The following is a 56,358-nucleotide window of genomic DNA, read 5'->3' as shown; positions in this document are numbered from 1 at the left end:
AATCAGCGCCGGTGTCGGCAAGACCAACGGCCGTGCCAGTAGCGCCGTTAGCGCTGGAGGCAGCGTTCACTGCGACACCCTGCACCGTGATGCTCGAGCTGACCGTGACTCCAGATTCCAGACCGGTTGCGGTCAGGGTGTAGACGCCGGTCTCGCTGATGCTGATCGGGTAGGAGAAGGCCCCGGAGCTGTCTGCGTTGGTAGAGAAGGTCTGCGGGGCCAGCGGCAACGTGATCTTTCCGGAAACCGTCATACCGCGGCCGGCGACACTGGCGCCGGTCGATGCAGGCCTGCCGCCGGGCGTGACGGTGATGGTGAGGCCCTCGCCGGCCTTGAAGCCGTTGCCGCGGAAGACGAACTGCTCACCCGGTCCAACGGTGCCGTCAGAAACGGCGGAGTTAGCGGGCGGTGCCCGGTAGTCGTCCGCTGCGACTGCCGGAACTGTGCCGACGAGCGCGATGAAACCAGCGAGTGTGATCGCGGCAAGTGTTTTCTTCATGTGTCCCCCTGAGACCGTATATACGAGTGTCACGCGTTGTGGAGATTTCCGTGTCCCCCGAGTGACCGTAGGTTGAAATCTCATTTGATAAGCCCATGCAGAGACTAGCACTGATAGCGCGTGTGGCCAAAGTGAATCAAGTTGCTTTACATGCCGTTTACGTAGCGTTTACTTTCACTGCTCACATACTGCATTTTCGGTGGCCAGAACCACGTCTTTGACAGGCTGGACGGTGGGCGTGACAACTACGTTCGGTTCCGTGTGCTGAACTATTTTGCCGAAGGTCAGCTCAACCGTGCTGCTCTGGCCAGGTGGCAGGGTGACAGTGACCATTCCCAGGGGCCTATTGGCGTGGTGATGGGCAGCGAAGTCCGACTTTTCACCGTCTACCGTTGCTGTTTCCACGTTGGCCTGCACCGGGCCGTAAGCAATCACGTTGGTCTGCACGGTGCCTGCCGGGACACCAAAGGCACCATCGCCGGTGACGTACGGCGGCAGAGAAGTGGCTGCGTTTGCCGGTGCTGTGTTTGTGCTGGTAATGCGGACAGCAGTTTGTTCATACCCGTCCACTACGCATTTCTTGAGAAGCTGGACAGTTCGCTTGACGAGATAGTCCATTTTGGCGCCGGTGCCGTCATTGAAGTAGACCCCAAACTGCGCGGGGGCGACGCTTTGGCCGGCGATCGATCCGCTGAGCGGATACTTGGCAATAACCGACTGTTCCTGGTCTGCAGACGACCACACGAGAATTCTGCCCTCCGATGTACCCCGGGAAATACCTTCGATGAGGTCTCTGGCGTCACCTTTCCCGCTGGACAATGCGCTGAAAATTTCCTTGGCGACGCCGGCAAAGTAGACGTCCTGATAGGTAGGGGACGCGATTTTGGCATAGACGTCGGAAAGCAGCGTCCTAACTACATTTTTCCCTGTTAGCTCAGTCGGCAGACCGGTGTCAACGAGTTCAAGCAATTCGGGGCTTGTGATTTCCAAAGGTCCGGTTGCATCCAGAACATAGCCCAATGCAATGGGATCCATTGAGAGCACTCCATCCACTCGCTGGCCTGTCTTCCTCTCCCACATGGCCTGCGCCGTAGCCGCCGCGGTGGGGAAGTCTGGAGTTAGGTTGACGTCCTGCATGTATTTGCCGAGTCGTGTCGAGTAGATCTGTTCCTGTTCTCCGTCCACAGGTATCACGGGCGACATGATGCCAACTTCGCCGGCACTGCTTTGGGCGCCCAGAGTCAGTTTGCCGTTGTTCAGTGTTAGTACAGCCAAAGCTCCAGGAATGCCGCCTGACGCCCGGGCTTCGGCATTGTTCTGGATCACGAGCAAGTAGTTCCGCTCACCGTCGGCCCCCAACATGCCAGGGGTGATTTGAGCGGCATTGGCTGATGCGTCGAGGGTGCCCGTCACTGTACGCAGTTGCTCGCGGGCTCGCATCAGTGGGTCAGCAACTTGGGGCCAAAGGTTGCTCCCATCGATTCTTTCCAGCCGGTCGGCTGAGGCCCGTACAGCGTAGGCGGCGGCTGAGACGCTGGGGGCAGCCCGTTGGATGGGTTCTAAATTTGCCCCCTCGGGGCTGGGCAGCAGGCTGTTCCAGTCCAGGGAATCGAAAACTTTCACCAAGGGTGCTAAGCCCAGGCTAGCGACATCGTCAGCCGATCGAGCAACTTCTGCAACGGCAGCGAAATTCGCTCCGACCCAAGGGACGGATGCGGCTAGCGTCCAAATGGGATCTCCCGCGGCCGCGCGAGCCGCGGCCGTGTGGGAACGAAGTTGATTGGCCGTAGCACTGGCCTCTTGCGGCTTTTTGCCGGCAATATCGTCCTTGAGGACGGGGATAAGTTGCGCGGTGGCCTCAAGTTCTCCCTTGATGATGGTGGCTCGTGTGCCAAGCCATGTCGCTGTTGCCAATGCGAGTACCGCCGTGACGGCCAGCCACGCAGAAGCAATGACGTAACGCCGCTTGCGGCGCCCCCCGCGGCGTTTGGATGTCGACTTTGTACGTCCAAGCACATCAGCATGAATGTTGTCGGAACCGGAACCGGAAGCTCCGCGAGTGTCCCTCATCGGTTACGGACGCCCCAGACCACGGTAGTTCCATGCGACGCAGCCGATGACAGATATACCCATGTTTGTGCCTTCCCAAAAGAAGAATTGGCGGCCGGGGGCCGCAGGTGAAGCAGGGTCCGGATCATACCGCGCCGGTGCTAGCGAACACTGCTTTAAACGTCTTGAAGAGAATCAGAACGTCGCCCATAAGTGACCAATTCTCTACGTAATATAGATCCAGCCTGATGCTCTCTTCCCAACTGAGGTTGGATCGCCCGCTTACCTGCCAGAGGCCGCTCATGCCAGGGCTCACATAGAGACGTCGATGGGCCGCATCGTCATACAGAGCCACTTCGCCTTCGCGCTGAGGCCTCGGACCTACTAGGCTCATGCTTCCACCTATGACGTTAAGTAGCTGAGGCAGTTCGTCGAGCGAGTACTTGCGAAGGACACGCCCTACCGCTGTAACGCGTGGATCGTTATCGACCTTGAACAGGGGGGTGTCATCTGATCCTTGTGCCTTAAGCAATGCCTGGAGTTCCGCGTCGGCATCCACCTTCATGGATCGGAACTTGAGCATGTTGAAAGTCGTTCCCCTCAGCCCTATTCTTTCCTGTCGGTAGAACACAGGTCCCTTGTCGCTGAATCGGACCAAGAGGGCTAGGACTAAGAAGACAGGGGAGAGCACGGTCACTAGGAATCCGGCCACGGCTACATCGAAGGCTCGCTTTGCCACCTTCTTTCCGCCTGTGAGCTTGGGCGTAGAAACATGGATCAGTGGAAGTCCGGCCACTGGTTGAGTGTGGATTCGGGGACCTGCGATATCAGTGAGAGCTGGGGCCAGGATCATTCCAATGTCCCTCGCCGCCAGTTCCCATCCCAGTCTTCTCAGATCGTGTGGGTGAAGGTTCACGCCAGCAGATATCGCGACGGCATCCACTTGGGAATCCAAGATAATGGCTAGGATTGACTCGAAATCGGACTGAATGCCCGTCACAGGAATGGTCAAACCAGCCCCGTTGGCAGTGTCTCTGTTGGCTCCAGGGAGGTGCGCAGCCACGGGCAAATATCCCGCGGAGGGTACGGTTTTCAGCGAGCGTGCCAGGTGGGCGGCCGAATATGGACCGCCGATGATTAGGACGCGGGCGCTGCTATTACCATTTTTACGCTCGAGAGCCAGATGCTGGCGGACCAGCCACCTTGCAGCCAGCAGACCAAGCGCACCGGCGGGGAAGGCCAGCCCGACGAACCCTCGAGCCGTATCAATTCGAAGTGCATAGGAAACCACGGCCACGAAGCCAAAGAGCCAGGCCGAACTGGCGACAACTCGCTTGTACTCTTCAGATCCCGAGCCCAGGACACGGGCTTCCCTTGAGCCCCAAAATCCAAGCATTAGCCACCACGCAGTCACCAGCGCAGCTGACAACATCAGATAGTCAACGTCTCGAGCATTGTCGGAGCCGACATCGCTGAAACCAAATCGCACTCCATACGCGCCGACGACTGCCCAGATCACCACGCCAGCGTCGAGAAGTCTTAGACGCCGTGAATACTTGAAGCGCCAATTATCGCGCGGGGTCGTCCCAAGCACGGTTCCTTCTTTGATTGTCACTCTGTCATCCCCCGGGCAAAGCGTGTTTCACGCGCGGACGTGGTCGATGTTTGCGCGGTACCAGTCAACTGTGCTCTTTATTCCGTCGCTTAGACTGGTCCGGGCTCTCCAGCCAGCATCGGCAAGCTTGGAGACATCCAGCAGTTTCTGGGGCGTACCGTCGGGCTTGGACGTGTCCCAAGCAATCGTTCCTTCAAAACCCACAGCCTCCGCAACCATTGACGCCAGTTCCTTTATCGTCACGTCGGTCCCGGTCCCTACGTTTACTTGGTCCGCGCCATCGTAATTCTCCATGAGGTGGAGGCACGCTGCGGCCATGTCATCCACGTGCAGGAACTCGCGCCGAGGCGACCCTGAGCCCCAATTGGTGACGGTGGAGGCTCGGGAAATAACGGCTTCGTCGTAACGCCTGATGAGAGCGGGAAGAACATGGGATCCTTGCGGCGAAAAATTGTCCCCTGGTCCGTAGAGGTTCGTCGGCATAGCCGATATCCACGGAAGACCATATTGGCGCCGGATTGCCTGCACGTGGATAATTCCAGCAATCTTTGCTATTGCGTAGGCATCATTGGTTGGCTCTAGGTGACCCGTGAGCAGCGATTCCTCTCGGATGGGCTGCCCAGCCAATTTCGGGTAGATGCAGGAAGACCCAAGGAACAGGAGCCGTTCGACTCCCTGCTCGCGTGCCGCGTCAAGAACATTCACCTGTATGCGGAGGTTTTCGCTGAGAAAGTCCACAGGACGGGTGTTGTTGGCCAGAATTCCTCCGACCTTGGCTGCAGCCAGGACCACATATCGAGGTTTGGTCTCGGCAAAGAAGCGAAAGACGGCATCTCGGTCCTTCAAGTCGAGCTCCGTGGACGATCGTCCGACGAGGCTGCTAAAGCCCTCAGCTTCAAGCCTGCGCCAGATGGCCGACCCGACCAGTCCTCGGTGTCCCGCAACATAAAAAGTTGATGTCCGGTCAAGTTCGCCTGGAAGGAAGTTGAGGTCCTTGGTCATGACTTCTTCCAGCTGTCGAGATCCACGCTGTCGATCCAGTGATTTCCAGCGTGCTTCAACGCTTCGATATCGGCGTCGACCATGATGCGGGCCAACTCCGGGGTGTGAACCGAAGCCTTCCATCCGAGTTTCTCCTGGGCCTTTGAAGCATCTCCCACCAAGGCGTCGACTTCTGTTGGGCGAAGATAGCGCTCGTCGAAGCGTACATGGTTCTCCCAGTTCAGCCCGGCGTGATCAAATGAAATCTGGAGGAAATCACGGACGGTGTAGTTGCCTCCGGTTGCCAAGACGAAATCATCGGGTTCGTCGGCCTGCAGCATGCGCCACATGCCTTCAACGTACTCGGCGGCGTAGCCCCAGTCGCGAACTGCGTCAAGATTGCCCATATACAGGAGATCCTGCTTGCCGGCTTTGATGGCTGCCACCGCACGGGTGATCTTTCTCGTCACAAACGTCTCGCCACGCCGGGGAGATTCGTGGTTGAACAGGATTCCGTTTACTGCATACATTCCGTACGCTTCGCGGTAGTTCTTGGTGATCCAGTAGCTGTATACCTTTGCGGCGCCGTAGGGGGACCGGGGATAAAACGGCGTGTCTTCGTTCTGCGGTGGAGGCGTCGCGCCGAACATCTCGGAAGAAGACGCTTGATAGAATTTTGTCTCAATCCCAGACATGCGGACTGCCTCAAGGAGACGTATGGTGCCAACACCTGTGGTGTCCGCAGTGTGCTCCGGTTCGTCGAACGAGACGCGTACATGCGACTGGGCCGCCAGGTTGTAGACCTCGTCAGGCTTGATGTCGGCGAGTAGCGTAACTAGCCTAGCCCCATCGCTCAAGTCGCCGTAGTGCAGAAAAAGCTTGGCGGCAGGATCGTGGGGGTCGACATAAAGGTGATCAACTCGGGCCGTATTGAAGGTCGAAGCCCTACGAATGAGCCCGTGAACTTCGTAGCCCTTGCTCAGCAGGAGTTCCGCGAGATAGGAGCCGTCCTGGCCAGTGATTCCAGTGATAAGCGCGCGCTTATTCATATTGCCCCCCATGGTGCAAAAGAAGAGTCGCGTAGCCTAGCGGCTGCGCGACGATGCCAAACTCGTAATGACATCATCATAGTGCCGAATCGCAGAGGCCTCGGACAGTGTTTCGTGCCGGTAGCGGAGTCCGCGTTTCCCCAAGCCGGTCGACAAATCCGGATCTCGCCCCAGCAGCTCGGCAGCTTCCACAAGCGCAGAAGGGTCGGCTGAGTTAACCCGAACACCTCCGCATGACGATTCAACCTCGAAAGCAGTAACGCTGCCTTCATCGGTTGCCGCAATCACCGGCACACTCGCATTGAAATATGAAGTCAGCTTGCTCGGCACGGACATGTCTTTGACTCCGGGAAGCTCGTTGACTAGTAGTGCGTCAGCCGAGGTGAGAGCCATCTGGAAATCCGCGTCGGCTAGGGAGTCAATGAAAATTAGGTTCCGGGCACCCGAGGCAGACGCTTCTAGTGATTGTCGCTGATTTCCGTCTCCCATGAGAACAAACTTAACGCTGCTGCCCTTCTCTTCAGCATGACGTGCAGCGTTTATGACGTTCTCCAGGCCCTGTTTCTTGCCCATGTTGCCTGCATGCAAAACGATGAAGTCCTCAGGCAACCAGCCAAAACGCTCGCGAAAGGCAGCCTGTCCACTTGTGGGGGCATCCGGTAGATGCGTCCAGTTCCTGATTATGGAAATTGAGGACCCGTCAACGTTGAGGCTGTCGACCAAGTATTTCTTGAATCGCTCATGTATGACCACAACGCCATGGGCGGACCCCAAGATGAGGCCTTCGAGTGCTGCCGCGAGTCTCGCCGTAGCGTCGCCAGCACCGGATGTCTCTACGAGTCCGCGACTGTAGAGATCTTGAACCCAGATGGCGACTGCAGGCTTGCTGGGGCTGAGTCTGGCTCGAAGAACTGCGATTGCAGTCGACAGCAGGGCCGGACTCACCAATAGAACGACATCAGGCCGCCCCCAGCGAGCAAACAGTAGCTGGAATCCGAAAGTCATTTCCATGGTCAACCTGCGGAGCGCCGATGGTTTTCGCGGTACGTAGTGTCGCAACCTGGTAACTTTCACGCCGTTGAGGAGCTCTCGACGTCTCCATCCAGAGTAGCCATCGTATATTCTCCACTCAGGGTAATGTGGGAAACCGGTGAACACCTCGACGTCATGACCGGCTTTCGTCAGGCCTTCGGCCAAGCTTGAAGTGTACGGGGCGTTGCCGGACGGCTCCGGGCTATAGTGCAGGCCGAGAATACGGATGCGGAGTTTCGTTGCGTTCACGGCACAAACACTAGCTGAGAGCGGCCTATGCCCACGACGCCCAGTCGTCTTGGGCATGCTGAGCGCGGCGAGCTAACCCGTGGGATCTTTCCAGGATGTGAACTGAGCTGTGTTGGCTATTTTCCGTAGTGCGAGATTGGTCGCGGCGCTGTCGCGATGACGTCGCTCAGGATCTTGCCAGGGTTTGTGATTTTAAAGCGAAGTTAATGGGGTCTAATGCAGTCGGAAATCGAATACGTCGTGGGGATAGTTCACTATCGTGACCCTGGAAGTGTAATTGCACTCGTCAATGCAATCTCTCTTTGGACCAAAAGACCGTCGGAAATCCTTATAGCCGACAACTCGGGAGACATCGATCTTCGTGACTGGTCGCACCATCCGAGCTTTGTGAATGTGCGTGTTCTCCCAATGGGGGGGAACTTGGGATACGGTCCTGCAGCGAATCGCCTCCTACAGGAGTCGGCACGAGCTCAGATTCCTTATTTGTTGCTACTGACACAAGACTCTGTTCTGAGAAACGACACTGCAGAGCACCTTGTGGTCTACATGGCTCATGAGAGACTCTGTGCTGTTGCTGCGCCAATTCTTTTTCTGGCGTCGAAGCCGGAAACCCTGTTTTCATCAGGGGGCATCATCACCAAGTACGGTCGAACCCTTCACCCGAATCAAGGCCGAAACGTGGACTCGCACATGATCCAGGACGAGCCCTATTCAGTGGATTGGGTCGACGGAGCATGCACCCTACTTCGCGTCGATGATTGCCTGAAAATTGGGGGGTTTGATCCGGCGTATTTCTTGTACGTTGAGGAAGTCGACCTGCAGCTGAGACTGCGTAATGCTGGAATGAACGTTGTTGTTGTGCCGCGGGCTTTTGCGCAGCAAGAACCTGGTAACTACACACTGTATTTTAAGTACCGGAACCTGACATACTTCACTCGAAAGAACGCAGACACTCTTCGGGGATGGCCGTGGCTCTTTGCATTGCCCAAAGACTCACTACGCCGGCTCAGGGAGGGACGGCCCGACGAAGTTGCGTGGGCTCTACGCGGGCTTTTTGACAGTTGGTCCGGCCGAATGGGGCCCAGGCCAGCTTCGCTCACTGCCCTGAACCCTGAATTGCCGAGAGCATGAAGGTTTTTATGCTGACGGAGATGCCTCCGGAGTTAGCTCCTCCAGGTGTCAGGCGCCGATATGAGCACTTTTCTGACTGGCTTGCTGGTCACGGTATCGACTGGAGCCATGAAGCGATACTGACTCCCGACGAGGCATCGTCGAGCAAGATCACCCGTGTCAAAATAGTCCTGAAGAAGCTGCATCACCTTGACCGAACGCTTCCCCGCGAAGCAGTCGTCCTCGTGCTGGGACTCGGTGCAGTGCATATGCTTTTTCTTGCGGTCTACCTGCGTTTCGCATCGGGGTTGAGACGGCGAGTAGCTTATGACACTTGTGACAGTTGGCTACTTCAGGTTAAGGCTCGGCTCCGGACGGGAGGACTTCCACTGGCCCTCCCCGCTGTGGCGGGGCTGGTGCTTCAGACGCTATTGGGCCGGAGCCTCTTCGTAAGCTATATCTCCGTGAGGGATCAACAGGCCGATCGGTGGGTGAATTTCCACCGTTCCGCGTTCGTCGTCAGTCCCGTTGCTCCGCGAGAATTGCAGGACGCCGAGAGCCTTGGTGCCGTGATCGGTAGGATTAAAAGAGTTAGTGTTTCCGCCGACTACGAGGCATTTCATAATCACGAAGGCATGAAATTTCTTCGGGACGCATGGGAGTCGCCGAATCTTGAGAGGGGAGACCTGGAGCTTCATTTATACGGGAAAGGCGAACCTATTCGCATTGCGGATTCCATATTTGTGGGCTGGGCTGATGATATTAGCGAGATCTATCAAGGAAATACTGCTGTCTATATTCCCAACATGCACGGAAGCGGAGTGCCGAACAAGCTAATCGATGCAATTTCCGCACGCCGCCCGGTGATAGTTCACAGGTCCGTCAGTGGCGGCTTTGAGAATAATTCTCTCGTATTCGTTTTTGACAATGAGGCTCAACTCCTGGCTAATCTGCGTCGATTAGTAGATTTGGACTTTGTGGATGAAGGTACCGCCAGTTCTAAAGCTGTCTCAGAGATCCCTTTGTGGATGGCGAAGAATTAATTGGTCAAATGTCGAACGTTTGCCCGACAGTCGCGCACGCTTCTAGCCGCAATATTAATGTCAATCAAGGAGTGTTAATTCGTGGGCAGTTCGAGCCTTGTCGATGAGAAACTGATTAGATCACCCTTCCTTTGGTTAGCTGTAGGCGTCTTTGCGTTTCAAAGATTCGGCCTCCAGATCGGTGACGGCTCTCTACCTGTAATCACTCTTGCTCTATTGTGGACTGCGGCGGCGATGGTGACGTCGGGGCGGATGCTGATTCACCCCGGGAGACTCGCCATACTTCTCTGTGTCGTAGTCATCGGAGCGCTCGGGCTGTTGATGCACCCAGTTGGCACGTCCGTCGCGAGCCTTGCTCTGGTCTTCGTAACGTGGCTTCCCGCTGCGCTGATGACTACAGAGCGGGGCGGGGGGCTGGCTGTGCCTGAGGTCGACGGATCGGGACTACGAAGCACTGTTGCGACAGGCCGATCGGGAATGCCCTTTGACGCTAGAGCGTTTGTTGTGGGTTCTTTTTGGACGGTCGTTGTTGCGTCTTGTTTCGCTGTTTTCCAGTTCGTGGTCAGCTATGGTTTTTCTGTACTCATCGATCCGCTGGCCGCTATACCTCAATGGATAACGCTGCCGGGATTCAATTCCACCTACCCAGTGGAATTCGGTGGTTCTTGGTACCGAGCAAACGGTGGAATTTTTCTTGAAGCTTCCTTCTTGTCTTTGTTTGCTGTATTTGGCCTCGTATTGTGCTGGAGTTCGATCTTGGAGCTCCGCCCGCGGACGAGATTGGCCGTTTCGGCGATTCTGCTGGTGGCGCTAGTCGGCTCGGTTGCCACATCCGGGCTTGTCCTCATGCCGCTCCTGCTCCTGGCCATGCTGCGAACACCTCAGGGCCAGCGCGCTCTGCTAGTAATGGCGGGGATCCTCGTCTTGGGTGCAGCGAGTTCTCAGCCAATTCTCTCTTTTGTTGGCAAGGCCCTCCAGAATCCGTTTGACACCAGCGGGCAGGTCAGCGTGGCTTCTCGGGTTTACCGCCCTTACCTTGACCTATTGGACATAATCTCCTCATCGCCAATCGTCGGAACCGGTCCAGGGTCGTCTCGTTCCTATGTCGAAGGACTGGACGTCGGGGTCACGACCCCGACACTGATGAAAGTCGCAGTGGATTATGGCCTGCTGGGCTTATTCCTGTTCGTGCTTCTTTGGTGGAGCCTTTATCGCAAGTCGTCACTACCAGTCGTTGTGAAGCTTGCGCTGCTGGTTGCACTGATTGTGCCCACGGACGGATTGACGAGTTCAGTCCTCGTTCCGCTGTACACTTGGATGCTGCTCCTGACGATGGAGACTAGGCCAGCGGCGAGGGCCTTGTCTGCGGGAATGGTGATCCATGGAAAACGTTCTTCAACGACTACGCCAAGAAGGAGTCTTTCGCGTTGAACTCCCAAGAAGTTGTCCGTTTTTATCCGGAGGTCAGGTCCGTTCACCTGGAGCGGCTAAGCGAGATGACGCCCTCTCGTATCTACTTCCTGAGCAAGAGAAGCGATTTTGACGAATCACTTCTTAGTGCAGGTAGATACGCAGAGAGAACCACCCTATTTAGAATGGTGGTCAGCGTAGTCCGAAATCCGCCAAGAGTGCTCGAGGTTCCGGAGCCATTGTGGTTCAACTACACTCTCCACTCTTGGGTTCTCATTCGCGCGCTGCGCCTTCTTCGTCCGCGGGCGTCGAGGGCGACTCGCATCGTGGCATACGCCATCGAGAATGCTGAGTATTCTTGGATTCCTCCCAAGCTTTCATGGCTGCCCGGCCGGATTTGGCGAATTGCGGCGCGTAGCGCGGGAATGAGTGCGTGGGCGGGCATTGATCGCCTCGCTTTTGGTTCTCAGGGAGCCGCGGGTGCCTATGGCAACATGGCGCGAGACGCGGGGTGGAACGTCATGCCTGGTGAAACCGCGATTTTTCCTGCTTTGCCTTCGTACTGTTCTTGCGGTGAAACGGCACTCCGAGGAGCTGAATCGGCGCGTGATGGACTGGAATCGGTCGTGACTTTTATCGGCGCCTTGGAGGCGCGTAAAGGCCTAGACATCCTTTTGGATGCTTGGTCTATGGTTTCTGCGGCCATGCCGGGACTCTCCCTCAACATAGTTGGCACTGGCCCAATGGAACCACTTGCGTCAGAATCGGACGCTCGCGAAGCGAGCGTGAAATACCTTGGTGGCCTCGACCGAGAGGACATCCACAAGCTACTGACAAAATCCGACATAGTGGTCTTGCCCTCGCAGAGGCACGGGCGTTGGCGCGAGCAGGTTGGCCTGTCAATCGTAGAAGGATTGGCGCACGGCTGCACCGTTGTAGCCTCAAGTGAAACAGGACTTGCGGAGTGGCTGGAGTCCAACGGCCATTTGGTTGTTTCTGCCCCCACGGATTCTGGCGAATTGGCGGACGCAATCCTCCGAGCCGCCGCAAGGCATGATTCAAGACGAGGAAGCGTCCTGCCGGTCCGGGACGGACGAATCGAGGCCGACGGTTGGCTGAGCGAAAATTCAATCTTGGATGCGGCAAGCGCCCAGGTAGGGGGAGTAGATGGACGCTAGGACCTACAAAATACGGGTCACCAGACTGGTCCTGAATTGGTGGAGAGACGCCGTCCTCAATCCCGTGCTGTCAACGCCGTTGATGCCGAGTTTTCTAAGGTGGCGGCTACTCCGCCGGATGACTGCGGGCACCGTTGCGAAGTCAAGAATTGAGGCCGGCGGATGGTTTGGAGGGAAGAGGCTTGACCTCGGGGAGGGCGCCTTTATCGGTTATGAGTCGTTCATCGACTCATCTGAATGGGTTCGAATAGGACCAAATACCCGGATCGGGCCAAGAGTCACAATCTGTACGAGTTCCCACACCGTAGGCGGGCGCGAAATGCGCGGTGGGGCGGCAGCTGCGGCACCAATTGAGATCGGAGCAGGATCGTGGTTGGGCGCCAACGTAACGGTCCTGCCGGGCGTAACGATAGGATCGGGCGTCGTAGTTGCCGCGGGGTCCGTTGTCGCTCGCGATTGTGAGGCTAATGGCCTGTACGCGGGGGTTCCGGCGAGGCTAGTGAAGGTGCTGGGTGATTGATTCTCCCGACAAATCTGCGAACTCTTCCGCTTATGCCGTAGGGCTCGCAAGAAACGCGAGATGGAAAAGTGTAATTCGAAAATTTGGTCCCGCGCTATCCCTCACGCTCGTCTCGCAGGTTACTTCCGCCGCAGGACTTCTGGTCCTGCAGTTCATGGGTCCACGGTCAGCGGACTTATATTCTGTGGGTATCCAGATCGGCTATGTGGCTTTGACGAGCGGCGTTATCGGAGTCACATATAATGTCGCGCTGGGCAGGCCAGCTTTTACGTCGTGGATGAGTCATGGAGTCCTTTCGTGCATTCTGTCCATTGTTGTTGGAGCCGTAGCCACATTGAGCCTACTTCCGAGCCGAGACCCGCATGATCAGCTTTCGATGGTCGGGTTGATGACAACTTTTGCGCTCGGGGGATGTGCGCTGGCCGTCGCTGGGTCTTACGCCGTACGGCTTGCGTTGAGCGGCAGTGCAGCTTCGCTAGCTGGGATTGCGATTATCCCGAATATCGCGATCTTGCTGGGCCTTCTATCTAGTTTCATCATCGCGGATGACACTATAGCGTTTGTCTTCCCCGGAGCAGCCTGGTGTGTGAGTTGCTTCGGTTTGGCTTTCTGGTTGTCTAGGCATCGCAGGCCAGATGCGCTCCTGCTTGCCGGGCGCACAGCAGAGGCGGAAGGGCCATCGAGCGAGAAGAGCCACACGTTCTTCCTGGCGTTTGGCGTGTTGGCGAGCGCTCTCGTCCCAGCTCTCGCGATAGCGTCGATTACTCAATTGCCTGCCGGTTCTGCTGCGCTGATTTTCATTGTCAGCCGTATTGGGACCTCGATAGTCGGTCTAGGCGTGAATTCCGTTCTAATGGTTAAGTTTAATTGGAATACCAGCCGGAGTGTAAACGGGACTACATACTACGTTCTATTGGGGGCAGCGCTGGTGTTCATCAGCGCTGCATTCGCTACCAAGGTTTCGTTAGTAGACCCGGGGGTCTCCTATATCTTCGTGGGCCTATCGTGGGTATCTATGCTCGTCGCGGCTGCAATTATCGGTCGTGAGGTCAATGCGCGGCGCATGACAAAAACAGTCGCTACTAAAGTAGTTGTGGATGTAGCCTTGGCATTGTGTGCGGTTGGAATTCTTTGGTTCAACCCAAGCGTTTCTGGTTACTTCGGAGTCTTTGCCGTATCGCAAGCTGTCACGATCTTGATCTGTGCCATTGGGCTCAGGCAAAATCTAGTTTCGATACTTGCCGCAGCGTCAATTGCGACCGCCCTACTCTCAGTTGTTTTCGGTTGGTAGGTGGGGCCCCTCCATGGCCTGGAATGACATCTGCCGACCACTGCGCGCAGTCCACTGTCCTCTCGGGAGATCCGACAGCAATGCGCCTTGTATCCCTTTAGTGGCTGTTCAAAGGTTCGTGGGGAAATGGATTCCCGGATGAGTGTCATGCCGCCGTCCGGACGGCACTTCTCAAGAGAATAACTGATTTGTAGTTGGCGGTGTTTCGATAGCCGCGGGCGGTGCGTTTTATGTTTTTGATGGCGGTGATATTGGCCTCTACCTTGCCTGTGGTGGCGCCGGTGATGATGAGCACCTCGATCTCGTTCCACCACCGGCAGACGGTCCGGTAGAGCCTGTTGGTCTCCGGCCGTGCGCTGCCTTGACCAGTTCCTCGAGTTGAGGTGTGTCAAGGATGTGAGACAGCCGGTTGGTTTCTTTTTGGGTTAGGCGGCCGCGGGTAGCGGCTGGTTTTTGGTTGAATATTGGCTTCTATGGGCTCCACCTGTGGTGCGGGTGAGCGCCATCGTCCGGTAGCGCGATTGGTGTGGTTGAGCACCACTGTTGGTGTGGTTGAGCACCACCTGCAAAGCTCCTTCCACCATGTGACGGACACATGGTGGAAGGAGTACCGGTAATGGTACGGAAGATCAAGGCGAAGCTGGTGTTGCAGCTGCGTAATCAAAGTCTGTCGCGAAGAGCAATTGAGTCCGCTCATGGGATATCCCGGCACAGCATTCAGGCGGTCCTGGATGCGGCGGAGCTGGCAGGTCTTGGTTGGGATGAGGTCGCCGAGCTGTCGGAGGCCGAGGTGTATGCGGTGTTGTTTCCCGGCCGCGGGGTCCGTGAGAGTGTCTTTGCGCAGCCGGACTGGGCCCGGGTGCACACCGAGCTGGCCCGGGTGGGAGTGACGTTGAAGCTGCTGCACCACGAGTATCTCGACGCGTCTTCTCGCGCAGGGCAGGCGGTGATGAGTTATGACCGGTTCTGCCGGCTCTACGGCGAGCACGCCGCCGTGACCGGGGCGTCGTCCCGGGTCGGTCACAAGGCCGGCCGCAGCATCGAGGTCGACTGGTCCGGGCCCACGATGCAGCTGCTGGATCCGACCACGGGTGAGATCTCGAAGGTGTATTTGTTCGTCGCCTGCCTGCCTTTCAGCCGGTATGCGTTCGTGGAAGCGAGCCTGGATATGCGGCAGGAGTCGTGGCTGCGCGCCCATGCGGCGATGTTCGCCTTCTTCGGCGGCACCGTCCCGCGCCTGGTGCCCGATAACCTGAAGACCGGGGTGATCTCCCACCCCCGAGAGGGAGAGATCGTCCTCAACGACGCCTACCGCGAGATGGCGGCGTACTACTCGGCTGCCGTACTGCCGGGCAGAGTCCGGGCTCCGAAAGACAAGGCGAGCGTCGAGAACACGGTCTCCCACGTCGCGACCTGGGTCATCGCAGGGCTCAGGGACGAGCAGTTCACGTCCCTGGCGCAGTTGCGCACCCGGGTCTATGAGCAGATCGATGCCTATAACCGGCAACCGTTCCAGAAACGCCCCGGGTCCCGGCTGAGCGTCTTCACCACCGAGGAACTGCCGCTCATGCAACCGCTCCCGGCAGCCCCGTTCGAGATCAGCACGTGGTCCTACCGGCGCAAGGTGAACAAGAACGCCCACGTGGTCTGGGCGAAGAACTTCTACTCCGTCCCCTTCAGCCACATCGGCTCTCTCGTTGACCTCCGCGTCACGGACACCATGCTGGAGGTCTACCGGGCTGATGAGCGCCTGACCAGCCACCTGCTGCTGCCGGCAAGCACGGTGAATCAGTATCAGACGAACGACGCGGACCTGCCCGAGGGACGCAGTTGGCAGGCCTGGGACCGGGCCCGGATTGACGACTGGGCAGCCCGGATGGGCCCGGCCACGGTGACGGTGATCGGCAAAATCTTCGAAGCAGCCTCCATCGAGGAAGCCGGCCACGACCCGGCCCTGGCGGTCCTGCGCCTGTCTCGCAAGTTCTCACCAGCCCGGGTCGAAGCGGCCTGCCAACTCGCGCTGCGCGGGCCGATACGATCGCCCCGCTACGCCCACCTGAGACCGATCCTCGATACCGGGCAGGACAAGACCGGCCACGTCCCGGAGGAGCCTGAGGGCGATGACGGCGGATACGTCCGCGGCAGCGCCTACTACGCCAGAGGGACCCGTTGAGCCGCCTGGACGGGGAGACCAAACGCAAGCTCCGGGAGATGAACGCGAGCGAGCTGCTCGAGGCGATCGACACCCAGGACGAGACGCTGTCGATCAGTCTGTCGTTCGAAGAGCGGGTGAGGTTGGTCGTCGATGACGCCTACTCCACCTTCATGCACTCCAAGGTCGCCGGGCTGATCCGACGGGCGGGGCTGCGATATCCGAACGCTGATTTGCGCCGCATCGATCTGCTCGACGAGCGCGGACTGAACCGGCCGTTGCTGACTCAGCTCGGCACGTGCTCGTTCGTGGACCGGCAGCAGAACGTCGTCTTCCAGGGGTTCACCGGGTCAGGGAAGTCGTACCTGGGATGCGCGATCGCCAAACGCGCCTGCGAGCACCGCATCCGCGCCCACTACGTCCGCATGCCCGACCTCGAAGAAGCCTGGGTCGCCGCTCAAGACACCCCCGGCGGGGCCGGGAAGTTCCTCCGCAAATACGCCGCATTCACGTTGCTCGTCATTGACGAGTGGTTACTGGACCGGCCGACAGAGTCGATGCGCACCATGCTGCTGGAGCTGATGGAGCGCCGCTACGGCGAAACGTCCACGGTGTTCTGCACCCAGTACTCGCAGAAGGACTGGCACCAGCGCCTCGGCTCCGGTGTTCATGCGGACGCGATCATGGACCGGATCATCCACAACACGATCTGGGTTGAGACAGGCACCTACAACATGAGGGAGCACACCGCGCTGGCCAGCGCGTAATCGATGACGGAGAGCGTCAGTGGCTCCCAGCCACACCACCACTGGCGCTCTCCCGCACGAACGGTGGTGCTGAACCGCACGATTGGGCGGTGCTCAAAGCCTCAAATACTCATTGGTCTTGAAGTTGGCCATTGCTGTGGCCGGCGGCAGCCCATCATTGTTGGTGTGGGGGGCGCCAGCGGTTGTAGAAAACTTCGATGTAGCGCATGGTTGCTCGGCGGGCGTCCTGCCGGGTGGCGAAGTTGTGGTGGTGGTAGAACTCGTTCTTCAGGGATGAGAACGCCGACTCGGCGACGGCATTGTCCCAGCACACCCCGGTGGCCCCCATTGACTGGCGGACAGCGTTTCCGGTGCACCAGGCGCCCGTTTCCCGGGAGGTGTATTGGGTGCCGCGGTCGCTATGGAAAATCGCATCCGGGGCCAGGTGTCCTCGGTCCCTGGCCATCGCCAGCGCGCCCGTGACGAGGGAGGCGCGCATGTGGTCGGCCATCGCCCAGCCAACGATCATGCGGGTGCACAGGTCGATGACGGTGGCCAGATACAACCAGCCCTCGCCGGTGCGCAGGTAGGTAATATCCCCGACGAGCTTCGTTCCGGGGGTATCGGAGGTGAAGTCCCGGCCGATGAGATCGGCAAAAACCTTGTCCGGGTCCGAGGGGATGGTCGTGCGTTTGAAGGCGCGCATCCGCTTGGCCGCCCAGCCTTTCTCGGCCATGATGGCAGCGACCGTCCCCACGGAAACCTCCACACCCTTGGCGGCGAGTTTGGTGTGGACCATGCGATGGCCGAAGATCCCGTCGGAGGAATCGAACATCGCCTTGACCAGTCCGGTCAGCTCCCGGTGCCGGGCAGCGGTCGGTGGTTCTTCGTGGTCCAGCCAGCGGTAATACGAGGCTCGCGGAATGCCCAGCCGGGCGCACATCCAGGTGACAGGGAATTCGGCGTTCTTCTCCTGAACAAGCCGGTAGAGATCCTCTACCGTTGCTCTTTGGCGAAGAACGCCGAAACTTTTTTCAGGAAATCATTCTCCCTTTCCAGCTCCCGCAGCCGCGCCTCCAACGCCTTGTATTTCGCGGGATCCACCGGATCATCAGGCTTGCCGCCGGCCCCTGCCTCTCCCTCCCGATGCAGCTGGACCCACCGCTTCAGCGCGGTCACGGAGGTCCCCAACTCGGGGGCAACTGAGGCGGGTGAACGGCCGGAGGAAATGACGAGATTCACGGCATCGGCCTTGAACTCATCGGAATAACTGGGACGGGAAGACATGGGCACAATCCTTTCAAACTGTGTCTCACATCAGTAGTACACCTCAAGTTCGGTTTTCGCAGTTTCGGCGTCTTCCAGGGATCCGGTGCGCAGCAGGGCCCGAAGTTGTTCCTTGACCCTCCACACCGCTTGGAGCGTGCCCGTCGGATCGTCTGCGGCGAACACTTCTTCGAGCCGGAGGGCTGCCCTGCAACTGAGGGTGTCGCCGCCGCGCAGCAGGAGCATCCGGTGCGCCCATGCCTTGTCGACGGCCCGGCTGCGCCGGCCCTTGAACTGCTGGGACAGGTTCTGCCGGGTCTCGGTCATGGCCTGGTTGGCCAGTGAGATCAGATGGAAGTGATCTACCGCGACAGCTGTACGCGGCAGCCACATCCTCAACGCTTTCCGGAACGCAGCCGACGGGTCGATCGCGACGACCAGCACGCCCAGACGCCACTCAAGGGGGCGGGCGAACAGCCAGTCCCCGACGCCCTTGTGGTCCCGGCCGTCCACCACCCCAAGGACCTGGCCGGTGTCAAGGTCCACGATGGTTGTCATCCAAGGCTCGAACCTGGTCCACGCCCTCGTGGCCGAGTCCCGAAAGTACCGCACAGACCGGAAGCGGTGTTCGTCAATGCCCAGCATCCGCGGCCTGAGCGCATCAACGTCGGGCAGCTGGAGCAGGCACGCTTCATTCAGCGCCGCCCGCACCATCCACCAGGACACAGCGAAGCCGGCAGCCGTCTCCGACACTGCCCTGCCCGAGCGGATGACAGCATCCACGAGGTGGTCCCGGAGCCGGCCGGTGGAGCGGGCCCGGCGCGGGACCTGAGGGGTGGACTCAAAGAACGACAGCCGGTCACAGGCCGGTTCTTCGCAATACCAGCGGTACTTGGACCAGAGCACCTCCACCGGCCCGGCGACAGGAATATCCCTCAGCCGCTGGAGACGCCGTTCCTTACGCCGGGAGGAAATCACGCCGCAGCTCGGGCAACCCGGCGGCTGGCTGGTTTCGACGATGACCTGCCAGCGCCCGGCAGTATCGGTGATGGAGACAACGTAGTAGTCGGGCAGGTTTGAAAAGGATGGTGGCAGCGTCGGCTGCGACCCCGGTAGGCTCGTTCAAGGCTCGTGGTCCTGTTCCAGGTTGAATGCTTAGACACACTCATCCCAGCAGGGCCACGGGCCCTCTTGTCTTCAACGACCCGAACTCAATTCCCCACGAACCACGAAGAGCCCTTTTGGATATTGGTTGCTTGGTCGCTACCAATTCAAAGAGGCCCTGACCTCTTTCCCGCCGCACCACGCCGCACCGAAAACCCCCAGCCCGGCGGCGGTATCCTCAGACCGGCCTAACCACGCTCATCTGCGAAGGGCCCCTTAGGGGATACAAGCCAACAAACCAACCATGCCGAAATTGGAATGGCCGATTATCGGTGCCCGATATCCTCAGTGTTTCCGACTCGCTACGTTCAAAGTAGTTCCGTCCATTCCGTTCTAGCTAGCAGGTGTCGGCTGAGGGTGCCGCCAGAAGCGTGACCATTTAATGGAAGTGAGGGCCATAGCGGGTTTCTCAACCAGAAACCACGACGTCACAGCAAGAGGTATGACTGCAACTACGCTGAAAAGTATGTAAGGCAAGTGTCCGAAGCTATTCAGACCTAACAACACCAAGAGTTGCTGGACAGGAGCGCCGTAGAGATACACACCATAGCTGATGTCGTTTCGCGCGTTGATCTTGCGGAAGACCGGAGGCAGCGCGACGCCGATCCAGATGCAGATGTATGCGATAGGCAGCCCACCAAGCGCTCTACCGAAATCTGCCAAAGAAAGCGTAGTGAAGAGGACTAAGGCGGCCAAAGCCGGCGGCCAAGCCAGGGGGACTTTGTCCGCGTATGAGTAGAGCACGGCGCCAGCTAGAAATGCGGGAACAAGAAAGAGTAGATCTTCTGCAGTGTTCGGAATTTCCACGAAGTGAAAGCCCAAGCTGGCAACTGTGCTGATCAGGAAAGCAACAAGCAAGAAAGAACGATTGCGGCGAATAAATCCAGCCGTCAGTAAGAGTCCAACGGCAAAGTAGCAGAATACCTCATAACGGAGTGTCCAAAGCGATCCATTCCAGTAGTCCGACATCGGTACAGAAGACAGCGTGGTTCCAACGGAGTAGTAGTTCGAAGACATGTCGAAGTTGGACGCAACATACGTGACGGCTGAGGCCAGGTTCCAACCGCCCTGAATCAAACCGGCTATGCCCGCTGCGACGAAGGCGGTAAACAAAAGGCAAGCCCAGTACCCGGGGAATATCCTGGCGAGGCGTTTAACCGTGTACTTGCCGAGTGGTGTGTTCATTCGACTTCTCGTGATCAGGTATCCGCTTATGGCGAAAAACCCTGCAACGGCAATTGTTCCGAGCCCGAATGTGCCAATGCCAAAGTCTAATGAAAAACCGCCAATGGGCGTCGAGTGCGCAACTATTACCGATACAGCTAGGATGAGCCTAAGGAAATTCAGTGAATTACTGCGCGTGTCTAAACGTGACTGAATAGTCGGCATTGCCATAGTTTTCCCCCGAATGGTTAATGGATCAGTCCGGTCCTAGAACCGTCGTCTCGGCTCGAAATCCGATTGCCGACCCGACATCAGCATGAGACAGAGGACAGCGTCACGAGAGTCCCATCAGTGATAAACGCACTGCGTACTTCTGAGCTTCTTGAATGACGGAAAATCTATGGCCTGTCAGTCATGAGCGCTTAGCCTCTTGAAGGTCAACGCAGAAATAGTCTATCCCAGTTGGAAGATACCCCTATCGAAACCTGCATGCGAAAGTAATATCTCGTCCAGACCGGTGGAACAGGCCTTTGGCATCATCTGGACATCGATCTTCCGAAACGAAAGGGCTCCGGTGCCGCGCCTTTGGTGGCTGGTAATCGTACCCGCCTTGCCCGACAGGATGCGGTAGAGACTAGGAACGATCCGCTGCGGTCCCCGGAAAATGTCTGGCTGGTTGTGGGGCAGATGATGAGATTGCGTGACTAAATTCAGCGCCCTCGCTGCCGGCGAAATGATTGCTCTCGAGTTCAAAGGTACTTCTCTTGCTCCCCGCATTGGAGGAACTGTTCGTGGTGCCTTCGTCGTGGCTGTAATAGCTGTACGAGTAGGCATCAGGTCCCTTGACGGGAAGACGGTTAAGCACGATTCCGAGAATATTCGAGCCCACCATTTCAAGAGCGTCTATGGATTTTCTCAGATCCTGGTGTCGCAGTTTGTGCGATCCGACTACAACGACGACTCCTCCCACGTGCTGAGACAACACGGCTGCGTCCGTGACAGGCAGTAGCGGAGGGGCATCAATTACGACAATGTCAAATGCCCGCTCAAGGCGGAGGATTAGGTCCCGCATTTCAGCCGAGCCCAGGAGTTCGCTCGGATTTGGCGGTATTTGCCCCGACGTCAGCACATACAGGCTGTCATTGCCCCAGGGTTGCAGTAAATCGTTGACGTCGGCCCGCCCGACGAGCGCTGTCGTGAGTCCCGCGCTACCGTTCAAACCAAGATAGTCGTCTATCATTGGCCGTCGCAGGTCGGCATCAATTAGGCACACGGATTGACCGGCTTGGGCGAGGGCTATGGCCAGATTCGTTGCGGTAGTGCTCTTGCCCTCGCCGGGCAGCGACGAGGTCACCAAGACGGTTTTAGCCGTGCCCGAAATGTTTGCGAACTGCAAATTTGTTCGCAGTTGCCTAAACGATTCAGCCCTAGGACTCTGGGGGGCGGTCTGTGTCAGCAATGGCTTCTTCGTGGCGTCTTGGTCATAGGAGATACCTCCTAACAGGGGCGCATCAGTTACATCGCGGAGATCCGCTTCACCTCGAATTCGAGTGTCAAGTGTCGTTCGCAGTACCGAAGCTAGTATCCCTAGCGCGAGTCCGGCGACGAGACCCAGGATCAAATTCGCGCGTGTGTTCGGGGCCGACGGTGACGAGGGGGCTGTGGCTGGTTTGATGATTGAAAGGCTGACCGGCGATGAGTCGCCGACTCTTGGTTTTTCCAGTGTATCCACAGCCGTAATAAGGCTATTGGCGACAGCCTGGGCGATGGCTGCTGCCTGCACGGGGGATCCATCTGCAACCGAAATATTTATCAGAACTGTGTCCAGATCTGTACTCGCTTTAACTTGGCTGGACAGCTGCTCCGCAGTTAAACGGAGACCCAGGGTGTCTATCGCAGGTTGAAGCACCATGGGGGAGTTGACGGTTTTCACGTAGGACTGAACTCGTGCCTGGCCAAAAGTGTTGCCTTGTTGAAGTTCCTGAATCGAACCGGAGCCCTGAATAGCCACGAATAATTGCGTCTCGGCAGTGTAGGTCGGTTTTGTGAGGACGGAAGCTGCGCCTCCAATGAGAAGGCCCACCAGCGTAGCGGAGGCGATCAGTATCCAGTTGCGGCGTAGAATTCGCAGATAGTCGCGTAGGTGCAAACCGGGATCCCCCTGTGTCGATTGCTGGGGAGGCCAGGCGGCCCGTCCCCGAACCGCGATATTCGCGCGGTCTCGCCAATTATACCTGTGGAATTTTCTTGTTCGGTTATGCATTGGCGGAGAGAGCGGGCCAAGCATGCCCATCCCGGTGCTGAGGCCCCGGCCATACGGAGTATTAGTCGGTGGAGAAGTGAGGATTCCTATCGACCTGCTGCGAAATCAAGCGGCTGTGGAGGAACGTCGCGCGCCGGGTTCGGCGCCCAACGCGGCGTTGAGCGGCTGAGCGTCTCGTCTTTGTTGCACCTCCGGGCAGTGTTCAGGCGCATGGACCCCTAATCCATTTTCAAGGCGTGCGCCGTGGAGCGTCCGGGGCTGTTGCGGTCGGTAGGTACCGATATCCGGGCATAGCATCACCGAGTATCGACATCCTCAAACACCAAAAACGTCTGCGTGTCCAGCACGCCCGGCATGGACTGCAGCTGGTCGAAGATCACCCGGCGCAGGTCGATGTTGTCCACGGCGCGCACCAGCAGGATGACATCGAAGTCCCCACCCACCAGGGCGATGTGGTGTACCTCCGGAATCGCGCGCAGCAGTTCGCGGAGTTCCCGCCAGGAGTGCTGCCGGACCTTTAGGGTCACGTAGGCCGAGGACTTGAGGCCGGCCTTAATCGGATCCACCAGCGCCGTGAACTTGGTCAGCACACCCTCGCCGGTCAGCCGGGCGATCCGCGTGTACGCGTGGGCGCGAGAAATGTGGACGTTCTCCGCGACCTGGGTGACGGACATCCGGCCGTCCCGGGTCAGCTCCGCAATGATGTTCCGGTCCACATCATCCAGCGGCACCGCCGTCTGGTCCGCCTCATCCTCTGCCATTTGTCCACAACCCCCGCCGGTAATCCAGCTCACACTTACGATTTGTCTTCCAGACTAGGCCAATCTTCTGGACTTCTCCACGATTCCCGCTGGAGCTGGATACGAAACATCGCACCGCGCCATACTTGGAACGAATAGTGGCTACAGAAGGACGGACCAATGACGATCTCCGCAGACCACACTGCGCAGCACCCGGCGCCCGAGGGGCAGACCTCTGGCACTGCACCGGAAAACGCCGCCAGCGAGGCGGTGCGCAAGTTCGGCATCACGGTCGAGGACTACATGCTGCCCGCACGGCACCAAATCCAGATGGTGGGCCCGGACGGCACCCTGAACCCCCACACCGAGCAGGGCACGCAGCCGGGCCACGAATACACCCTCCCCGGCGACGAGGAACTGATGGCCGCCTACGAGCAGCTCGTCGTCGGACGCCGCGTCAACGACCAGAACTCCGCCCTGGTCCGGCAGGGCCGCATGGCCGTCTACCCGTCCAGCCACGGCCAGGAGGCCTGCCAGGTCGCCGCCGCCCTCTGCCTGTCCGACGGCGACTGGATGTTCCCCACCTACCGCGACTCCGTGGCCGTGATGGCCCGCGGCGTAGACCCCGTCCAGACCATGACGCTCTTCCGCGGCGACTGGCACGGCGGCTACGACCCGTCCAAGCACAAGGTCGGCATCCAGTGCACCCCGCTGACCACCCAGCTGCTGCACGGCGTAGGCGTGGCCCACGCCGCCAAGCTGCGCGGCGAGGACACCGTGGTCCTGGCCATGTGCGGCGACGGCGCCACCAGCGAGGGAGACTTCCACGAGGCGCTGAACTTCGCCGCGGTGTTCCACCTGCCGGTGGTGTTCTTCGTCCAGAACAACCAGTACGCGATCTCCGTGCCGCTCGCGCACCAGTCCGTCGCGCCGTCGCTCGCCCACAAGGCCGTGGGCTACGGCATGGCCGGCGAGCGCGTGGACGGCAACGACATCGTCGCCCTCCTCGCCGTCCTGGGCCGCGCCGTCCGGCTCGCCCGCGAAGGCTCCGGACCGCTGCTCGTGGAGGCCCATACCTACCGCATGCAGGCCCACACCAACGCTGACGACGCCACCCGGTACCGCCAGGACAGCGAAGTCGCCGAATGGGTGGCCAAGGACCCGCTGAGCCGGATGAAGACCTACCTGACGGACCGCGGACTCCTCGACGACGACCGCGCCGCAGGGATCGCCGAGAAGGCCGAAGCCGTGGCCACCCAGCTCCGCGACGGCCTGAGCGAAGAGGTCCCGGTGGAACCGCAGGACCTCTTCAAATACGTCTTCTCCACCCCCACACCCCAGCTGAAGGAACAGTCCGCCATGCTCGCCGACGAACTCGCCCGCGACGCCGCATCGAAAACGGAGGCCGCGAAATGAGCCCCACCATCGCCACGTCGACCGAGGCGAACGGCAATGTCAGCGCCGCCACCGCCCGAGCCGCCGCGACCGCTGCGGCTAAGGCCGAGCAAACCGGTCCGCAGAGCATCACCCTCGCCAAGGCCCTCAACGCCGCCATGGCCGACGCCATGCACGCGGACCCCTCGGTCCTGGTCTTCGGCGAGGACGTCGGCATGCTCGGCGGCGTTTTCCGGATCACCGACGGGCTCACCCAGGCCTTCGGGCAGAGCCGCTGCTTCGACACCCCGCTCGCGGAGTCCGGCATCGTCGGCATGGCCGTCGGCATGGCCATGAACGGCATGCGCCCGGTCATCGAGATGCAGTTCGATGCCTTCGCCTACCCGGCCTTCGAACAGATCGTCAGCCACGTCGCCAAAATGCACAACCGCACCAAGGGCACGGTCAAGCTGCCCATCGTCATCCGGGTCCCGTACGCCGGCGGGATCGGGGGAGTGGAGCACCACTGCGACTCCTCCGAGGCCTACTACGCGCACACCGCCGGCCTCAAGGTCTTCACCCCGGCCACCGTCGCCGACGGCTACCGGATGCTCCGCGAGGCCATCGACTCCGACGACCCCGTGATGTTCATGGAGCCCAAAAAGCTCTACTGGTCCAAGGACCAGGTGGACCTGGGCGCACTGCGCAGCGAACATGCCGAGAACACCGAACGCGGGACCTCCTCCGAGGGCCGTGCCGCCGTTGCCCGCCCCGGTACCGACGCGACCCTGATCGCATACGGCCCGTCCGTCCCGACCGCCTTGGCCGCCGCCGCGGCCGCGGCCGAGGAGGGGCGCTCGCTCGAAGTGATCGACGTCCGGTCGATCGTGCCGTTCGACGACGAGACGGTCTGTGCCTCGGTCCGCAAGACCGGCCGCGCCGTGGTCATTGCGGAGGCCCACGGCTTCGCTTCCGTGTCCTCCGAGATTGTCGCCCGGGTCCAGGAACGCTGTTTCCACTACCTGGCCGCGCCGATCCGCCGCGTCACGGGTTTTGATGTCCCGTACCCGGCGCCGAAGCTCGAGCACTACTATCTGCCCGGCGTGGACCGCATCCTCGACGCCGTTGACGACCTCCAGTGGGAAGACTGACCATGAGCGAACCGAAAGTATTCCTCCTCCCGGACCTCGGCGAGGGACTCACCGAAGCAGAACTCGTGAACTGGCTCGTGGCCGTGGGCGACGAAATCCGCGTCGACCAGCCGATCGCCGAGGTGGAGACCGCCAAGTCCATGGTGGAGGTGCCCTCCCCGTACGCCGGCACCGTCGCCGTACTGCACGGCCAACCCGGCCAGACCCTCGACGTCGGCAAGCCGCTGATTTCCGTGACCCCGGTAGGGGCCGCCGCGGCGCCCCCCGTTTCCCCGGCGGTTGAGCCCACCGAAGCCGAAGACGTCGCCGCGGAGGTCTACCGCGAGGAAGAAAAGGCCGGGTCAGGGAATGTCCTGATCGGGTACGGCACTCCCGGCGGGCATGGGGTTGCCCGCCGGACCCGGCCCCGGAAGTCTTCGGCGGGGACCGCGGTGGCTGAACCCGTGGCCCAGATGTCCGCGGCCGAGAAGGCTGCGGATGACCTGCTGCTGATGCGGACCCGGGTGCCCGGAAAGCTGGGGGCTGTGATTTCCCCGCTCGTCCGTAGGATGGCTCGCGACCATGGGGTTGATTTGGGGGAACTCCAGGGGTCCGGGGCCAGCGGGCTGATCATGCGGCGCGATGTCGAGGCGGTCATCAAGCCGGCCGTGGTTGAGCGTCCGGCGGCTGAATCGGTCGACACCGCGCCGGTCTCTCCGGTTTCGACCGCCGGTGACACCGACTCCCGCACCGGGCTCGGCATTACCGGGCGGACGGCCGTCCGCGGTGTCCGGAAGGCCGTTGCAGCGAACATGACCCGCAGCCGGTCCGAGATCCCGGAAGCCACCGTCTGGGTGGACGTCGACGCAACCGCCCTCGTAGAGATGCGTGCCGCGCTGAAGAAAGCGGACCCGCACCACACCCCGGGCCTGCTGGCTTTCATTGCACGCTTCGTCACCGCCGGGCTGAAGAAGTACCCCGAGCTGAACACCCGGATCGTCACCACCGAGGACACCACCGGCGGAGCATCCCAGGAAATTGTGGCCTTCGACGGCGTCAACCTCGGCTTCGCGGCCCAGACCGACCGCGGCCTGATGGTGCCGTCGGTGCGCAACGCCGACAAGCTGAGCGCCCGTGAACTGGATGCCGAAATCCGGCGGCTCACTGCTGTGGTCCGCGACGGCAAGGCGACCCCCGCGGAACTCGGCAGCGGCACCTTCACGCTGAACAACTACGGTGTCTTTGGGGTGGACGGTTCCGCCGCGATCATCAACCACCCGGAGGTGGGCATCCTCGGCGTTGGGCGGATCATCGACAAGCCCTGGGTGGTCAACGGCGAACTCGCCGTCCGCAAGGTGACCGAGCTGACGCTCACCTTCGACCACCGGGTCTGCGACGGCGGAGCCGCCGGAGGCTTTCTCCGCTACGTGGCCGACGCGATCGAGAACCCGGGATCGGTGCTGGCGGACTTGTGAATCAGCCGCGCACGCGCGGGAGGAAAGAGCTCCCGCGCGGGGCCAGCTTCCAGCTTCCGGCCAGCTCCGGTGGGTAGAATCGAGGGCAGAACATCGCACCAACAACACCGGAACAACACCGGAATACGGAGATATCTCATGTCACGATGGCTCGAGGTTGGCCCGGACAACTACGTCCTGACTACCCAAGGTTCCCTGCTCAACACCGGCCTGGTGGTCGGTTCCGAACGCGCCCTGGTGATCGACACCGGCAGCGGGCCCCGGCAGGGACGCGAGATCCTTGACGCCGTGCGGGAAAAGACCGAGCTGCCGCTCGTTGTCGTTAACACCCACGCCCACTACGACCACTTCTTCGGCAATGCGGTGTTCGCCGACGCCGGAGTGACCGAGTTCTGGGCGCACGAGAACTGCGCAGCAGAGATCGAGGAGAACGGCGACAGCCAGCGCCGCTCCGTGGCTACCGATGAGCCGGAGATGGCAGCTGGCGAGGGGTCCAACGTGGAACTGGTGGTTCCCAACGCCATCGTGAAGGACCAGCCGGTTCTGCTGGACCTGGGCGGCCAGACCGTCACGCTCTTCTACCTGGGCCACGGGCACACCGACGGCGACCTCCTGGTCGGCACGGCAACCACCCTCTTCGCCGGGGACCTGGTGGAGCAGGGCTCACATCCGTCCTTCGAGGATTCCTACCCCGAACAGTGGGCGGACGTCCTCCGGCATGTCTCGGCACTGCGCCACCGGTACGAATTCCTGATTCCAGGCCACGGGGAACCTTGCAGCGACCAGTTCGTCAAAACCATGGCCAACACCATGACCACGGCGGTGCGACAGGCCACCCAGGCGACACGGGAGACCCCGGACGACGCCACCAAGGCCATCCCGATCCTGCCCTACGGGCCGGAGCAGTCCCGCTGGTTCATCACGCGCCTGCAGGAGACGCGGGCCCACCACTGAGCCGCCCAGGTCTTGGGCGCGTCGCGTAGACAACGCTGGCAACTCGTGAGTAACCTCGTGGAGGACCCGCAAACCAGGGTCCAAACCCGCTAGCGCTCAGCTCGCCCGGAGGATGGGGATCCCAAGGCGCGTCAATGATGACGCTGTTCCCAGGAGGTCCCACCTGTGACACTGCCCGGCTATGTCCTCGCCCTGTGCATTCTGCTGGGAAGCCTTGTGCTTCTCAGCGCGGTTTTCTACGTGGTCCTTCGCCTGCACCGCGGACGGCAAGCCTCCGCCCTTGACCGAAAGGTGCCCTAGCTTTGCCGTACATCGACATCAACCCCCACCGCAGACGGCCCAAATGGTGGGCATACGCCGGCCTCTTGGTCCTCGCCGTGGCGACGGTCGTCGTCGTCGTTCTGGCCCTGACACCCCGATAGCAGGACGTTCGACCGATCCCCCCGGGTGATCCGGTGACTGAACTGGACCCGGGGCGGCACGCAGAAGCGCCGCCGAGTCCGGTACATCAACCGCGTAGACCGTTGTGCCCGCACGTGGCCCGGCTGAAAATCCCGAGTAGCGGGTACGCGTGTGCACTGCCTTGCCCCTTAATACCCTCAGGCTAAGTCCGGAACTGCCCGGGATTCTGCCGGGTTCGGGGCGTCTGCAACCGCATCTTGGAGCGTGGGCAGTCACCCTGAAGTCTTGAGCTCGGCTCACGGTCAGACCCCGGTTCGCGCTGGTCACTAAGCGGGCTGATGCTGATGGTTCCGAACGTGTACGGTCTCCCGAACAATCGCACGACGACACGCACCTCCAAATCGCTGATCTCCACGTGGCCATTGCTGATCGCGTGCATTCTGGCGGCTTCCGTTGCGCTTCAATCGCCCGCCGGCGTTGCTACAACAGCCGGCCCCAGCCTTTCCGCGCCGGAGACTTCGTCGCCGGCCGCGGACCCATCGCCGGAGCCCCCGGTCGTCCAGGCTGTAGCTTCTGAACCTCCACCGGCAGCTCCTCCGGAGGCGCCCGGTGCCGACGCAGATTCCAACCACTACCTCGTGGTTGCCGGAGACACCGTAGGCGCCATCGCATCACGCTTCGGCATCAACGTCTACGCCATGCTGGCAGCCAACGGGCTGGGCGCGTACACACTTATCTACCCAGGCCAAACACTCAAGCTGTCAGGTCCCTCCGTTCCCGTTCCCGCGCTGGCCCCCGCCCCTGCTCCTGCCCCTGCTGCCCCGGCGTTGACCGCGCCGGCCGCTCCCGCTGTTCGCACCATCAACGTGGCGGGCTCGGGCGGCCAGGCCATGGTGGACAGGTGCATCGGCCCCATCCACTTCACGCCCACGGATGCCTATTCGCTGTTCATCACCGAACACGACTTCTGCGGAGGGTGGGCGCGATTCTCGGGGATCGGCGTCGGCGAAACCGTGGTCATCGCCGGCTACGGCACGTACACCGCAGCCGGCCGCGGACAGGTTGCCCAGGGCGCCACAACCAATGCCGTCTCTGCCGTGTTCGGGGGCTTTCCCAGGGCCATCCTGCAGACCTGCATTCCCGGCACTAGCCAGATGCTGCTGATAGCACTGAACTGACCGGAACGATAGGTTCGGATGCTTGCTTGGCCGCCTGCCTCTTCGTCTGCGCCTAGACTTGCTGTTTGGACCTTTTCAATCGAGCGCCGCAGCGGTCCGCGCGGTGAGTCCTAGGGGGACACCTATGCCCGTACCGGTGGACAACACATCAGCCAACCCTGCCGTGGAGGCAGAGCAGCCCGAACTCCGTCGCCGGCGTGACCGCCGCCGCGGCGATGACTCCGACCCCCGGACAGGAACCATGCCCAGCATCACGCCCAACGACATCGACAGCCCACCGGCGCGCACAGTCCCCAGCGGCTCGTGGGCCGAGGCGGCCGCCGCGGCAGACGCACCTGCAGCGCCGTCGAAGGCCCCGGTTCACGGCGTCCCGGTCGACGCCAATCCGGCTCCGGAAAGCTTTGCCTCGGAAAAGACCGCCCCTCCGCGTGCGGCCGTGCCCTCCGCGCCCGACACCGCGCCCTCCGTGCCGCCAATGCCGGCCCGGTCCAGCCGCTCTGAAGGCCGTGCGGCCGCCCTGGCCGCTCCAGCCCCGGACTTCATCAGCTCACCCGGACTCTTTGTCCGCGAGCAGAAGCCCCGGCCCGTCGGCGGTTTCCGCGGCGCCCTCTATAGGATGACCGGCGGCGGGCTGAATCTCGGCCCGAGCGCCCGGCAGCGCGAGGAAGACGAACTCGCCCGGCGCATCTCCCGCCAGCTCCAAGGCAGCTACAACACAGCCGTGCTAAGCCTCAAGGGCGGCATCGGCAAGACCTCGACGACGGTCGGCGTCGGCCTGACCCTGGCGGAATACCGCGGCGACCCGCCATGCGCCATCGACGCCAACCCGGACTCTGGAGACCTAGTGGAGCGCGCTCTCGGCGAGGGCATCTACCAGCAACAGAGCCCGCGCACCATCACGGACCTGCTCAGGAACATCGAATCAATCGATTCCCTGACCGCACTGGCCCGGTACATGCACCACGCCGGCCGGCTGCACCTGATCGCCGGCGAGCAGGACCCCGAGGTCTCTGACTCGCTGACCGCCGAGGAGTACCTGCGGATCCGCAAGCTCATCGCCGGCTACTACTCGGTGGCCCTCACCGACTGCGGCACCGGCGTCACGCACAACGCCATGAGCGGCATCCTGCAGTCCGCGGACAACCTCATCATCGCGGCGGGTTATGCCGTCAGCGGCGCCAAGCGTGCCCGTAGCACCCTGCACTGGCTGGCCGGCCACGGCTACGAGGAACTGGCCCGCAACGCGATCGTGGTCATCACCGACAAGGACGAGGTCTCCTCGCGCGTGGACAAGGACGCGATTGAGGACCACCTGTCCGGCATCTGCCGACAGCTGATCGCCGTCCCGCACGACCGCGGTGTGGCCGACGGTGACCTGGTCACTCTGGATGTGCTGCGGCCGGAAACCCGGCGCGCCTACAAAGAAATCGCCGCGGCCATCGTCGACGGTTACGCCTAAAGGGACCGCTGACGGCGGCGTGAAGTCCTGATCTTTCGAGCTGCTGCTGGAAGGCCAGCCATGCCGCGGCGCCAGCGCGCAACGTGTGCCCTGAGTAGCCCGGCAACGGAGTCGTCCAGATGGAGGTCGCGCTCCCGCAGCGTGTTCCGTGAGGGGAAGATGGCGCGGACGAGCACTCGCGGTTTGGCTCGCCAAGGAGCTTCGATGAGCGCGACGAGATAGGCCGTCCCCGTGCCCTGTATCGACGTGCGGTTGCTCCACTCATCGCTCACGGGTCCCTGCCGGACCGGAAGATCCACTATCCCGAGGTCGTCCAGGAGCGGCTGCAGCGCCGAAGTCGCCTGCAGCTCTATGCTGAGCTCCACTATTTCCTTGTGCATGCTGGTGTCGACGCGCTGCAGCAGCCCTGAGTACTCGCGCTGATGGCGTGGCTCATCCATAGCCCGAAGGCTATGGAGCGCCTGAAAGATTACCGCTGCGGGGACGGATGGAACTGGCACGCTTCTGGTCGCCATGACGAGATATTGCCGACCCCGCCAGAGCGCGTCGAAGGCACTGCCAGCGTGGGCTTCCATCCCGGGAAATCTGTTGTGGACGTCGATGTCGCAGTTCCATTGCGGATGGTACAGCGTTTGGGAGTGCGAGTACCGGCGAACAACCGACACACCTGACGGCCTTTCGAGCCAGCCTCTTGCGCCCAGGCGCTCCACCAGTCGATCCAGATTCTCCGGGCGGACCAGGACATCCACGTCCGCCGAGACGTGGTTTTCGCGGAGGCCCATCATGGTGGCGGCGGGACCTTTGATGAACAGCACCTGGAGACCCGCTGATACCGCGACGTGGTCCACGAGGGCGGTGGCCAGGAGGACGGCTTCATCTTGGTGCAGGGTCTCAGTGTTGTCCATCAGCTGGCAGCCTTGTCACGAGGAGCCCGAGTGATCATTCCGCCGGTGCTCAGAGAGTCAATCAAGGCCATCACATCCCCCCGGATGGCGGAGGCATCAGTGCCATAGCCGCGGGCGAGATCCTCGATGAGTTCGGTCTCGGTCCGAGTCCCATCCAAGGCGTTCCAGATGGACGCGGCCGTCCCCGCCAGGATGACGGGCACGTCCTGCTCCAGGTGCAGGACGGCGACGCGGCCGCCGTCGGGGCTCTGGACACAAGCCACGTCGGCAGTGACCTGCCACACCCGTTCCGTCATCAGACCTCCACCGACTTTAGAGAGGCCTTACAGCATCACGCGGGGCCTTCGCAAGGCTTATGCTACCGCGCGCCCCGCAAGTTGTTTCGCGCCGGTCACCGACTTAGATTTAGGCATGACCAACAACGCCGGGGACGAAGCCGCCCTGCAACTGCAGGACCTCCTGATGGGAACCGAGAACGTCGAGGACTTCCTCGGGCAGCTCGCGGAATTCTCTGCGGCCACGCTCAGCCACGCCGCCGGCGCCGAGATCGAATGCGGCGTAACGCTGCAGCGCCGGAAGAAGACCATGACGGTGGCGGGGAGCAGCCCCCGGGCCGTCATCCTGGACCGCATCGAGCAAAGCCTCGGCGACGGCCCCTGCATCCAGGCGCTGCGGACGAAATCCGTGGTTTTGCTGGCCGACGTCGAGACCGATCCGCGCTGGCCGGACTACCAAGTGCAGCTCGCGGCGCAGGGCTGCCGCAGCACCCTGGGGGTCCCGCTGGAAATCGGCGAGGACGCCACCGCCGCCCTAAACTTCTTCGCCCCCGGTACCGGGATCTTCACCCAGGAGATCATTGCCGATGCCGCCGGCTTCGCCGACCTCGCCGGCCGCTCCCTCCGCCTTGCCGTCCGGATCGGCACCGCGCAGTCCCGGGCCGAGGACCTCAAGGCCGCCATGGAGCACCGCACCGCGATCGATCTGGCCTGCGGTGTGGTGATGGCGCAGAACCGCTGTTCGCAGGAAGAAGCCATGGGCATCCTCACCCGGGTCTCCAGCAACCGGAACCAGAAGCTCCGCGATGTCGCCGCCGAGGTCCTCAAGAATCTCACCGCAGGGGAAGTCCGCACGCACTTCGAGGCCTGAGCCGCCGGGCGCCTCCAGCTGTTTGGCTTCTTCATCGGCGCAGCCGTGATGCAGTTCGCCGGCAGCAGGTAGTCGGCGATGCGAAGACAAGTACTCACCACTCTATCCCCGCGTATTCCCAATCTTGCAGGCTGGGTCGCGTGGGTGAGATGCCTGCGCAGCCGGGGACGGCTGTGACGCTGACTGAGTCTGGGGAGAACAAATGAGCACTAGCAACGAAATGTACGCACGCGAGGACCTGCGTTCCTCGCGGCAACGTGCTTGGCGACGTGCGCAACTTTCCGGGCTGGCTGTCCTCGCTGCCGTAACGTTCACGGTTGTCTACCTCGCTCTAGCCCGTCAGTTCTAGGTCGGCAACCCGGGTCATCCAGCCCCAAGGAGCTGAATGACCCGGGTTTTTCGCTACCCATAGGTGCCCGCGGGCTGACGGGGGTGCCCGGCCTAGGATGAAGGGGATGACCACCACACGCGAAGCACCCTTCAGCCTCCGCAGCATCGCCGTCCCCGCGTTCGGGCCGGCGCTGCTGTTCAGCATCGGCGAGGGCGCCATCCTGCCCGTGGTGGCACTGACCGCCCGCGACCTCGGCGCCTCCGTGGCCGTCGCCGCCTTGGTGGTCACCCTGATCGGACTCGGCTCCTGGTTCTTCAACCTGCCCGCCTCGCTCATCACGCTGAAGTACGGTGAACGCTGGGCCATCGTCGGCGCTGCGGCGGCCAGCGCCGTCGCCCTCGCCGCCGCAGCACTGTCCCCGCTGCTGCCCGGCGGACTCTGGCTGCTCGCCGCGGCGATGCTCGTCGTCGGGATGGCCGCGAGTGTCTTCAGCCTGGCCCGGCAGAAGTACCTGACCGAGGCGGTCCCGGTGATCCTCCGGGCCCGGGCGCTGTCCACCCTCGGCGGCGTGAACCGGATCGGCATCTTCATCGGCCCCTTCATCGGCGCAGCCGCCATGCAGTACGCCGGCATCACCGGCGCCTACTGGGTGGGCGTCGTCGCGATGGCCGCGGCCGCCGTCGTCTCCCTTCGCATTCCGGACCTCGTGGCGAAGCCGGTTGCGGATGACGGCGACCCCGTCCAGCAGGCGACGCTGCGCAGCGTTGCCGTCTCCCACGCCGGGGTGTTCCTGTCCGTGGGCATGGGGGTGCTGCTGCTCAGTGCGCTGCGCGCGTCCCGGCAGGTTGTGATCCCGCTCTGGGCCGAGCACCTGGGGATGGACGCGACGCAGGCCTCGCTGATCTACGGGCTCTCCGGCGCCATCGACATGCTGGTGTTCTATCCGGCCGGGAAGCTGATGGACCGCAAGGGCCGGCAATGGGTGGCCATCCCGTCGACCCTCATCATGGGCACGGCCATGCTGCTGATCCCGCTCAGCACCGGCTTCGTGGGGCTGCTGCTCGCGGCGCTCCTGATCGGTTTCGGCAACGGCATCAGTTCGGGCCTGAACATGACGCTGGGGGCCGACTTCTCGCCCGACAACGGCCGCGGCCAGTTCCTGGGCATCTGGCGGTTCATGGCCGACGCCGGGGCCACCGGGGGACCCGTGCTGCTCTCAGGCGTGACCGCTGTGGCCTCGCTTGGCGCCGGGGTGGCCGCCACCGGCGTGCTCGGCTTCGCGGCCGCCACGGTCTTCGCCATTACGATCCCCAAGCTGAAGCACCGGCGCAACTACTGAGGGGTCCGGCACGCGCCGTTCTATGTTGTCTGACGACGTATTCCGCGTCCCGGTCCACGCCGCCGATCCGGTCGATGTCCGGGCGGTAGCCGGTGGCCCAGATGACGGTCCGCACGACGGCAGAGCTGCCGCCGTCGAACGTGCCGCCGAACCTGCGGCCGTCGAGCTGTGGCTGGCCGCCCACGGTGCCGGTCAGCCGCGGCACCCGGGCCACCCCGGCACGGGCCAGGTCCTTCGCGAAAATCCGGATCGGGGGCTCGCTGGTGGCCGCCCGCCGCGCGACCTTGCGACCGACCGGTGTGTACAGCGTCAGCACATTGTCGATGAACCGCCAGTAGGCCTCCCCGCGTGCCACTTGTCGTCCTGCCAGGACAGGAGGATGTTCGACGGGTTCCCCCGCCCGGCGACGGCGTAGACGTCAACTGTGCCCGCCGCGAGTGGCAGGGTGGCCATGACCTTGGGATAGTGCCCGTACTCCCATGAGTGGGCCGACTCCGGGTTGTGGCCGGGACTCGGCCGCATGCACCCGTAGGAGATCCCGTCAACGATGAACGCTGCCATGCCGCCATCGTAGCCGGACGCAAAAGAGGCCCCGGCCGCCGAAGTGGACGGGGCGTTCTCTGCAGGGGAAGTTAACCGGTCTTTCCTGTCCGAAGCGAGTGGTTAGGGCCACAAAACGCCGGTAGTAACTACTCGTGCGCCCTCGGCTCCTAGTTCTTAGTCTCGGACTATGGAACAAGGGACATACAACGACAAGAGGCGGCGCAAACGGCCCCAGCCTACGGAACGCGAGATCCAGGACCTCATCGCCCTGATTAGTGCAGATGAAAGGGTCACCAAAATATCCGTTGTTGAACCAGTATCCGTTCTGGCCATTATCCGAACGTCCCTAGGGAAGGTTATGAATCTGCCTGCTGCGATCCTCCGCAACAAGTCCATCACATAGCCTGCCGGGCCTGGCACTAGGCGATTCCCCTCACCCACCAGTGACGGACAACGGCGCTTTTTGCGTTGGGGAACTCAGCCGGTCTTACGGACCCCTAGACTCGGTGCTTATCCCGTCCCGGGATCCAGTCACGGCGAAGGTGAACTTCACCTCGGGCGCCAGCTACAGCGCGGCTAACTGGAACCTGATCGTCGGTGACGGTGATTCGACCACGCAGGCTGGCGTGGACAGCAACAATCACATCTTCGCGGACTCGTGGTACACGTACATGACCATCTTCTCGGACGGGCGCCTGCCATACGTCCCCAGCGCCGGACATGGCGGCTGGACCTCCGCGAACCTCCTCGCTGTACTGGACGCCCGTGTCAGCGCTGCGGCACTCCGCCGCCCGCGCGCTGGATCGCCGCGGCGAAGACCGGCAGGGCGCGCTGGAGCATGTCCTCGCTCGCGGTGAGCGAGATGCGGAAATAGCCCGGCGTCTCGAACAGCGTGCCCGGCAGCACAAACACGTCCTGGTCTGCGAGGGCGGCGGTGAACTGCTCGTCGTCGTCGGCGGGCGTGCGGACGAACAGGTAGAACGCACCCTCCGGCCGCGTGACCTGGTAGCCCAGGCCGGTCAGCGCCTCCACCAGCAGGTCGCGTTTGCGCTGCAGTTGCCCGACGTCGATCGAGAACTCCTCCAGCCGCGGCAGCGCATACTGCAGCAGGGCGTTGGGGTAGATCCAGCCCATCGCCATCTGCAGCGCGGTGAGCGCCTCCCGCAGCGGGCCGCGGTCCGGCATGGTGGGCGGCAGCGCCAGGTAGCCGATCCGCTGCCCGGGCGCCAGATGGGTTTTGCCGTACGAGTAGGCCAGGAGCGTGTACGGATAGTATTCGGCGGGGCTGTGGAACCGGGCCCCGTCGTAGACGATCCGGTTGTAGGGCTCGTCGGAGAGCAGGTAGACCCGCCGCCCGTTGCTGCGCGAGGCACCCTCCAGCATGTCCGCCAGGTCCTTCAGCAGCGCGGGCGGGTAGATCCGGCCGGTCGGATTGTTGGGCGTGTTGACGATCACCACCCGGGTCCGCGGCGTGATGGCCGCCCCCAAAGCCGCGAGGTCGACGTCGAACGTCCCGGCGTCGCAGCGGATCTTGACCGGCACCAGCCCGGCCTCGAGCACCAGCGGCTCATAGAAAAACCAGGGCGGCAGGGTGAAGATGACCTCGTCGCCGGGGTCGGCGACGGCCTTCAGCGCCAGCGGGATCGCGGTGAAGCCGCCCGTGGTGAGGTGGATGTCCGCGGGCTCGAACGGCATCCCGAGCAGCCGCTGCAGGGACGCCGCCGCCGCGGCTTGCGCCTCCGGCTCGTTGGTTTTGTACGCAAACCACCGCTCGTTCCGGGGTGTCAGCGCATCCGCCAGGGCCTCGACGTAGGCGGCCTGCGGCATCTGGTGCGGGTTGCCGAGTGCCAGGTCGCAGATCCCCGGCACGTGCTGGCGCCTTGCGTAGACGGAGTCGCGGAGGAAGGTATTGATCCGCTGCTGCGACGGGACGGACGCGAGGGTGGTGGCGCGCCGTGAAACCGGAGAATCAGTGCTCATGACAGTCCCTCGAGGCGTGGCGGCTTGACCATATGGAACGGACGGCCCCAGCGCTGTCCGGGGCCGGTGGCTGTGCGGGAATAATTGTGGCCCCCGGCGGGCCGGATGTAAACGTCAGCGTTCGACTTCGCTTGACTTCGGACGTTGTCGCGACGGGTCCACCGGGGATGGTGAACCCGTCACGCCTTTTTCTTTCACAGAGCGGCCAAACGCTGCCCGGGATGGAGCAGTTACGAAAGTGCCCGGCAGACATCCGTGACTTGGCCCGGACCATCGGGGTTGAACCCTCGACCTGGAACTTCAAAGCCGTCTGCGTCGAGGGCAAAATCGAAGTTGCCCACCACAAGGAAAATTCCAGGCGTCTCGGTTGTGCCGATCTGATTGATCAAGATGTTGCGTCCCTTCACTTCCACTTCGGTGATCTTTTCGCCACTAACCACCACGTCACGCTCGAAACGCGTGCCCGTAATGACGTAACTGACCGTTTTGCCGTTGGCGGACAGCGTGATGCGCTGGCCGGGAGAAGTGATAGTTCGTTGCCCATCGGGCTTTGTGATCAACTTCGTCTTGCCGGTCACGGTGTAGGCGACGACGTCGTCGAAATTACAGAAGTTTTCCAACGTACCGCCGCCGCCGGCATCGCTTGGTGGTGCTCCGTTGGCATTGCTTGGTGGTGCTGCGTTGGCAGCGGCTACGGGACCCGCAGCCGCAACAAGCCCGGCCACGAGTACTGCGGGAATCAGCCTGCGGTTCATTTTGAGCTCCTTGCAGTTTGGTACTTGCTTTACCAGAAGCCGCTTTGGAAAACCTTGCGGTGCGGCGGCACTCACAGTAACTTCCCCTACCCTGCAAAAACCTTGAGCCGCAGGTCACAGCCATGAGCATTGGGCATGTGACCGCCAGTGCACTTACTTGTGCAACAACAGCGGCTGGCCGGCACCGGTCAGCGGCGGGGAGTGCTCCGCCGTCGTGCGGCATGCCCGAACAGCCAGACACCGGTGACCGTGGCGAGGTAGCCGGCGATGACGATCAGCGCGGTCCCGGCCCAGAAATAGTAGGTGGTGCTGCCTTCCAGGCCCGTGCCCGCGGCGACGCCCAGCAGCGAAAAGGCGGCCACGGCCGCGGCGGCGAGCCCGGCCAGCAGCGGCAGCGCCAGCCACAGCCGCGCGGAGGCCCAGTGCTGGCCGTAGCCGTCCCAGACGTTCCAGCGCGGCCCCTTGCGGATGATCAGCCAGCCCGCCGGGAGCATAAACACGGCCACGACGAGGAAGGCCGCGACGACGTCGGCGGGCCGGTGCCACTGGTTGATCAGCGTGGACACCCCGGTGGCGACGGCGAAGCTGCCGCCCAGGAAACCGGCGAGCGGGCGCCAGCGCGGGGAGACCATCAGGAACACCGCCGCCGCGGCCGACGCCGCGAGGGTGGTGTGGCCGGAGGGCAGCGAGTTCAGCTCCAGGGTCTCGACGCCGCGGTAGGGCCGGTCGGGGACGATGACCTTCAGGAGCTGGGTGGCCATGTTGGCGCCGATGCAGGCCGCCACGGCGATCCCCGCGGCGGTCCAGCGCCGCTTCAGCACGGTGACGATGAGGACCACAACGGTGGAGATCAGCAGGGACAGGGCGGGCAGCGAGTCGAGGAGCTTGTTGGCGGCCTTGCCGGCGGTGCCGTGGATCTCGACCGCCTCCACGAGGGCCGATTCGTCGATGAACTGGCCCGTCGTGGTGCGGACGAAGAAGTAGTAGGTCCCGGCCAGCGCGGCCATGCTGACGAGGGTGGCCAGCAGGAACAGGAACCCGGTGCCCCGGCCCTGGCGGCCGGCGTCGCCTGCGGGCGTGCCCGGGGCGCGCCGGGACGGCGGCTGCGGGTACTCCGAAGCCGGCTGCATGCTGGTCTGTTCCTGCCGAAAATTCATCCGTCTCAGGTTCCCACACAACCCTGCGAAGTTTCTGAGGGCGCCCGCTGCCGGCGCGCGGGTAGTGTTTTGGCCATGGACACCGCCGCGCCGCATCCGGACCCCGCCTTCCCCCGCTTCCACCCGAGGCCTGCGCAGGGCTGGATCAACGATCCTAACGGCCTGAGCTACGCGGACGGCCGCTACCACGTGTTCTTCCAGCACAACCCGGACTCGGCGCGGCACCAGGGCATCTGCTGGGGGCACCTGAGCTCGGCCGACCTGGTCCACTGGGACGAGGAACCGGTGGCCCTCCGGCCCCAGCCCGGCGGGCCGGATTCGCTGGGCTGCTGGTCGGGTGTGGTGACCGACGACGGCGGCGTCCCCACCGCCGCGTATTCCGGCGTCGACACCGTGGGCGGCCACTCCCGCGTGGTCCTGGCCCGTGCCGACGCGGCCCTGCGCACCTGGACCCAGGACGGGCACGTCGCGGCCGAGGTCCCCCCGGACCCGCAGGTCACCGCCGTCCGCGACCCGTTCCTCTTCAGCTTCCAGGGCCGCCGTTTCGCCCTGCAGGGCGCCGGGCTCGCCTCCGGCCACGCCGCCGTGCTGCTGTACAGCGTCGAGGACCTCCGGCACTGGAAGTACGAGGGGATCTGGTTCAGCTCCGAGGACCCGCTCGCCGCCCGGCACCTGCCCGCGGAGATCTGGGAGTGCCCGCAGCTGGTCCGGGTGCCGGATTCCTCCGGCGCCGAGACCTGGGTGCTGATGGCGTCGCTGTGGCTCCCGGCCGACGAGCACGACCACCCCAACGGCGTCGGCTACCTCCTGGGCTCGCTGGCCGCGAACCCCGACGGGCTCCCGGTGTTCGTGCCGGCGTCGGGCGGGAAAGCGGACCTGGGGCGGGAGTTCTACGCCCCGCAGCTCCTCGCGCTGCCGGACCGGGCGCTGCTCTGGGGCTGGTCCGGTGAAATCGAGGATGCCGAGGGCCGTCCCGGACGCAGCCAGGCGGACACGGACGACGCCGGCTGGGCCGGGATCCTGACGTTCCCCCGCCAGCTGTCCGTGCACGGCGGGGTCCTCGCCGTCGAGCCCGCCCCCGAACTCCGCGCCTACCGCGGCGCCCGGCTGCACCGCGGCGCGGCGGGGACCGTGGCGCTGCCGGCGGAGGCGGAGGTTCGGGTGGCCGGGGGAGAGGGCACGCTGCGGCTGGTCCTCGCCTCGGCGGGGCAGCGGCGGACCGTGTTCGCCGACACCGTCGCCGGCGGCGACGAGCTGCGGATCTTCCTCGACGCGTCGATCGTGGAGGTCTACCGGCACGGCTCCGTGCCCACGACCTTGCGCGCCTACCCCGGCCCGGGCGAGGAGTGGCAGCTCGAGCTGCCGCACGGCGCCGCCGCCGACGTCTGGGAGCTCCGGCACCCGGAGCGGCCGGAATCCATCGTGTAGCACCGGACCGGACCGGGCCGGGCCCAGGACCTGGCTCGTGCTGTCCGGTCACGGGCCTATTTTGCGGCTTCGGTGAGTTTCTGGCGGAATTCCGCCTCGCTGTTGAGGACGAGCTTTTCGCCGTTGAGGAAGAACGTGGGTGTCCCGGTCACTCCCAGGGCTGTGCCGTCGGTGACGTCTTGGCGGATCCGGTCCCTGGTTGCCTCATCCGTCACGGCGGCGTCATAGGCAGCCAGGTCCAGCCCGAGATCCTGGGCGAAGGTCCTGAAGAGGACAGCTTGCGAGTCCTGCTTTTCGCCCCACTGGGGCTGGGTTTCGAATAACTTCGCGGCCATCTGTTCGTACTTGCCCTGCGCGGCTGCGGCTTCGACGGCGAGTGCCGCGGTTCCGGAGTTCCGGTGTCCGGGGAGCGGGAAGTAGCGGTGGACGAACGTGATCCTCTCGCCGTATTCCTGCTTCAGCTCCTGCACGAGCGGCTCGGCGGCGCGGCATGATTCGCACTCGAAGTCCAGGAACTCGACCAGCTGCGCCTTCTCCGTGGACGGAGATGTCACGCGGTGGCTGTCCTCCCGGACGAGCTGTGCGTCCGCGGCAGAAGGCGGCGGTGTCGGTGTGGGTTTGGTGGCGGTGAAGACGGCGTACCAGATGACGCCAGCGGCGATGATGACTCCGAGCAGGATCCAGATCACCAGGCGGGCCGTCTTGGCCGGGTCGTTGGGGGCGGGCGCTTTTGTCAGGGTCTGTGTCATCAGTTGCGGATGCATTTCTGGTCGCTGCGGGCGGGCGGGGTGTACGGACTTAGCCGTGTCGTGGTGGCACGGCAAGGGTAACAACTTTCGGTGCCGTGATTGGCGCGGTCGTGCCAGGTACGTCCCGTCCGGGGCCGCCGGGATCCTTGCGCGGCGCGATGGCATCGGCGAGGATGAACGCGATCACCCGTGCTGCGAAGAAGGAGTCGACGCGATGACCAAGTATCTGATCTCGTTTCCGAGTGCCGCCATGGTCTTCCCCGAGGAAGAGCTGCAGGCCGTGTCGGATGCGGCGCACGCGGTGGTTCAGGAGGCGAAGGACGCCGGCGTCTGGGTGTTCGGCGGCGGCATTGATGAGAGTGTCCCGCCGGTCATGGTTGAGGGCGATGGGACCGTGCGCGAGGGCACATATCCGCAGACGGCGCAGCTCGAAGGCGGCTACTCGGTGCTGGAGCTGCCCTCGTACGAGGCGGCCCTGGAGTGGGCCGCGAAGATCGCGGTTGCCTGCCGTTGCGCGCAGGAGGTGCGCGCCTTCCAATACGACCCCGCCAGCTAGGCCGCGGCTGGGTGATCGTCAGAACGCCGCCAGAGAGCGATCGAATCCACAGGTCATCGTCTAGATGTACGGATTGGAGGGGGCCACGCCGTCAATGCCGTCGTCGGCCGGACGGTCGCCCGCAGACAAACGTCGAAACCACTTGGCGCCGCGGCGGTCATATTTTCCGCATTTCGTGCAATGCCGGAGCAAGGCACCGTCCGGGTCCGCCTGGGCCAACCAGTGATGCCCCAGGTTCACCTTGCAGAGCAGCGTCGTGAGCATGATGCGTCCCGTCCTAGGGGCCAGGCTGTGGCGCTCAGACCCGCACCACAGCTGCTTGCATTCTACCGCCGGGCGCGTCCGTGAGCGGAGTATGGGCACGTCTTGCCGGGGCGCCGGTGCCGGTATGAAAGGATGATCCCGATGACTTCCCGCGACCCCGCCCCGCTCCGCCGCGCACTCGGCCTCCGGTTTAGTGGCCGCGTGTACGTGGGCCTAGCGGCGGCGGTTCTGCCGTTGCTGATCGCGATGGCGGCGTGCTCCGCCCCTGCACCGACGGTGTCGTCCAGCTCAGCCGGTTCGGTGAGCGCGGCGCCCTCACCTGCGGCGGCTGTCCCGTCCGAAGCCCCCTCTGCTGCTGCCCCGCCGTCGGCTGTGCCGTCCTCCGTTTCCGCTGCCGTGGAGGCGGCCCTGCAGACGCTGGTAGCTTCCTCGCCGCAGCCCAGCACGGCGCAAATCCGCGAGACCCTCTCCGCGGCTGGGTTCGCCCCGGCCGCCGTCGAGGTTTCCGCGTCCCGCACCCCCACCGGACTGGCCGCCGACGCCGTCGACGTCGGGGTGCTGGGCGAGGGCGAATGTGTTATGGCGCAGCTCCGGTCCGGAACTGTGGCGACGTCGGTCTTGCCGGTTCTTCCGAACGGGCGATGCTTTATTGGCAGCGTCCAGCGGTAATCAACAGGAGTGGCATGTCGAACGTACTGAACCGCCGCGCCGTCGTCGCGCAGGAAACCCGCCGCACCCGACGCGGGCGCTCGCTGATGGCCGTCCAGGTGGCCGGGGAGCTGCTGATCACGCTCGGCGTGATTGCCGGCCTCTTCGTGGCCTGGCAGCTGTGGTGGACCAACGTCGAAGCGGACGCGGCCCAGGGGGCTGCCGTGAAGCAATTCGTCCAGGAGCACCAGGCGCCCATTCCGGCTGACCCGTCCGCCGCAGCGCCCGCACCTGCCGCCCCTGCGGACCCCGCGGCCACGCCGGTCGGCACCGCGCCGGCCCACGGGGCGGCGATCGGCGTCATCTACATTCCCCGTTTCGGGGCCAACTACAGCCGGCCGATCATCGAGGGCACCAGCAGCGATGTCATCGATACCCTCGGCCTGGGCCGCTATGCCGGAACGGCGATGCCCGGGGCTGTGGGGAACTTCGTGATGGCGGGCCACCGGCAGACGCACGGCGCGGTCCTGGACAACATCCACACGCTGGTGCCGGGCGACAAAATCTACGTCCAGACGGCCGACGGCTTCTACACCTACGTTTTCCGGAACCAGGAGATAGTCCTGCCGGACCGGACGGACGTGATCCTGCCGGTGCCGACCCAGCCCGGCGCCGTGCCGGACCAGCGGCTGCTGACCATGACCAGCTGCAATCCGCGCTTCGGGTCCGAGGAGCGCATCATCGCCTACTCGGTGTTCGACTCCTGGCAGCCGCTCAGCGCCGGGCCCCCGGCGGCCATCGCACAGCAGCTCGCCGCGCTGCAGGGAAAGGCGTAGACCATGTACCTTTGGCTTTTCCGGCATCTTCCCGGGCCCCTCTGGCTGCGGATCCTGCTCTCGGCCGCCCTCCTTGCCGGGGCGCTGGTTCTGCTGGTCGACGTGGTCTTCCCCTGGCTGGCCGACATCACCAACCTGACCGACGCGACGGTGGGCTGACCGGTGCCCGCGAACCCGGCCCTGCCGCCGTCGTCGGCCTCCCTGCCCTCGTCCGGCCGCCCCGGCGCCGCCGCGCTGCCCTCGCTGGAGGAACTCCTCGCCGGCGCGCACGTGGTGAGCCTGCCGATGCGGGTGAAGTTCCGCGGCATCCTGCAGCGCGAGGCCCTGCTGCTGGACGGCCCGCTGGGCTGGGGCGAGTTCTGCCCCTTCCCGGAGTACGGCGACCCGGAGGCCTCCCGCTGGCTCGCCGCCGCCATCGAGGCCGGCTGGCAGGGCTTCCCCGAGCCGCTGCGCCCGCTGATTCCCGTCAACGCCACGGTCCCTGCCGTCGCCGCTGACCGGGTCCCGGAGATCCTGGCCCGCTTCGGCCGGGTGGACGCCGTCAAGATCAAGGTGGCCGAGCCCGGGCAGAGTCTCGACGACGACGCCGCCCGGGTCGCCGCGGTCCGTTCGGCGCTTCCGGACGCCGCGATCCGGGTGGACGCGAACGGCGGCTGGGACGTCCCGGCCGCCGTCGCGGCACTGACCCGGCTGGCCGCCGTCGGGCTCGAATACGCCGAACAGCCGGTGCCGGACATCGCCGGCCTCGCCGAGGTCCGCCGCCGGCTGCGCGCCGCCGGTGTCCCGGTGCTGATCGCTGCGGACGAAAGCGTGCGCAAGGAGGACGACCCGCTCAAGGTGGCCCGCGCCGGCGCCGCGGACCTGATCGTCGTGAAGGTGGCGCCGCTTGGGGGAGTGCGGCGCGCCCTGGACATCGTGGCGCAGGCCGGGCTCCCCGCCGTCGTCAGCTCCGCGCTGGACACCTCGGTGGGGATCCGCGCCGGTCTGGCGCTCGCCGCCGCGCTGCCGGAACTGCCGTTCGCCTGCGGGCTGGGGACCGTGTCGCTGCTCGCCGCCGATGTTACCCGGGACTCTTTGGTGCCCGACGACGGCGCCATCCGGGTCCGCGAGGTGGCCGCCGATCCGGGCTTGCTGGCGGAACACGCGGCCGCGCCGGAGCGCCGCGAGTGGTGGCTGGAGCGCCTGCGCCGGGTCCATGGGGTGCTCGCTGCCGAGCGGTGACGGACGCGGGGGCGGGTAAAGTGGTGCGGTGCGCGGCGACGTGGTCGCGAAAGCAAGCTTTGGATCGGAAAATTTGTAAATGTACATCCTGAAGCCCGGGCAAGTTGACGACACTGCTCTTGCACGGCCGGAGAAGGGCGCTGAAATGACTCACAAGGACGGGCTGCTCCGCATCGTGCAGGGCCTGCGACGGGTCGACACCGGGACCTACGCGCTCCGCATCCGGCTGGCCGAAAAGCTGGGAATCGGCACCATCGACATCAACGCGATGGCCTTTGTGGGCGAGGTGGACGGGCTCACCCCCAAGGACCTCGGCAAGGCCCTGAACATCACCACCGGATCAGTCACCGCCATGGTGGACCGGCTCGAAGCCAAGGGCTTTATGGTGCGCAAGCCCAACCCCACGGACCGGCGCAGCGTGCTGCTGCACCTGAGCCCGGAAGGGACCGACGCGATGCAGTGGGCCAACGACCACTTCGCTGCCGCGGCCGCCGCCCTGCTCCAGGCATCCTCCGAAGACAGCATCACCGACATCGCCGAATTCCTCGAGGGCATCGGCCAGCGGCTGATGGCCGCCGCCACGGATCCGGAAGCGGGCTAGGCCACTTCTTCTCCCGGACGATCCCTCACGTCCGGCGGGTTTCGGGTCGACGCTCCCTCAGGTCTGGCGGGTTTCGGGGCGACGCTCCCTCAGGTCTGGCGGGTTTCGGGCCGACGCTCCCGCAGGTTCGGCGGGTTCAGTGTGACGCTCCGAGTTCACCTGGACTTCATGTGAGAGTCGACTCCGCGTAGTCCGCGGCTGGAACGGTGGGGAGGCACCCCAATCCACCGTGGAAGGTCTCTCCATGTCTGTTTCCTCCGGACGCAAGTTCTCCCTGCTCCCCATGCTTGGCCACACCAAAGGCAAGCGCAGCGCCGTCACCTGCGCGCTGAAGTGCGACAACGCCTGCACCGGCGAGGTCTGCAACACCAGCTCGAACAGCTACTTCCGCGACATCGCCTCCGCGACCATGTCCCGCCGCGCCGCCCTGGGCTTCGGCGCCGCCGGTGCCCTCGCCGTCGCGTTCGGTTCTGCCCTGACCTCGCCCGAGTCCGCGGTGGCCGGCGGTCCCGGACTGTCCCCGGCAGCCAAGAACGGCTACGGCGCGTCCAAGCTCAAGTTCACCGCCATCGCCCCGGTGGATGCCGCCGTCGACGCCTTCACGGTTCCGGAGGGCTTCACCTGGCAGCCCGTGATCCGCTGGGGTGACCCGATCTTCAACGACGCCCCGGACTTCGACCTTGGCAACCAGACCGCGGCCGCGCAGGCACGGCAGTTCGGCTACAACAACGACTACACCGACATCCTCGAGATCCCCGGCAGCAAGGGCCGCCGCGCGGTGCTCTTCGCCAACCACGAATACACCAACGAGACCATCATGTTCCCGGCCTCGATGCCCACCGCCGACGTCCGGAAGGTCGGCGCCGCCGCGCACGGGCTCACCGTCGTCGAGCTGGAACGCAAGAACAAGAACACGCCGTGGAGCTACGTCAAGGGCGCCGGCCTGAACCGCCGCTACCTGAACAACACGGCGTATGAGCTCACCGGTCCCGTAGCCGGGTCCGCCCTGGTTAAGACCAAGGACGACCCGTCCGGGCGCCGCATCCTCGGCACGCTGGGCAACTGCGCCGGCGGCACCACACCCTGGGGCACCATCCTCTCGGGCGAGGAGAACTTCAACGGGTACTTCGTCGCGCCCGGCACGTCGGACGAGGACAAGCGCTACGGGCTGACCAACAAGCCCACGGCGCGGCAGTGGGAACTCGACGACCCGCGCTTCGACACCCGCACGCAGGGCTACGAAAACGAGGCCAACCGCTTCGGCTGGATCGTGGAAGTGGACCCCTTCGACCCGACGTCGACCCCGAAGAAGCACTCATCGCTGGGCCGCTTCAAGCACGAGGGCGCCAACGTGATCGTGGCCGAGTCCGGCAAAGTGGTGGCCTACTCCGGCGACGACGAGCGCTTCGACTACCTTTACAAGTTCGTCTCGAGGGACGAGTACATCGAGGGCGACCGCAAGCACAACATGACGCTGCTCTCCGCCGGAGACCTCTACGTGGCCCGCTTCACCGGCAGCTCCCCGGCCTTCGAGATCACCGGCACCGGGAAGGTCCCGGCCGACGGCGGCTTCGACGGCACCGGCGAATGGCTGCCGCTCGTCGTCGGCGGGGTGTCCCATGTGCCCGACATGTCGGTTGAGGAAGTGCTGGTGTACACCCGCGTCGCCGCCGACAAGGTGGGCCCGACCAAGATGGACCGCTGCGAGGACGTGGAGCCCAGCCTGCACACCGGCAAGGTCTACGTCGCCTGCACCAACAACTCGGACCGCGGCAAGATCGGCAAGGAAGGCGCCACCGAGGTCAACCCCCGCAACGCCAACCGCGACGGCCACATCGTGGAAATTACCGAGACCGGCGACCAGACCTCCACGGCGTTCACCTGGAACCTGCTGATGGTCTGCGGGGATCCCGCGTCCGGGGACGTGACCTACTTCTCCGGCTTCCCGGTGGACCAGGTCTCGCCCATCTCCTGCCCGGACAACCTCGCGTTCGACTCGGTCGGCAACCTCTGGATCTCCACCGACGGCGCCCCGTCCGGCATCGGCAAGGCCGACGGGCTGTTCAAGGTCACGCTCGACGGCGCCGAGCGCGGCCGCGTGGAGCAGTTCCTCGCCGTCCCGCGCGACGGCGAAACCTGCGGGCCGATCATCCGCGACGAGGAACGCACCGTGTTCGTCTCCGTTCAGCACCCGGGCGAGGACGGCACCTTCGACGCGCAGCTGTCCTTCTTCCCGGACTACGTTCCGGCAGGCACGACGCCGGCCCGGGGCCAGGCCCGCGCCCCCCGCCCCTCGGTGGTCCAGGTCTTCCGCACGGACGCCTGACCCCTTCCTTCCCGACGCTCCCTCACGTTTGGCAGGTTCCGGGCCGACGCTCCCTCACGTTTGGCAGGTTCCGGGCCGACGCTCCCTCACGTTCCGCAGCTCCACGGCGGGATGTGCGGGAGCGTCTGTCGTTTGACCGCCGGATGTGCGGGAGCGTCGGTCGTTTCACCGCCTGAGGTGCGGGAGCGTCTGCCGTTAGACGGTCAGACGTGCGGGAGCGCCGGGGTGCGGGGGAACTGATAATTTGAACAGTGTGAATAATCCCGCCGAAATGGTTGTCCCCAGAGTCCAGGCAGCAATTGCCAGCGCGTTCGGCGAAGAGTACCGCGGCACGGATCCCGTGGTCCGGCCCTCGCAGTTCGCGGACATCCAGATCAACGCCGCCATGGCACTGGCCAAGAAGGTCGGCATGCCGCCGCGGGACGCCGCCGCACGCATCGTCGAGGCCCTGGACCTGGACGGGATCTGCAGCGCCGTCGAGATCTCCGGACCCGGCTTCATCAACCTCACCTTCGACGGCACCTGGATCGAAGAGCTGCTCAATGCCGAGTCTCCCGGCACCCCGGCCCTGCCGGCGGCGGAAGCCCAGCGCGTCGTCGTCGACTATTCCTCCCCGAACGTCGCGAAGGAAATGCACGTCGGCCACCTGCGCACCACGGTGGTGGGCGACAGCCTCGTGAAGGTGTTCGAGGCGCTGGGCGACACCGTGATCCGGCAGAACCACATCGGCGACTGGGGCACCCCGTTCGGCATGCTGATCGAGCACTGGCTGGAGATCGGCGAGGACTCCCCGGAGGCGGCCCTGCTGGTCGATGACCCCAGCGCGTTCTACCAGGCCGCCCGCGCCAAGTTCGACGCTTCCGCCTCCGACGAGGACGGGTTCGCCACCCGCGCGCGGCTCCGGGTGGTGGCGCTGCAGGGCGGCGACGCGGAGACCTTCGCCGTCTGGCAGCGGCTCGTGGCCCAGTCCAAACGCTACTTCAACGCCATCTACTCGATGCTGGGCATCAGCCTCACCGATGACCACATCGCCGGCGAAAGCTCCTACGACGCCCATTTGGCACAGCTGTGCCACGAACTCGAGGAGCGCGGGATCGCCCGCATCAGCGACGGCGCCCTCTGCACATTCCCGGCCGGCTTCACGGGTCGCGACGGCGAACCCATGCCGCTGATCATCCGCAAGTCCGACGGCGGCTACGGCTACGGCACCACGGACCTCGCCACCATCCGGTACCGGGTCCGCGAGCTCGAGGCCAACCGCGTCCTGTACGTTGTGGGCGCGCCGCAGAACATGCACCTGCGCATGGTCATGGCCACGGCCCGCGACGCCGGCTGGCTGCCGGAGACGGTGGAGGCCGTGCACGTGCAGATCGGCAACGTGCTGGGGGAGGACGGGAAGATCCTGAAGTCCCGCTCCGGCGCCCCGGTCAAGCTGATGGCCCTGCTGGAGGAGGCCGTGGACCGCGCCCGCGCCGTCATCGACGCCAGCCGGCCCGAGCTCACCGAGTCCGAACGCGCCGTGACCGCCCGGCAGGTGGGCATCGGCGCGGTCAAGTACGCCGACCTCTCCGTGGGGCACGACACCGAGTACGTCTTCGACTTCGACCGGATGCTCGCCCTGAGCGGCAACACCGGGCCCTACGTGCAGTACGCCGCCGCCCGGATCCGCTCGATCCTGCGCAAGGCCGGGGTGCTGGAGCGGTACACCGCGCTGGGGGCTGCGGGGACGGGTGTCGCTTTCGGTGACGCCGGCGGGCCGGGGACAACCGGGGTGACGGGGATCGACGGCGGCACGCCGGCGGCAACAGGGGTGACCGAAGCTGCCGGGACCGACAGTGACGGCGGCACGCCGGCGACGCCGATCGCCGTCGTCGAACCCGCCGAACGCGCCCTGGCCCTGCACCTGCTCGAATACGGCGCCACGCTGCACAAGGTGCGCGAGGCGCTGGAGCCGCACCGGCTGTGCACGTACCTGTTCGAACTCGCGCAGCTCTTCACGTCCTTCTACGACCAGTGCCCGGTGCTGAAGTCCGAGGACTCGGTCCGGGAATCGCGGCTCGCCCTGTGCGCCCTGGTGCTGCGCCGGCTGTCCGAGGGCCTGGACCTGCTCGGCATCGAGACGCCGGAGAACATGTGAGCTCGGAGGAGCTGAGCGCGCTGGATGCCGCGCGGATCGCCGTCGCGGCCCTGCTGCTCGAGGGGGTCCGCTACGTGGTGGTGGCGCCGGGCTCGCGCTCCGCGCCGATGGCCTACGCCCTGGCCGAGGCCGACGCCGCCGGCCGGGTCGAGCTGCTGGTCCGGATCGACGAGCGCGACGCCGGCTTCACCGCCCTGGGCCTGGCCCTCGCCACGGGTGCGCCCGCGGCCGTGCTCACCACCTCCGGGACCGCCGTCGGCAATCTGCTGCCGGCCGTGATGGAGGCCAACCACGCCGCCGTCCCGCTCGTGGTGATCTCGGCCGACCGCCCGGAGGAACTCCGCGGGACCGGCGCCAACCAGACCACGGTGCAGCTGGACCTCTTCGGTGAGCATGTCCGTTTCGCCGCGGACGTTCCCGCCGGCAGCGACCCGCGGCGCGCCGTTGAGACCGCGCTCAGCGCCGCCACCGGCGCCTTCGAGGACACCCCGCCCGGGCCCGTGCAGCTCAACCTGGCCTTCCGCGACCCCCTCGTGCCCGCCCCCGGCGACCGGCTGCCGCCCGAGTCCGGCCGCCGCGTGTACCGCGCGCCCCGCGGCCCGCTGGCCCTCGATTTCCCGCCCGCCTCGACCGGGTTGCCGGAGCGGCGCACCGTGGTGCTGGCAGGGCACGACGCCGGCCCGGTCGCCGAGGCATTCGCCCGCGCGCACGGGCTGCCGCTCCTGGCCGAGCCGTCCTCCAACGCACGGTTCGGGCCCAACGCGGTGGGACCGTACCGGATTGTCCTGGACGCGTTCGGCCCGGAGTCCGCGCAACCGATCGAGCGCGTGGTGCTCTTCGGCCGGCCCACCCTGTCCCGGCCTGTGAGCGCCCTGCTGGCCCGCGCCGACGTCCCCTCGGCCCTGTACCAGCCGGTTCCCGTGGCCTGGTACGAGCCCGGCCGGCGCACTGAACTCCCGCTCGACAACCTGGGCGACCTCGCCGACTTCGCCGGCCGGGGCTCCGCGGCCTGGCTCGATGCCTGGCTCCTGGCCGGGGCCGCCGCGCAGCACGCCGTCGACGTGGTGCTTGCCGGGCCTGCCGCCACGGGGCCCGCCGCGACCGGACCTGCCGGGACGGAACCTGCTGGCGCGGGACCCGCGGCGACCGGACATGCCGCCACCGGCCCCGCAGCGACCGGACCTGCCGTCGGCGCCCTGGTCTGGGAACACACCCGCGGGCAGCTCGTGCTGGGCTCCTCCAACGGCATCCGCGACGTCGACCTCGCCGGCACGCCCGCCCCAGAGCCGGCCGCCGTCGTCTTCGCCAACCGGGGCCTCTCCGGCATCGACGGGACCCTCGCCACCGCCGCCGGCATTGCCATCGGCGGCCGGCAGGAAACCACGGTGCTGCTGGGCGACGTGACCTTCCTGCACGACGCCGGCGGGCTGCTGCTCGGCGCGGGGGAGGAGGAGCCCACTCTGCGGATCGTGGTCCTCAACGACGCCGGCGGCGCCATCTTCGGGCTGCTGGAGCACGGCACCGTCGAGGCCGCGGGCCGCTACGGAACCGCCGTCGAACGCCTCTTCGGCACCCCGCACAGTGTGGACCTTGGAGCACTCGCGGCGGCCTACGGCGTCGCGCACCGCTCGGTCAGCACGACGGCGGAGCTCGCGGCGGCGCTGGCGGAGCCGTGGGAGGGCCGAAGCATCATCGAGGTGCACACGGACCGGCACGGGCTGCGTGAACTGCACGAGCGCATCCGGGCCGCCGTGGGCGACGCCGTGGCCGGGGTCCTCGCCGCGCAGTAGCCCGGGAGTTAGCCTCCCGCGTTTCCGCTGCGGTTTCGGACGAGGGCGGCGCGGATCCGCGGCGCGTCTGTCCGAAAACGCCGCGGATGCGCTGCTTGCGTGGCGGTGATGGCACGCAGCGCCTCAGCGGTGGATGAGGTGGCCCCAGTCCAAGGCCTCGCCCAGAGACCGGTCGCTGAAGCCCGGGTGGGCCTGACGAAGGTGGCCCATGTCGGCCTCTGAGTTCCGGGGTCCGACCCCCATTCGGAGGCCCTCGTCGATCAGGGCGTCGGCCCGGGCGACCGCCCCGGCGATCTGCATGCGCGAGTACAGGTCCCCTAGGGCTTCGCCGAGATTGATCCGGCCGAGGCCAAGCTGGCTGACGTGCCCGGAGTAGCGGCGGTTGAAGTAGTGGATGGCGAACACCGCGTTGCTGAGGTCCAGCTCGCGGACCTCGGCGACCATCTTCTCCTCGCGGACCAGGACTCCAAGCTGGGCCTCATAGATCCGGTCAAGCGCTTCGTCGAGTTCAGCCTCGTAGCGCTCACGAGGGAAGCCCGGGACAGTGTCCTGTATCCGCTCAAGCGCATCCTCCAGGTAATCCCTGCCCTCCACGATCCAGCCTGCGTGATACATGGCGGCCGAGCGCAACCGCGACTCCCGCTCCTCCGGTGACTCCTCTGGGCGCTGATCCTTCGAGCTCACGCGTTCTCCGATCTGTGGGTTTGGTCTCTCTCCGGGCCATACCGTCCGGAAACGAGACCAGCATCTACCGAAAACTGCCCAAGCGGAAGCGGTGGCGGCGGGCCGGAAATTTCCGCTGCGGTTTCGGACCACGGCGGCGCGGATCCGCGGCGCGCCCGTCCGAAAACGCCGCGAAAACGCCGCGTGTGTTTTCCACATCCGGACGCCGGGCTGTTGTTCGGGCTCTGAGGCGCGGGCCAGTATCGGTGCATGGACCTGCCTGCCCTGATTCTTAGCAGCGACCTCGCGCGTCTCGGCCGCGACTCGCGTGCGCTTGCCCGGCAAGCCGAGGCCGGGGAGCTCAGGCGCATCCGCCAGGGTGTGTATGTCCGGACCGAGGCCTGGGATGCACTGCAGCACTGGGAACGGTACCCGCTGCTGATCCATGCCGCGGCATCCACACTGCGGAGCCGGACCGTTTTCTGCTGGCAGTCGGCCGCCGCCCTTTCAGCCATCCCAGTGCTCGGAACGAGGCACCCAGTTCACGCGTGCACGTCCGACGCCGGCGGGGGCCGCTCAAGGGCGGGGGTGCGGCGGCACTTCGCCGATCCGCAATCCCTCCAGGTCGAGGAACACCAGGGCCTGCTGGTCACGGCCCGGGCCCGGACTGTGCTGGACCTGGCCGCCTTCGGATCCTTCGAACAGGCTGTGACAGCCGTCGACCACGTACTGCGGCCCGCACGCAATGGCCCGCCCGTGCTGAACCTGGAGTTGCTCGAAGCCGGCATCAGCGGAATCTACACGGCTGCCGCAACCCGCAGGATCGTCACCGCGCTTGAGTTCGGCGACCCGGCGTCGGGTTCTCCGGGGGAATCAGTGAGCCGGGCGATGATGCATCGGCTGGGATTCAAGGCGCCAGTGCTCCAGTACGAGATTCGGGATGCCCGGGGCCGTGTCGGCATCACGGACTTCGAGTGGCCGGAGGAGGGCCTGTCCGGCGAATTCGATGGCCTGGTGAAATACCGGGACGAGGCCTATCTGAAGGGGCGGACGTCGTCGGATGTTGTGATCGAGGAAAAGGTTCGTGAGGATCGGATTCGGGCCACCGGGCGACGGGTCATCCGATGGACCTGGTCGGAGCTCGCGAGCTTGGAGAGGTTCGCGGCTTTCCTCGATGCGAAAGGCGTCCCACGAATTCGCTACGGAAACGGACAGCCGCCACGTGGATCCACGTAGCGGCTGTCTGAAATCGGCGCGGAAATCGCGCGCCGCGGCGCGGACCTACTCCGCGATGTCGATGTGCGTCGGGTCGAGGACGCGGCGGAGGAATTCCTTGGTGCGGGCGTGGGCGGGGGCGCTGATGACCTTCTCGGCCGCGCCTTCCTCCACGACGACGCCGCCGTCCATGAAGACCACGCGGTCGGCGACTTCGCGGGCGAAGCCCATCTCGTGGGTCACCACCAGCATGGTCATGCCTTCCCGGGCCAGGTTGCGCATGACCGACAGGACGTCGCCCACGGTCTCCGGGTCCAGGGCCGAGGTGGGCTCGTCGAAGAGCATCAGCTCAGGGTCCATGCTCAGCGCGCGCGCGATGGCAACCCGCTGCTGCTGGCCGCCGGAGAGCTGGTCCGGGAAGCGGTCGGCCAGGTGTTCCAGGCCTACGCGCTCGAGGTTCTTCATGGCTGCGGCCGAGGCATCGGCCTGGCTGCGCTTGAGCACCTTGGTCTGCGCGATGGTGCAGTTCTGCAGCGCGCTGAGGTGCGGGAAGAGGTTGAACTGCTGGAAGACCATGCCCACCTTGCGGCGCATCCTGTCGATGTCCACATCCGGGTCGGTGGATTCAAAACCGCCGACGTGGATGGTGCCCTGGTTCGGCTGCTCCAGCAGGTTCACGCAGCGCAGCAGGGTGGACTTGCCCGAGCCCGAGGGCCCGATCAGGCACACGACCTCGCCGGGGGCAACCTCAAGGTCGATGCCCTTGAGGACCTCGTTGGAGCCGTAGGACTTCCGCAGGTCCTTGATGGAGACTCCGGCGGCGTGGACGGTGCCGCTGGGGCCGGGGGCGTTCTGTACGACGTCGTTCATGACTGTCCTGCCTATCGCTTCGTCCGCGCGGAGCGGCTTTCGAACTTCCGTGCCAAGAGGCTCAGCGGGATGGTGATCACCAAGTAGAAGGCGCCGGCGACCAGGAGCGGGGTCAGGCCCGCGCCGAGGCTGGAGATGCCGTCGCGGCCGAACTTCGTGAGCTCGTACTGCGAGGCGGTGAGGCCCAGCACGTAGATCAGCGAGGAGTCCTTGGTCAGCAGGATGACCTCGTTGGTCAGCGGCGGCAGGACGATCCGGAAGGCCTGCGGGATGACGATGGAGATCATGGCCCGCCACTGCGGCATGCCGAGTGACCGGGCGGCCTCCATCTGTCCTTTCGGCACGGCCTGCAGTCCGGCGCGCAGGGTTTCGGCGATGTAGGCCGCGGCCACCATGCCGAGCGAGACCATGGCCACCACGGTCACGTTCCAGGAGACACCGAAGGCCAGCGGCACGCCGTAGCCGAACGCGATGAACACCAGCAGGGCCGGGATGCCGCGGAAGAACTCGATGTAGCCTGTGGCCAGCCAGCGGTACAGCGGGAACGAGGAGAGCTTCATGAGGGCCAGCAGCAGGCCGCCGGTCAGGCCCACGATGAAGCCGAGGGTGGTGTAGATCAGGGTGTTCTTGAGGCCCACCAGGATGATGTCCGGGAACATCGGGCCGATCTTGGCGAAGTTGAAGACGCTCTTGCTGATGGTCTCCCAGTCCGTGGCCACGATCAGGGCGATCATGGCCACCACAAAGATTCCGGCCTGGACGTACAGGCTGACTCTGGCTCGTTGACGTGCGGTCATTGCCATGGTGTTCTCACATTCGTTTTGCGCAGTTGAGGCCCCGTACGGACTGTCGTTTCAGTGGTACGGGGCCTCAACTGTGTCGGTCTCAGGCCGGGGTGCTACTTGGCGGCTTCGCCGAACCAGGTGGTCTCGAACTTGGTCAGGGTGCCGTCGTCGGTGAGGCGCTTGAGCGTGCCGTTGACCTGGGTGGCCATCGCGGTGTTGCCCTTCTTGATGGCGATGCCGAGCTGTTCACCGGTGGTGAAGTTCTCCACGCGCTTGAACTTGGGGTCGTCCTTCACGGCGTAGGCGAGGACGGACTGGTTGCCCAGGGCGGCGTCAATGGTGCCGGCCTGCAGGGCCTGGACCAGGAGGCCGGTGTCCTCGAACTGCTGCGCGTCGAGGCCCTTTTCCTGGGCGAACTTGGCGCCGGTGGTGGCCTGCTGGACGCCGACCTTCTTGCCCTTGGCGCTGTCGAGGTTCGTGATCCCGGAATCCTCGCTGGCCACCAAGGTCAGGTCGTCGTCCATGTACGGGCTGGAGAAGTCCATGACCGACTTGCGGGTGTCCGTGATGGAGACGGAGGAGATGGAGATGTCGCACTGGGTCAGCGCGGTGCCGGTCTC

The 56,358-nt window shown here is 64.1% G+C and carries 51 protein-coding genes and 1 pseudogene (2 of these 52 only partly in view); 26 read left to right on the top strand and 26 right to left on the bottom strand.

The genetic code is table 11. From position 1 onward, the window contains the following. From ABIC21_RS01905 to ABIC21_RS01880, 6 genes are all read right to left on the bottom strand, one after another. Positions 1-499 carry the 5' portion of an LPXTG cell wall anchor domain-containing protein gene (locus ABIC21_RS01905; protein ID WP_354348725.1) on the bottom strand. It extends 104 nt beyond the left edge of the window, so 499 of the gene's 603 nt are visible here — the first part of the coding sequence; it begins with the start codon at positions 497-499; its stop codon lies off the left edge, out of view. A 174-nt stretch (positions 500-673) separates the two neighbouring features. Continuing rightward, positions 674-2,413, bottom strand: a complete 1,740-nt coding sequence (locus ABIC21_RS01900; protein ID WP_354348724.1) for a DUF4012 domain-containing protein — start codon at positions 2,411-2,413, stop codon at positions 674-676. A gap of 280 nt (positions 2,414-2,693) precedes the next feature. After that, positions 2,694-4,163, bottom strand: a complete 1,470-nt coding sequence (locus ABIC21_RS01895) for a sugar transferase (protein ID WP_502935941.1) — start codon at positions 4,161-4,163, stop codon at positions 2,694-2,696. Between the two features lie 27 nt (positions 4,164-4,190). Next, positions 4,191-5,165 carry a GDP-L-fucose synthase family protein gene (locus tag ABIC21_RS01890; protein WP_354348723.1) on the bottom strand — a complete coding sequence of 325 codons (975 nt, stop codon included), beginning with the start codon at positions 5,163-5,165 and terminating at the stop codon, positions 4,191-4,193. Continuing rightward, positions 5,162-6,193: a GDP-mannose 4,6-dehydratase gene (gene gmd / locus ABIC21_RS01885; protein ID WP_354348722.1), complete on the bottom strand. Its 1,032-nt coding sequence runs from the start codon at positions 6,191-6,193 to the stop codon at positions 5,162-5,164. The genes ABIC21_RS01890 and gmd overlap by 4 nt, the downstream gene beginning before the upstream one ends. A 36-nt stretch (positions 6,194-6,229) precedes the next feature. After that, the gene (locus tag ABIC21_RS01880) at positions 6,230-7,474 is read right to left on the bottom strand and encodes a glycosyltransferase (protein WP_354348721.1); all 1,245 of its coding nucleotides are present in this window, start codon (positions 7,472-7,474) and stop codon (positions 6,230-6,232) included. A gap of 1,127 nt (positions 7,475-8,601) precedes the next feature. On the opposite strand from ABIC21_RS01880, the gene ABIC21_RS01875 reads away from it, so the two are divergent. The 5 genes from ABIC21_RS01875 (at position 8,602) to ABIC21_RS01855 (ending at position 14,026) form a co-directional block, all read left to right on the top strand. Continuing rightward, a complete protein-coding gene (locus ABIC21_RS01875) occupies positions 8,602-9,627 on the top strand; it encodes a glycosyltransferase family 4 protein (RefSeq protein ID WP_354348720.1) in 1,026 nt (341 codons plus the stop codon). Between the two features lie 81 nt (positions 9,628-9,708). Beyond that, positions 9,709-11,058, top strand: coding sequence for a hypothetical protein (locus tag ABIC21_RS01870; protein WP_354348719.1), 1,350 nt, complete (start codon positions 9,709-9,711; stop codon positions 11,056-11,058). Then, on the top strand, positions 11,055-12,215 hold the full coding sequence (locus ABIC21_RS01865) for a glycosyltransferase family 4 protein (RefSeq protein WP_354348718.1): 1,161 nt from the start codon (positions 11,055-11,057) through the stop codon (positions 12,213-12,215). The genes ABIC21_RS01870 and ABIC21_RS01865 overlap by 4 nt, the downstream gene beginning before the upstream one ends. Beyond that, positions 12,205-12,735, top strand: coding sequence for an acyltransferase (locus ABIC21_RS01860; RefSeq protein WP_354348717.1), 531 nt, complete (start codon positions 12,205-12,207; stop codon positions 12,733-12,735). Before ABIC21_RS01865 ends, ABIC21_RS01860 begins: the two co-directional genes overlap by 11 nt. A gap of 388 nt (positions 12,736-13,123) precedes the next feature. After that, a complete protein-coding gene (locus ABIC21_RS01855) occupies positions 13,124-14,026 on the top strand; it encodes a hypothetical protein (protein WP_354348716.1) in 903 nt (300 codons plus the stop codon). 145 nt (positions 14,027-14,171) lie between these two features. On the opposite strand, the pseudogene ABIC21_RS01850 reads toward ABIC21_RS01855, so the two are convergent. Next, a pseudogene (locus ABIC21_RS01850) lies at positions 14,172-14,384 on the bottom strand (transposase); the annotation flags it as partial. A 258-nt stretch (positions 14,385-14,642) separates the two neighbouring features. Between ABIC21_RS01850 and istA the strand changes: the two are divergent. Both istA and ABIC21_RS01840 read left to right on the top strand, forming a co-directional pair. Continuing rightward, complete coding sequence (istA, locus tag ABIC21_RS01845; protein ID WP_354348715.1) at positions 14,643-16,199, top strand: IS21 family transposase; 1,557 nt, start codon at positions 14,643-14,645, stop codon at positions 16,197-16,199. Further along, positions 16,196-16,945 (top strand): ATP-binding protein, encoded by a 750-nt coding sequence (locus ABIC21_RS01840; RefSeq protein WP_354348714.1) that lies wholly within the window; start codon positions 16,196-16,198, stop codon positions 16,943-16,945. The genes istA and ABIC21_RS01840 overlap by 4 nt, the downstream gene beginning before the upstream one ends. Positions 16,946-17,099: 154 nt before the next feature. Here ABIC21_RS01840 and ABIC21_RS01835 read toward each other — a convergent pair whose 3' ends face one another. From ABIC21_RS01835 to ABIC21_RS01810, 6 genes are all read right to left on the bottom strand, one after another. Next, positions 17,100-17,867: an IS3 family transposase gene (locus ABIC21_RS01835; RefSeq protein ID WP_354348713.1), complete on the bottom strand. Its 768-nt coding sequence runs from the start codon at positions 17,865-17,867 to the stop codon at positions 17,100-17,102. A 53-nt stretch (positions 17,868-17,920) separates the two neighbouring features. Further along, positions 17,921-18,211, bottom strand: coding sequence for a transposase (locus ABIC21_RS01830; RefSeq protein WP_354348712.1), 291 nt, complete (start codon positions 18,209-18,211; stop codon positions 17,921-17,923). A 30-nt stretch (positions 18,212-18,241) separates the two neighbouring features. After that, the gene (locus ABIC21_RS01825; protein ID WP_354348711.1) at positions 18,242-19,168 is read right to left on the bottom strand and encodes a transposase; all 927 of its coding nucleotides are present in this window, start codon (positions 19,166-19,168) and stop codon (positions 18,242-18,244) included. A gap of 519 nt (positions 19,169-19,687) precedes the next feature. Continuing rightward, complete coding sequence (locus ABIC21_RS01820) at positions 19,688-20,743, bottom strand: acyltransferase family protein (RefSeq protein WP_354348710.1); 1,056 nt, start codon at positions 20,741-20,743, stop codon at positions 19,688-19,690. 409 nt (positions 20,744-21,152) lie between these two features. Then, positions 21,153-22,667, bottom strand: coding sequence for a tyrosine-protein kinase domain-containing protein (locus tag ABIC21_RS01815; protein ID WP_354348709.1), 1,515 nt, complete (start codon positions 22,665-22,667; stop codon positions 21,153-21,155). Positions 22,668-23,077: 410 nt separating this feature from the next. Then, complete coding sequence (locus ABIC21_RS01810) at positions 23,078-23,542, bottom strand: Lrp/AsnC family transcriptional regulator (protein ID WP_024367841.1); 465 nt, start codon at positions 23,540-23,542, stop codon at positions 23,078-23,080. 159 nt (positions 23,543-23,701) lie between these two features. Between ABIC21_RS01810 and pdhA the strand changes: the two genes are divergently transcribed. The 6 genes from pdhA to ABIC21_RS01780 all read left to right on the top strand — a co-directional run bounded on the left by pdhA (position 23,702) and on the right by ABIC21_RS01780 (position 31,493). After that, positions 23,702-24,937, top strand: coding sequence for a pyruvate dehydrogenase (acetyl-transferring) E1 component subunit alpha (gene pdhA, locus ABIC21_RS01805; protein WP_354348708.1), 1,236 nt, complete (start codon positions 23,702-23,704; stop codon positions 24,935-24,937). Further along, the gene (locus ABIC21_RS01800) at positions 24,934-26,046 is read left to right on the top strand and encodes an alpha-ketoacid dehydrogenase subunit beta (protein WP_354348707.1); all 1,113 of its coding nucleotides are present in this window, start codon (positions 24,934-24,936) and stop codon (positions 26,044-26,046) included. The genes pdhA and ABIC21_RS01800 overlap by 4 nt, the downstream gene beginning before the upstream one ends. Before the next feature lie 2 nt (positions 26,047-26,048). Then, on the top strand, positions 26,049-27,500 hold the full coding sequence (locus ABIC21_RS01795; protein WP_354348706.1) for a dihydrolipoamide acetyltransferase family protein: 1,452 nt from the start codon (positions 26,049-26,051) through the stop codon (positions 27,498-27,500). 138 nt (positions 27,501-27,638) lie between these two features. Then, entirely contained in the window at positions 27,639-28,454 is an 816-nt protein-coding gene (locus ABIC21_RS01790) for an MBL fold metallo-hydrolase (protein ID WP_354348705.1), read from the top strand. A 1,040-nt stretch (positions 28,455-29,494) separates the two neighbouring features. Further along, positions 29,495-30,034: a LysM peptidoglycan-binding domain-containing protein gene (locus ABIC21_RS01785; RefSeq protein ID WP_502935940.1), complete on the top strand. Its 540-nt coding sequence runs from the start codon at positions 29,495-29,497 to the stop codon at positions 30,032-30,034. A 124-nt stretch (positions 30,035-30,158) separates the two neighbouring features. Next, positions 30,159-31,493, top strand: coding sequence for a MinD/ParA family ATP-binding protein (locus tag ABIC21_RS01780; RefSeq protein ID WP_354348704.1), 1,335 nt, complete (start codon positions 30,159-30,161; stop codon positions 31,491-31,493). Here ABIC21_RS01780 and ABIC21_RS01775 read toward each other — a convergent pair. Both ABIC21_RS01775 and ABIC21_RS01770 read right to left on the bottom strand, forming a co-directional pair. Continuing rightward, entirely contained in the window at positions 31,490-32,398 is a 909-nt protein-coding gene (locus tag ABIC21_RS01775) for a nucleotidyltransferase family protein (RefSeq protein WP_354348703.1), read from the bottom strand. The two genes, ABIC21_RS01780 and ABIC21_RS01775, sit on opposite strands and share 4 nt — an antisense overlap. Continuing rightward, positions 32,398-32,694: a PqqD family protein gene (locus ABIC21_RS01770; protein WP_354348702.1), complete on the bottom strand. Its 297-nt coding sequence runs from the start codon at positions 32,692-32,694 to the stop codon at positions 32,398-32,400. The genes ABIC21_RS01775 and ABIC21_RS01770 overlap by 1 nt, the downstream gene beginning before the upstream one ends. A 115-nt stretch (positions 32,695-32,809) precedes the next feature. Between ABIC21_RS01770 and ABIC21_RS01765 the strand changes: the two genes are divergently transcribed. Together ABIC21_RS01765 and ABIC21_RS01760 are read left to right on the top strand one after the other, a co-directional pair. Then, positions 32,810-33,544, top strand: coding sequence for a GAF and ANTAR domain-containing protein (locus ABIC21_RS01765; protein ID WP_354348701.1), 735 nt, complete (start codon positions 32,810-32,812; stop codon positions 33,542-33,544). A 455-nt stretch (positions 33,545-33,999) separates the two neighbouring features. Continuing rightward, the gene (locus ABIC21_RS01760) at positions 34,000-35,214 is read left to right on the top strand and encodes an MFS transporter (protein WP_354348700.1); all 1,215 of its coding nucleotides are present in this window, start codon (positions 34,000-34,002) and stop codon (positions 35,212-35,214) included. Here the strand turns inward: ABIC21_RS01760 and ABIC21_RS01755 are convergent. From ABIC21_RS01755 to ABIC21_RS01735, 5 genes are all read right to left on the bottom strand, one after another. After that, positions 35,177-35,569 (bottom strand): hypothetical protein, encoded by a 393-nt coding sequence (locus tag ABIC21_RS01755; RefSeq protein WP_354348699.1) that lies wholly within the window; start codon positions 35,567-35,569, stop codon positions 35,177-35,179. The genes ABIC21_RS01760 and ABIC21_RS01755 overlap by 38 nt on opposite strands. After that, positions 35,524-35,775, bottom strand: coding sequence for a hypothetical protein (locus ABIC21_RS01750; RefSeq protein WP_354348698.1), 252 nt, complete (start codon positions 35,773-35,775; stop codon positions 35,524-35,526). The genes ABIC21_RS01755 and ABIC21_RS01750 overlap by 46 nt, the downstream gene beginning before the upstream one ends. Positions 35,776-36,525: 750 nt before the next feature. After that, on the bottom strand, positions 36,526-37,737 hold the full coding sequence (locus ABIC21_RS01745) for an aminotransferase class I/II-fold pyridoxal phosphate-dependent enzyme (RefSeq protein ID WP_354348697.1): 1,212 nt from the start codon (positions 37,735-37,737) through the stop codon (positions 36,526-36,528). A gap of 230 nt (positions 37,738-37,967) precedes the next feature. Continuing rightward, entirely contained in the window at positions 37,968-38,492 is a 525-nt protein-coding gene (locus tag ABIC21_RS01740) for a hypothetical protein (protein ID WP_354348696.1), read from the bottom strand. A 188-nt stretch (positions 38,493-38,680) separates the two neighbouring features. Beyond that, complete coding sequence (locus ABIC21_RS01735) at positions 38,681-39,622, bottom strand: phosphatase PAP2 family protein (RefSeq protein ID WP_354348695.1); 942 nt, start codon at positions 39,620-39,622, stop codon at positions 38,681-38,683. Between the two features lie 102 nt (positions 39,623-39,724). Between ABIC21_RS01735 and ABIC21_RS01730 the strand changes: the two genes are divergently transcribed. Further along, entirely contained in the window at positions 39,725-41,077 is a 1,353-nt protein-coding gene (locus ABIC21_RS01730; RefSeq protein WP_354348694.1) for a glycoside hydrolase family 32 protein, read from the top strand. Between the two features lie 56 nt (positions 41,078-41,133). On the opposite strand, the gene ABIC21_RS01725 is transcribed toward ABIC21_RS01730, so the two are convergent. Further along, on the bottom strand, positions 41,134-41,826 hold the full coding sequence (locus ABIC21_RS01725) for a DsbA family protein (RefSeq protein WP_354348693.1): 693 nt from the start codon (positions 41,824-41,826) through the stop codon (positions 41,134-41,136). Between the two features lie 214 nt (positions 41,827-42,040). On the opposite strand from ABIC21_RS01725, the gene ABIC21_RS01720 reads away from it, so the two are divergent. Then, positions 42,041-42,382 (top strand): YciI family protein, encoded by a 342-nt coding sequence (locus ABIC21_RS01720; protein WP_354348692.1) that lies wholly within the window; start codon positions 42,041-42,043, stop codon positions 42,380-42,382. Positions 42,383-42,442: 60 nt separating this feature from the next. Here the strand turns inward: ABIC21_RS01720 and ABIC21_RS01715 are convergent, their stop codons facing one another. Next, positions 42,443-42,646: a hypothetical protein gene (locus tag ABIC21_RS01715; RefSeq protein WP_354348691.1), complete on the bottom strand. Its 204-nt coding sequence runs from the start codon at positions 42,644-42,646 to the stop codon at positions 42,443-42,445. A 141-nt stretch (positions 42,647-42,787) separates the two neighbouring features. Between ABIC21_RS01715 and ABIC21_RS01710 the strand changes: the two genes are divergently transcribed. The 8 genes from ABIC21_RS01710 (at position 42,788) to menD (ending at position 52,205) form a co-directional block, all read left to right on the top strand. Beyond that, on the top strand, positions 42,788-43,315 hold the full coding sequence (locus ABIC21_RS01710) for a DUF6993 domain-containing protein (RefSeq protein ID WP_354348690.1): 528 nt from the start codon (positions 42,788-42,790) through the stop codon (positions 43,313-43,315). Between the two features lie 14 nt (positions 43,316-43,329). Then, a complete protein-coding gene (locus ABIC21_RS01705) occupies positions 43,330-44,130 on the top strand; it encodes a class E sortase (protein ID WP_502935939.1) in 801 nt (266 codons plus the stop codon). A 3-nt stretch (positions 44,131-44,133) separates the two neighbouring features. Further along, entirely contained in the window at positions 44,134-44,289 is a 156-nt protein-coding gene (locus ABIC21_RS01700) for a hypothetical protein (protein ID WP_354348689.1), read from the top strand. A gap of 126 nt (positions 44,290-44,415) precedes the next feature. Next, positions 44,416-45,351: an o-succinylbenzoate synthase gene (locus tag ABIC21_RS01695; RefSeq protein ID WP_502935944.1), complete on the top strand. Its 936-nt coding sequence runs from the start codon at positions 44,416-44,418 to the stop codon at positions 45,349-45,351. Between the two features lie 145 nt (positions 45,352-45,496). Next, complete coding sequence (locus ABIC21_RS01690) at positions 45,497-45,952, top strand: MarR family winged helix-turn-helix transcriptional regulator (RefSeq protein WP_354348688.1); 456 nt, start codon at positions 45,497-45,499, stop codon at positions 45,950-45,952. A 244-nt stretch (positions 45,953-46,196) separates the two neighbouring features. Next, a complete protein-coding gene (locus ABIC21_RS01685; protein ID WP_354348687.1) occupies positions 46,197-48,278 on the top strand; it encodes a PhoX family protein in 2,082 nt (693 codons plus the stop codon). Positions 48,279-48,549: 271 nt separating this feature from the next. Beyond that, the gene (gene argS / locus ABIC21_RS01680) at positions 48,550-50,415 is read left to right on the top strand and encodes an arginine--tRNA ligase (protein WP_354348686.1); all 1,866 of its coding nucleotides are present in this window, start codon (positions 48,550-48,552) and stop codon (positions 50,413-50,415) included. Beyond that, positions 50,412-52,205, top strand: coding sequence for a 2-succinyl-5-enolpyruvyl-6-hydroxy-3-cyclohexene-1-carboxylic-acid synthase (menD, locus tag ABIC21_RS01675; protein WP_354348685.1), 1,794 nt, complete (start codon positions 50,412-50,414; stop codon positions 52,203-52,205). Before argS ends, menD begins: the two co-directional genes overlap by 4 nt. A 123-nt stretch (positions 52,206-52,328) precedes the next feature. Here menD and ABIC21_RS01670 read toward each other — a convergent pair whose 3' ends face one another. Beyond that, a complete protein-coding gene (locus tag ABIC21_RS01670; protein ID WP_354348684.1) occupies positions 52,329-52,889 on the bottom strand; it encodes a hypothetical protein in 561 nt (186 codons plus the stop codon). A gap of 249 nt (positions 52,890-53,138) precedes the next feature. Here ABIC21_RS01670 and ABIC21_RS01665 point away from each other — a divergent pair, with 249 nt between their 5' ends. Continuing rightward, on the top strand, positions 53,139-54,104 hold the full coding sequence (locus ABIC21_RS01665; RefSeq protein ID WP_354348683.1) for a type IV toxin-antitoxin system AbiEi family antitoxin domain-containing protein: 966 nt from the start codon (positions 53,139-53,141) through the stop codon (positions 54,102-54,104). A 45-nt stretch (positions 54,105-54,149) separates the two neighbouring features. Here the strand turns inward: ABIC21_RS01665 and ABIC21_RS01660 are convergent, their stop codons facing one another. The 3 genes from ABIC21_RS01660 to ABIC21_RS01650 form a co-directional block, all read right to left on the bottom strand. Then, the gene (locus ABIC21_RS01660) at positions 54,150-54,953 is read right to left on the bottom strand and encodes an amino acid ABC transporter ATP-binding protein (RefSeq protein WP_354348682.1); all 804 of its coding nucleotides are present in this window, start codon (positions 54,951-54,953) and stop codon (positions 54,150-54,152) included. An 11-nt stretch (positions 54,954-54,964) separates the two neighbouring features. Further along, positions 54,965-55,756 (bottom strand): amino acid ABC transporter permease, encoded by a 792-nt coding sequence (locus tag ABIC21_RS01655; protein ID WP_354348681.1) that lies wholly within the window; start codon positions 55,754-55,756, stop codon positions 54,965-54,967. Positions 55,757-55,851: 95 nt separating this feature from the next. Beyond that, a protein-coding gene (locus tag ABIC21_RS01650; protein WP_354348680.1) for an ABC transporter substrate-binding protein crosses the window boundary here: on the bottom strand, positions 55,852-56,358 show its 3' portion. 297 nt of this gene lie beyond the right edge of the window; the window shows 507 of its 804 coding nt (coding positions 298-804); the start codon falls outside the window, past its right edge; its stop codon occupies positions 55,852-55,854.

The sequence above is a fragment of the Pseudarthrobacter sp. PvP090 genome, assembly GCF_040547365.1.
Classification (GTDB): Bacteria; Actinomycetota; Actinomycetes; order Actinomycetales; family Micrococcaceae; genus Arthrobacter.
Note: the sequence above shows the minus strand (reverse complement) of the source record. Positions and strands in the feature narration are given on the sequence as shown.

What these genes read in the sequence shown, in the direction of transcription:
- ABIC21_RS01855 (WP_354348716.1), top strand. Translation starts at nt 13,124, where the DNA reads ATGACAACTTTTGCGCTCGGGGGATGTGCGCTGGCCGTCGCTGGGTCT.
- ABIC21_RS01735 (WP_354348695.1), bottom strand. Translation starts at nt 39,622, where the DNA reads ATGCAGCCGGCTTCGGAGTACCCGCAGCCGCCGTCCCGGCGCGCCCCG.
- ABIC21_RS01750 (WP_354348698.1), bottom strand. Translation starts at nt 35,775, where the DNA reads ATGGCAGCGTTCATCGTTGACGGGATCTCCTACGGGTGCATGCGGCCG.
- ABIC21_RS01660 (WP_354348682.1), bottom strand. Translation starts at nt 54,953, where the DNA reads ATGAACGACGTCGTACAGAACGCCCCCGGCCCCAGCGGCACCGTCCAC.
- ABIC21_RS01690 (WP_354348688.1), top strand. Translation starts at nt 45,497, where the DNA reads ATGACTCACAAGGACGGGCTGCTCCGCATCGTGCAGGGCCTGCGACGG.
- gmd (WP_354348722.1), bottom strand. Translation starts at nt 6,193, where the DNA reads ATGAATAAGCGCGCGCTTATCACTGGAATCACTGGCCAGGACGGCTCC.
- ABIC21_RS01665 (WP_354348683.1), top strand. Translation starts at nt 53,139, where the DNA reads ATGGACCTGCCTGCCCTGATTCTTAGCAGCGACCTCGCGCGTCTCGGC.
- ABIC21_RS01875 (WP_354348720.1), top strand. Translation starts at nt 8,602, where the DNA reads ATGAAGGTTTTTATGCTGACGGAGATGCCTCCGGAGTTAGCTCCTCCA.
- ABIC21_RS01725 (WP_354348693.1), bottom strand. Translation starts at nt 41,826, where the DNA reads ATGACACAGACCCTGACAAAAGCGCCCGCCCCCAACGACCCGGCCAAG.
- ABIC21_RS01695 (WP_502935944.1), top strand. Translation starts at nt 44,416, where the DNA reads ATGCGGGTGAAGTTCCGCGGCATCCTGCAGCGCGAGGCCCTGCTGCTG.
- ABIC21_RS01745 (WP_354348697.1), bottom strand. Translation starts at nt 37,737, where the DNA reads ATGAGCACTGATTCTCCGGTTTCACGGCGCGCCACCACCCTCGCGTCC.
- ABIC21_RS01775 (WP_354348703.1), bottom strand. Translation starts at nt 32,398, where the DNA reads ATGGACAACACTGAGACCCTGCACCAAGATGAAGCCGTCCTCCTGGCC.
- ABIC21_RS01835 (WP_354348713.1), bottom strand. Translation starts at nt 17,867, where the DNA reads ATGTGCGCCCGGCTGGGCATTCCGCGAGCCTCGTATTACCGCTGGCTG.
- ABIC21_RS01765 (WP_354348701.1), top strand. Translation starts at nt 32,810, where the DNA reads ATGACCAACAACGCCGGGGACGAAGCCGCCCTGCAACTGCAGGACCTC.
- ABIC21_RS01710 (WP_354348690.1), top strand. Translation starts at nt 42,788, where the DNA reads ATGACTTCCCGCGACCCCGCCCCGCTCCGCCGCGCACTCGGCCTCCGG.
- argS (WP_354348686.1), top strand. Translation starts at nt 48,550, where the DNA reads ATGGTTGTCCCCAGAGTCCAGGCAGCAATTGCCAGCGCGTTCGGCGAA.
- ABIC21_RS01810 (WP_024367841.1), bottom strand. Translation starts at nt 23,542, where the DNA reads ATGGCAGAGGATGAGGCGGACCAGACGGCGGTGCCGCTGGATGATGTG.
- ABIC21_RS01820 (WP_354348710.1), bottom strand. Translation starts at nt 20,743, where the DNA reads ATGCCGACTATTCAGTCACGTTTAGACACGCGCAGTAATTCACTGAAT.
- ABIC21_RS01790 (WP_354348705.1), top strand. Translation starts at nt 27,639, where the DNA reads ATGTCACGATGGCTCGAGGTTGGCCCGGACAACTACGTCCTGACTACC.
- ABIC21_RS01715 (WP_354348691.1), bottom strand. Translation starts at nt 42,646, where the DNA reads ATGCTCACGACGCTGCTCTGCAAGGTGAACCTGGGGCATCACTGGTTG.
- pdhA (WP_354348708.1), top strand. Translation starts at nt 23,702, where the DNA reads ATGACGATCTCCGCAGACCACACTGCGCAGCACCCGGCGCCCGAGGGG.
- ABIC21_RS01655 (WP_354348681.1), bottom strand. Translation starts at nt 55,756, where the DNA reads ATGGCAATGACCGCACGTCAACGAGCCAGAGTCAGCCTGTACGTCCAG.
- ABIC21_RS01860 (WP_354348717.1), top strand. Translation starts at nt 12,205, where the DNA reads ATGGACGCTAGGACCTACAAAATACGGGTCACCAGACTGGTCCTGAAT.
- istA (WP_354348715.1), top strand. Translation starts at nt 14,643, where the DNA reads ATGGTACGGAAGATCAAGGCGAAGCTGGTGTTGCAGCTGCGTAATCAA.
- ABIC21_RS01890 (WP_354348723.1), bottom strand. Translation starts at nt 5,165, where the DNA reads ATGACCAAGGACCTCAACTTCCTTCCAGGCGAACTTGACCGGACATCA.
- ABIC21_RS01830 (WP_354348712.1), bottom strand. Translation starts at nt 18,211, where the DNA reads ATGTCTTCCCGTCCCAGTTATTCCGATGAGTTCAAGGCCGATGCCGTG.
- ABIC21_RS01700 (WP_354348689.1), top strand. Translation starts at nt 44,134, where the DNA reads ATGTACCTTTGGCTTTTCCGGCATCTTCCCGGGCCCCTCTGGCTGCGG.
- ABIC21_RS01800 (WP_354348707.1), top strand. Translation starts at nt 24,934, where the DNA reads ATGAGCCCCACCATCGCCACGTCGACCGAGGCGAACGGCAATGTCAGC.
- ABIC21_RS01760 (WP_354348700.1), top strand. Translation starts at nt 34,000, where the DNA reads ATGACCACCACACGCGAAGCACCCTTCAGCCTCCGCAGCATCGCCGTC.
- ABIC21_RS01770 (WP_354348702.1), bottom strand. Translation starts at nt 32,694, where the DNA reads ATGACGGAACGGGTGTGGCAGGTCACTGCCGACGTGGCTTGTGTCCAG.
- ABIC21_RS01705 (WP_502935939.1), top strand. Translation starts at nt 43,330, where the DNA reads ATGTCGAACGTACTGAACCGCCGCGCCGTCGTCGCGCAGGAAACCCGC.
- ABIC21_RS01685 (WP_354348687.1), top strand. Translation starts at nt 46,197, where the DNA reads ATGTCTGTTTCCTCCGGACGCAAGTTCTCCCTGCTCCCCATGCTTGGC.
- ABIC21_RS01780 (WP_354348704.1), top strand. Translation starts at nt 30,159, where the DNA reads ATGCCCGTACCGGTGGACAACACATCAGCCAACCCTGCCGTGGAGGCA.
- ABIC21_RS01730 (WP_354348694.1), top strand. Translation starts at nt 39,725, where the DNA reads ATGGACACCGCCGCGCCGCATCCGGACCCCGCCTTCCCCCGCTTCCAC.
- ABIC21_RS01720 (WP_354348692.1), top strand. Translation starts at nt 42,041, where the DNA reads ATGACCAAGTATCTGATCTCGTTTCCGAGTGCCGCCATGGTCTTCCCC.
- ABIC21_RS01740 (WP_354348696.1), bottom strand. Translation starts at nt 38,492, where the DNA reads ATGAACCGCAGGCTGATTCCCGCAGTACTCGTGGCCGGGCTTGTTGCG.
- ABIC21_RS01795 (WP_354348706.1), top strand. Translation starts at nt 26,049, where the DNA reads ATGAGCGAACCGAAAGTATTCCTCCTCCCGGACCTCGGCGAGGGACTC.